This is a genomic window from Actinoallomurus sp. CA-150999 (assembly GCF_050942425.1).
GTDB lineage: Bacteria > Actinomycetota > Actinomycetes > Streptosporangiales > Streptosporangiaceae > Actinoallomurus.
The window spans coordinates 4,739,724-4,796,421 of the sequence record NZ_CP192063.1; the positions used below are offsets into that span (position 1 = coordinate 4,739,724).

At 70.1% G+C, this 56,698-nt stretch carries 49 protein-coding genes, 3 rRNA genes and 1 pseudogene (2 of these 53 only partly in view); 41 read left to right on the forward strand and 12 right to left on the reverse strand.

From position 1 onward, the window contains the following. A protein-coding gene (locus tag ACQP2O_RS22140) for a GNAT family N-acetyltransferase (RefSeq protein WP_433188258.1) crosses the window boundary here: on the reverse strand, positions 1-28 show its 5' portion. Its footprint begins 623 nt before the window's first position; the window shows 28 of its 651 coding nt (coding positions 1-28); the start codon lies at positions 26-28; its stop codon lies beyond the left edge, outside the window. A gap of 15 nt (positions 29-43) precedes the next feature. Here ACQP2O_RS22140 and ACQP2O_RS22145 point away from each other — a divergent pair, with 15 nt between their 5' ends. From ACQP2O_RS22145 to ACQP2O_RS22180, 8 genes are all read left to right on the forward strand, one after another. Next, complete coding sequence (locus ACQP2O_RS22145) at positions 44-307, forward strand: hypothetical protein (protein ID WP_433188261.1); 264 nt, start codon at positions 44-46, stop codon at positions 305-307. Continuing rightward, positions 288-1,637: a replication-associated recombination protein A gene (locus ACQP2O_RS22150; protein ID WP_433188264.1), complete on the forward strand. Its 1,350-nt coding sequence runs from the start codon at positions 288-290 to the stop codon at positions 1,635-1,637. The genes ACQP2O_RS22145 and ACQP2O_RS22150 overlap by 20 nt, the downstream gene beginning before the upstream one ends. A 141-nt stretch (positions 1,638-1,778) precedes the next feature. Beyond that, on the forward strand, positions 1,779-2,153 hold the full coding sequence (locus ACQP2O_RS22155) for a DUF948 domain-containing protein (protein WP_360886228.1): 375 nt from the start codon (positions 1,779-1,781) through the stop codon (positions 2,151-2,153). Then, entirely contained in the window at positions 2,150-2,392 is a 243-nt protein-coding gene (locus tag ACQP2O_RS22160; RefSeq protein WP_433188267.1) for a hypothetical protein, read from the forward strand. The genes ACQP2O_RS22155 and ACQP2O_RS22160 overlap by 4 nt, the downstream gene beginning before the upstream one ends. Then, a complete protein-coding gene (gene alaS, locus ACQP2O_RS22165) occupies positions 2,392-5,058 on the forward strand; it encodes an alanine--tRNA ligase (RefSeq protein WP_433188270.1) in 2,667 nt (888 codons plus the stop codon). Before ACQP2O_RS22160 ends, alaS begins: the two co-directional genes overlap by 1 nt. Continuing rightward, the gene (gene ruvX / locus ACQP2O_RS22170) at positions 5,055-5,513 is read left to right on the forward strand and encodes a Holliday junction resolvase RuvX (protein WP_433188272.1); all 459 of its coding nucleotides are present in this window, start codon (positions 5,055-5,057) and stop codon (positions 5,511-5,513) included. The genes alaS and ruvX overlap by 4 nt, the downstream gene beginning before the upstream one ends. After that, a complete protein-coding gene (mltG, locus tag ACQP2O_RS22175; protein WP_433188274.1) occupies positions 5,510-6,682 on the forward strand; it encodes an endolytic transglycosylase MltG in 1,173 nt (390 codons plus the stop codon). Before ruvX ends, mltG begins: the two co-directional genes overlap by 4 nt. After that, positions 6,679-7,458, forward strand: coding sequence for a shikimate dehydrogenase (locus ACQP2O_RS22180; protein ID WP_433188277.1), 780 nt, complete (start codon positions 6,679-6,681; stop codon positions 7,456-7,458). Before mltG ends, ACQP2O_RS22180 begins: the two co-directional genes overlap by 4 nt. On the opposite strand, the gene ACQP2O_RS22185 is transcribed toward ACQP2O_RS22180, so the two are convergent. The 3 genes from ACQP2O_RS22185 to ACQP2O_RS22195 are packed head-to-tail and all read right to left on the reverse strand — an operon-like array spanning position 7,453 to position 9,700. Continuing rightward, positions 7,453-8,424 (reverse strand): hypothetical protein, encoded by a 972-nt coding sequence (locus tag ACQP2O_RS22185; protein WP_433188280.1) that lies wholly within the window; start codon positions 8,422-8,424, stop codon positions 7,453-7,455. The genes ACQP2O_RS22180 and ACQP2O_RS22185 overlap by 6 nt on opposite strands. Beyond that, positions 8,421-9,371, reverse strand: coding sequence for a hypothetical protein (locus ACQP2O_RS22190; protein ID WP_433188283.1), 951 nt, complete (start codon positions 9,369-9,371; stop codon positions 8,421-8,423). The genes ACQP2O_RS22185 and ACQP2O_RS22190 overlap by 4 nt, the downstream gene beginning before the upstream one ends. After that, entirely contained in the window at positions 9,368-9,700 is a 333-nt protein-coding gene (locus ACQP2O_RS22195; RefSeq protein ID WP_360886213.1) for a PadR family transcriptional regulator, read from the reverse strand. The genes ACQP2O_RS22190 and ACQP2O_RS22195 overlap by 4 nt, the downstream gene beginning before the upstream one ends. 17 nt (positions 9,701-9,717) lie before the next feature. On the opposite strand from ACQP2O_RS22195, the gene ACQP2O_RS22200 reads away from it, so the two are divergent. The 9 genes from ACQP2O_RS22200 to pheT all read left to right on the forward strand — a co-directional run bounded on the left by ACQP2O_RS22200 (position 9,718) and on the right by pheT (position 18,829). Then, positions 9,718-10,626: a putative RNA methyltransferase gene (locus ACQP2O_RS22200; protein ID WP_433188287.1), complete on the forward strand. Its 909-nt coding sequence runs from the start codon at positions 9,718-9,720 to the stop codon at positions 10,624-10,626. 196 nt (positions 10,627-10,822) lie between these two features. Further along, a complete protein-coding gene (gene infC, locus ACQP2O_RS22205) occupies positions 10,823-11,488 on the forward strand; it encodes a translation initiation factor IF-3 (RefSeq protein ID WP_433188290.1) in 666 nt (221 codons plus the stop codon). Positions 11,489-11,636: 148 nt separating this feature from the next. After that, on the forward strand, positions 11,637-11,831 hold the full coding sequence (gene rpmI, locus ACQP2O_RS22210) for a 50S ribosomal protein L35 (protein ID WP_345438553.1): 195 nt from the start codon (positions 11,637-11,639) through the stop codon (positions 11,829-11,831). 113 nt (positions 11,832-11,944) lie between these two features. Then, on the forward strand, positions 11,945-12,322 hold the full coding sequence (gene rplT / locus ACQP2O_RS22215) for a 50S ribosomal protein L20 (RefSeq protein ID WP_345356301.1): 378 nt from the start codon (positions 11,945-11,947) through the stop codon (positions 12,320-12,322). A 20-nt stretch (positions 12,323-12,342) separates the two neighbouring features. Then, positions 12,343-13,167 carry a TrmH family RNA methyltransferase gene (locus tag ACQP2O_RS22220; RefSeq protein ID WP_433188294.1) on the forward strand — a complete coding sequence of 275 codons (825 nt, stop codon included), beginning with the start codon at positions 12,343-12,345 and terminating at the stop codon, positions 13,165-13,167. A gap of 350 nt (positions 13,168-13,517) precedes the next feature. Further along, complete coding sequence (locus tag ACQP2O_RS22225) at positions 13,518-13,895, forward strand: STAS domain-containing protein (protein ID WP_433188296.1); 378 nt, start codon at positions 13,518-13,520, stop codon at positions 13,893-13,895. A 97-nt stretch (positions 13,896-13,992) separates the two neighbouring features. After that, positions 13,993-15,114, forward strand: coding sequence for an ATP-binding protein (locus tag ACQP2O_RS22230; RefSeq protein ID WP_433188299.1), 1,122 nt, complete (start codon positions 13,993-13,995; stop codon positions 15,112-15,114). 125 nt (positions 15,115-15,239) lie between these two features. Next, the gene (gene pheS, locus ACQP2O_RS22235; RefSeq protein ID WP_433188301.1) at positions 15,240-16,349 is read left to right on the forward strand and encodes a phenylalanine--tRNA ligase subunit alpha; all 1,110 of its coding nucleotides are present in this window, start codon (positions 15,240-15,242) and stop codon (positions 16,347-16,349) included. Next, the gene (gene pheT, locus ACQP2O_RS22240) at positions 16,349-18,829 is read left to right on the forward strand and encodes a phenylalanine--tRNA ligase subunit beta (protein WP_433188304.1); all 2,481 of its coding nucleotides are present in this window, start codon (positions 16,349-16,351) and stop codon (positions 18,827-18,829) included. Before pheS ends, pheT begins: the two co-directional genes overlap by 1 nt. A 296-nt stretch (positions 18,830-19,125) precedes the next feature. On the opposite strand, the gene ACQP2O_RS22245 is transcribed toward pheT, so the two are convergent. From ACQP2O_RS22245 to ACQP2O_RS22255, 3 genes are all read right to left on the reverse strand, one after another. Next, positions 19,126-21,171: a phosphocholine-specific phospholipase C gene (locus ACQP2O_RS22245; protein ID WP_433188307.1), complete on the reverse strand. Its 2,046-nt coding sequence runs from the start codon at positions 21,169-21,171 to the stop codon at positions 19,126-19,128. A 156-nt stretch (positions 21,172-21,327) separates the two neighbouring features. Beyond that, a complete protein-coding gene (locus ACQP2O_RS22250; protein ID WP_433188310.1) occupies positions 21,328-22,842 on the reverse strand; it encodes a CHAD domain-containing protein in 1,515 nt (504 codons plus the stop codon). Positions 22,843-23,050: 208 nt separating this feature from the next. After that, complete coding sequence (locus ACQP2O_RS22255; protein ID WP_433188313.1) at positions 23,051-23,434, reverse strand: hypothetical protein; 384 nt, start codon at positions 23,432-23,434, stop codon at positions 23,051-23,053. Positions 23,435-23,530: 96 nt separating this feature from the next. Between ACQP2O_RS22255 and argC the strand changes: the two genes are divergently transcribed. The 8 genes and pseudogenes from argC to ACQP2O_RS22295 all read left to right on the forward strand — a co-directional run bounded on the left by argC (position 23,531) and on the right by ACQP2O_RS22295 (position 32,100). Continuing rightward, on the forward strand, positions 23,531-24,559 hold the full coding sequence (argC, locus tag ACQP2O_RS22260; protein ID WP_433188316.1) for an N-acetyl-gamma-glutamyl-phosphate reductase: 1,029 nt from the start codon (positions 23,531-23,533) through the stop codon (positions 24,557-24,559). Continuing rightward, the gene (argJ, locus tag ACQP2O_RS22265; RefSeq protein WP_433188319.1) at positions 24,556-25,710 is read left to right on the forward strand and encodes a bifunctional glutamate N-acetyltransferase/amino-acid acetyltransferase ArgJ; all 1,155 of its coding nucleotides are present in this window, start codon (positions 24,556-24,558) and stop codon (positions 25,708-25,710) included. The genes argC and argJ overlap by 4 nt, the downstream gene beginning before the upstream one ends. Then, a complete protein-coding gene (gene argB / locus ACQP2O_RS22270; RefSeq protein ID WP_433188322.1) occupies positions 25,707-26,624 on the forward strand; it encodes an acetylglutamate kinase in 918 nt (305 codons plus the stop codon). Before argJ ends, argB begins: the two co-directional genes overlap by 4 nt. Then, positions 26,621-27,862 carry an acetylornithine transaminase gene (locus ACQP2O_RS22275; RefSeq protein WP_433188325.1) on the forward strand — a complete coding sequence of 414 codons (1,242 nt, stop codon included), beginning with the start codon at positions 26,621-26,623 and terminating at the stop codon, positions 27,860-27,862. The genes argB and ACQP2O_RS22275 overlap by 4 nt, the downstream gene beginning before the upstream one ends. Beyond that, positions 27,859-28,362: pseudogene (locus tag ACQP2O_RS22280) on the forward strand (arginine repressor); the annotation flags it as partial. The gene ACQP2O_RS22275 and the pseudogene ACQP2O_RS22280, both read left to right, overlap by 4 nt. Before the next feature lie 259 nt (positions 28,363-28,621). After that, a complete protein-coding gene (locus ACQP2O_RS22285; protein ID WP_433188329.1) occupies positions 28,622-29,821 on the forward strand; it encodes an argininosuccinate synthase in 1,200 nt (399 codons plus the stop codon). Between the two features lie 222 nt (positions 29,822-30,043). Beyond that, positions 30,044-31,474, forward strand: coding sequence for an argininosuccinate lyase (gene argH / locus ACQP2O_RS22290; protein WP_433188332.1), 1,431 nt, complete (start codon positions 30,044-30,046; stop codon positions 31,472-31,474). Further along, on the forward strand, positions 31,474-32,100 hold the full coding sequence (locus tag ACQP2O_RS22295; protein ID WP_433188335.1) for a DNA-3-methyladenine glycosylase: 627 nt from the start codon (positions 31,474-31,476) through the stop codon (positions 32,098-32,100). The genes argH and ACQP2O_RS22295 overlap by 1 nt, the downstream gene beginning before the upstream one ends. A gap of 3 nt (positions 32,101-32,103) precedes the next feature. Here the strand turns inward: ACQP2O_RS22295 and ACQP2O_RS22300 are convergent, their stop codons facing one another. After that, on the reverse strand, positions 32,104-32,505 hold the full coding sequence (locus ACQP2O_RS22300; RefSeq protein ID WP_433188338.1) for a hypothetical protein: 402 nt from the start codon (positions 32,503-32,505) through the stop codon (positions 32,104-32,106). An 80-nt stretch (positions 32,506-32,585) separates the two neighbouring features. Between ACQP2O_RS22300 and tyrS the strand changes: the two genes are divergently transcribed. The 5 genes from tyrS (at position 32,586) to ACQP2O_RS22325 (ending at position 42,672) form a co-directional block, all read left to right on the forward strand. Continuing rightward, a complete protein-coding gene (gene tyrS, locus ACQP2O_RS22305) occupies positions 32,586-33,851 on the forward strand; it encodes a tyrosine--tRNA ligase (RefSeq protein ID WP_433188341.1) in 1,266 nt (421 codons plus the stop codon). A gap of 1,120 nt (positions 33,852-34,971) precedes the next feature. Then, positions 34,972-36,492 (forward strand): 16S ribosomal RNA (locus tag ACQP2O_RS22310). Positions 36,493-36,915: 423 nt separating this feature from the next. Beyond that, positions 36,916-40,052: ribosomal RNA gene (locus tag ACQP2O_RS22315) — 23S ribosomal RNA — on the forward strand. Between the two features lie 102 nt (positions 40,053-40,154). Continuing rightward, positions 40,155-40,271, forward strand: a 5S ribosomal RNA gene (gene rrf, locus ACQP2O_RS22320). The 16S, 23S and 5S rRNA genes sit together here, the layout of an rRNA operon. Before the next feature lie 1,576 nt (positions 40,272-41,847). Next, positions 41,848-42,672, forward strand: coding sequence for a hypothetical protein (locus ACQP2O_RS22325; protein ID WP_433191110.1), 825 nt, complete (start codon positions 41,848-41,850; stop codon positions 42,670-42,672). Between the two features lie 53 nt (positions 42,673-42,725). Here ACQP2O_RS22325 and ACQP2O_RS22330 read toward each other — a convergent pair whose 3' ends face one another. Continuing rightward, positions 42,726-43,652 carry an MBL fold metallo-hydrolase gene (locus tag ACQP2O_RS22330; protein ID WP_433188343.1) on the reverse strand — a complete coding sequence of 309 codons (927 nt, stop codon included), beginning with the start codon at positions 43,650-43,652 and terminating at the stop codon, positions 42,726-42,728. 126 nt (positions 43,653-43,778) lie between these two features. Between ACQP2O_RS22330 and ACQP2O_RS22335 the strand changes: the two genes are divergently transcribed. Beyond that, complete coding sequence (locus ACQP2O_RS22335) at positions 43,779-44,306, forward strand: single-stranded DNA-binding protein (protein WP_433188346.1); 528 nt, start codon at positions 43,779-43,781, stop codon at positions 44,304-44,306. Between the two features lie 272 nt (positions 44,307-44,578). On the opposite strand, the gene ACQP2O_RS22340 is transcribed toward ACQP2O_RS22335, so the two are convergent. Continuing rightward, positions 44,579-44,995 (reverse strand): hypothetical protein, encoded by a 417-nt coding sequence (locus tag ACQP2O_RS22340; RefSeq protein ID WP_433188349.1) that lies wholly within the window; start codon positions 44,993-44,995, stop codon positions 44,579-44,581. A gap of 386 nt (positions 44,996-45,381) precedes the next feature. On the opposite strand from ACQP2O_RS22340, the gene ACQP2O_RS22345 reads away from it, so the two are divergent. Next, the gene (locus tag ACQP2O_RS22345; protein ID WP_433188351.1) at positions 45,382-46,593 is read left to right on the forward strand and encodes an RNA-guided endonuclease InsQ/TnpB family protein; all 1,212 of its coding nucleotides are present in this window, start codon (positions 45,382-45,384) and stop codon (positions 46,591-46,593) included. A gap of 56 nt (positions 46,594-46,649) precedes the next feature. Here ACQP2O_RS22345 and ACQP2O_RS22350 read toward each other — a convergent pair whose 3' ends face one another. After that, a complete protein-coding gene (locus ACQP2O_RS22350; protein ID WP_433188354.1) occupies positions 46,650-47,903 on the reverse strand; it encodes a DUF1015 family protein in 1,254 nt (417 codons plus the stop codon). Between the two features lie 55 nt (positions 47,904-47,958). Between ACQP2O_RS22350 and ACQP2O_RS22355 the strand changes: the two genes are divergently transcribed. Beyond that, the gene (locus ACQP2O_RS22355) at positions 47,959-48,366 is read left to right on the forward strand and encodes a tetratricopeptide repeat protein (protein WP_360878858.1); all 408 of its coding nucleotides are present in this window, start codon (positions 47,959-47,961) and stop codon (positions 48,364-48,366) included. Between the two features lies 1 nt (position 48,367). After that, positions 48,368-49,348: an HAD-IIA family hydrolase gene (locus tag ACQP2O_RS22360; RefSeq protein WP_433188357.1), complete on the forward strand. Its 981-nt coding sequence runs from the start codon at positions 48,368-48,370 to the stop codon at positions 49,346-49,348. 296 nt (positions 49,349-49,644) lie between these two features. Here the strand turns inward: ACQP2O_RS22360 and ACQP2O_RS22365 are convergent, their stop codons facing one another. Then, positions 49,645-49,986 (reverse strand): SCP2 sterol-binding domain-containing protein, encoded by a 342-nt coding sequence (locus tag ACQP2O_RS22365; RefSeq protein ID WP_433188360.1) that lies wholly within the window; start codon positions 49,984-49,986, stop codon positions 49,645-49,647. A gap of 104 nt (positions 49,987-50,090) precedes the next feature. On the opposite strand from ACQP2O_RS22365, the gene ACQP2O_RS22370 reads away from it, so the two are divergent. The 7 genes from ACQP2O_RS22370 to ACQP2O_RS22400 all read left to right on the forward strand — a co-directional run. After that, positions 50,091-50,258, forward strand: a complete 168-nt coding sequence (locus ACQP2O_RS22370; protein WP_433188363.1) for a hypothetical protein — start codon at positions 50,091-50,093, stop codon at positions 50,256-50,258. After that, positions 50,255-50,452: a hypothetical protein gene (locus tag ACQP2O_RS22375; RefSeq protein ID WP_433188366.1), complete on the forward strand. Its 198-nt coding sequence runs from the start codon at positions 50,255-50,257 to the stop codon at positions 50,450-50,452. Before ACQP2O_RS22370 ends, ACQP2O_RS22375 begins: the two co-directional genes overlap by 4 nt. Beyond that, positions 50,449-51,258, forward strand: a complete 810-nt coding sequence (locus tag ACQP2O_RS22380) for a TlyA family RNA methyltransferase (RefSeq protein ID WP_433188369.1) — start codon at positions 50,449-50,451, stop codon at positions 51,256-51,258. Before ACQP2O_RS22375 ends, ACQP2O_RS22380 begins: the two co-directional genes overlap by 4 nt. Then, positions 51,255-52,154 (forward strand): NAD kinase, encoded by a 900-nt coding sequence (locus ACQP2O_RS22385; RefSeq protein ID WP_360878873.1) that lies wholly within the window; start codon positions 51,255-51,257, stop codon positions 52,152-52,154. The genes ACQP2O_RS22380 and ACQP2O_RS22385 overlap by 4 nt, the downstream gene beginning before the upstream one ends. Before the next feature lie 688 nt (positions 52,155-52,842). Continuing rightward, positions 52,843-54,540, forward strand: a complete 1,698-nt coding sequence (gene recN / locus ACQP2O_RS22390) for a DNA repair protein RecN (RefSeq protein ID WP_433191112.1) — start codon at positions 52,843-52,845, stop codon at positions 54,538-54,540. Between the two features lie 747 nt (positions 54,541-55,287). Continuing rightward, entirely contained in the window at positions 55,288-56,517 is a 1,230-nt protein-coding gene (gene steA / locus ACQP2O_RS22395) for a putative cytokinetic ring protein SteA (RefSeq protein ID WP_433188373.1), read from the forward strand. Beyond that, positions 56,514-56,698, forward strand: partial view of a copper transporter gene (locus ACQP2O_RS22400; RefSeq protein WP_433188376.1) — the 5' portion only. The gene runs 790 nt beyond the window's last position; 185 of the gene's 975 nt are visible here — the first part of the coding sequence; its start codon is at positions 56,514-56,516; its stop codon lies off the right edge, out of view. The genes steA and ACQP2O_RS22400 overlap by 4 nt, the downstream gene beginning before the upstream one ends.

The following is a 56,698-nucleotide window of genomic DNA, read 5'->3' on the forward strand; positions in this document are numbered from 1 at the left end:
AGGCCGTACCGCGTCGTGCTGGATCCACGCTCCGGATCAGGGGATGGCCTTCCGTCATCGTCAGGATGTCATCGATGGAGGAGGGGATCACGCCGCACAGGGTATCGGCGGCCTGATCACGGCCCCGGGTCCGGGGGCGCGGTGGTCGGCGCTGGTCCACCCGGTCGCGACCACCTCCGTCGCCGTCCTCACCGCCGACGACTACCGGCTCGACGGCATCGTCGGCGCCATCGTGGTGATCGTCTCCGTCGCGCTGAGCGGCCGTGCGGAACGGATAGTGTCAAGGCGTGGTGCGCAGGGAACATGAGCAGGCCGACAGCCTCTTCGACGAGCCGGCCGAGGAGGCGCAGCAGGCGAACGCCCCACTGGCGGTCCGGATGCGCCCCCGCGGGCTCGACGAGGTCGTCGGCCAGGGGCACCTGCTCGGTCCCGGGACGCCGCTGCGCCAGCTCGTCGAGCGGGACGTCGCGATGTCCCTGGTGCTGTGGGGGCCGCCCGGCACCGGCAAGACCACCCTCGCGTACGTCGTCAGCCAGGCGACCGAGCGCCGGTTCGTGGAGATCTCGGCGGTGTCCGACGGCGTCAAGCAGGTCCGCGCCGCGATCGACGTCGCCAAGCGGGAGCTCGGCATGGGCGGCCGCCAGACGGTGCTGTTCGTCGACGAGGTGCACCGGTTCAACAAGGCCCAGCAGGACGCCCTGCTGCCCGCCGTCGAGAACCGCTGGGTGTCCTTCATCGGCGCCACCACGGAGAACCCGTTCTTCTCCGTGATCAGCCCGCTGCTGTCCCGCTCCCTCCTGCTGACGCTCGAGCCGCTCGGCGACGACCAGCTCCGCGAGGTGATCCGCCGCGCCCTCACCGACGAGCGCGGCCTCCGCAGCGCGGTCGAGCTCGCCGAGCCCGCCGAGGACCACCTCGTACGCCTCGCGGGCGGCGACGCGCGCCGGGCGCTGACCTACCTGGAGGCCGCGTCGTACGTCGCCCCGAACGGCGCGCCGATCGACGTCGACGTCCTGGAGAAGGCCGTCGACCGGGCCGCCGTCCGCTACGACCGGGAGGGCGACCAGCACTACGACGTGATCAGCGCGTTCATCAAGAGCATCCGCGGATCCGACGTCGACGCGGCGCTCCACTACCTCGCCCGCATGATCGAGGCCGGGGAGGACCCGCGCTTCATCGCCCGGCGGCTCATCGTCCACGCCAGCGAGGACGTCGGAATGGCCGACCCGACGGCGCTGCAGACGGCGACGGCCGCGGCGCACGCCGTCGAGTTCGTCGGCCTCCCGGAAGCGCGCATCAACCTCGCGCAGGCCGTCATCCACCTCTCCCTGGCGCCGAAGTCCAACGCCGTCATCCGCGCGATCGGGGAGGCGGCCGCCGACGTACGGCAGGGGCTCGTCGGTCCCGTGCCGGCGCACCTGCGTGACGCGCACTACAAGGGCGCGGCCAAGCTCGACCACGGGAAGGACTACCGCTACGCCCACGACTTCCCCGGCGGCGTGGTCGAACAGCAGTACGCTCCGGACGCCGTCGCCGGGCGCGAGTACTACCACCCGACCCGGCACGGGATGGAGGCCCGCTTCTCCGACGTCGTCGAGCGGCTCCGCGCCGTCCTGCGCGGTAGACGCGCCGACTGACCCGGGCGCGCGCCGCCGGCCGAGGCGGGCGCGGGGGGACGCCGCCACCCGCGTCCGACGTGGCCGACTCGGCGCGTTTCCGGAGGCCCGGGACGGTAAGGTCGGTCCGACCGAGTTTCGCGACGAGGAGGAGGAAGCCGGATGCTGACGGGTGAACAGCTGGCCGGCCTGATCGTGGCCATGTTCTGGGCGATTCTGGTCTCCTTCCTCGCCTACGTGCTCCTGAAGCTCGCCCGGTTGGTGACCGAGGCCACCAAGACGGTCGCCGAGCTGGGTGATCGGACCGCTCCGCTGCTCGACGACATGGCCGGCACGGTGGAGCGGGCCAACGAGCAGCTGGACCGGATCGACGTGATCACGAAGAACATGGGCAGCGTGAGTCAGAACGCCGCCGCGGTCAGCACCACCGTCACCTCGATCGTCGGTGGCCCTCTCGTGAAGGCCGCGGCGTTCTCTTATGGTGTCCGTAAGGCCATCGGTTCCCGCGGCCACGGCAGCCAGGACGGCAAGCGATGATCCGGCGGTTGTTCTGGCTGTCCCTGGGCACCGCGTTCGGCGCCTGGTCGGCCTTCCGGCTCAAGCGCGCCGTGCGGGCCGCCCTGCCGGGCAGCATCGCCCACCAGGCCGCCGGACTCGGCCGGACCGTACGGGGGTTCGCCGGCGACGTTCGTGTCGCGATGAACCACCGAGAGGAAGAGCTGCGCGACGCCATGCGTCTCGACGCACAAGCCGACATAGACAAGGACCTGCACTGATGGAGTCGGCAGAGATCGCCCGCCGTTTCCTCCGCTTCTTCGAGGAACGCGGCCACACCGTGGTGCCCTCGGCGAGCCTGATCGCCGAGGATCCCACGCTGTTGCTGGTCAACGCGGGCATGGTGCCGTTCAAGCCGTATTTCCTCGGCCAGCGGACGCCTCCGTACCGTCGGGCGACCAGCGTGCAGAAGTGCATCCGCACGCCCGACATCGACGAGGTCGGCAAGACCACCCGGCACGGCACGTTCTTCCAGATGCTGGGCAACTTCTCCTTCGGGGACTATTTCAAGGAGCAGGCGATTCCTTTCGCCTGGGATCTGCTGACCCGGCCGGAGGCCGAGGGCGGGTTCGGCTTCCCCGAGGACCGGCTCTGGGCGACCGTCTACCACGACGACGACGAGGCCTTCTCGATCTGGCGGGACAAGGTCGGCCTGCCCGAGGAGCGCATCCAGCGTCGGGGGATGGCGGACAACTTCTGGTCGATGGGCGTGCCCGGCCCCTGCGGCCCCTGCTCGGAGATCTACTACGACCGGGGCGCCGAGTACGGCCGTGAGGGCGGCCCAGTCGCCGACGAGGACCGCTACCTCGAGGTCTGGAACCTCGTCTTCATGCAGTTCGAGCGGGGCCCGGGCGCGGGCAAGGAGGGCTGGCCGATCCTCGGCGAGCTGCCCGCCAAGAACATCGACACCGGCATGGGCCTGGAGCGCATGGCCGCGATCCTCCAGGGCGTCGACAACATCTACGAGATCGACACCATGTGGCGGATCCTCGACCGCGCCGCCGACCTCACCAAGACCAAGTACGGCCGCGACACCCGCGCCGACGTGTCCCTGCGCGTGATCACCGACCACGTCCGCAGCGGCACGATGATGGTCGCCGACGGCGTCGTCCCCTCCAACGAGGGCCGGGGCTACGTCCTGCGCCGCATCCTGCGCCGCAGCGTCCGCCACCTTCGCCTGCTCGGCGCCGGTGACGACCGCTACCTGCACGAGCTGACCGCCGCCGCGATCGAGGGTATGGGCGAGACCTACCCGGAGCTGCGCTCCGACGCCGCCCACATCCACACGGTCATCGACGCGGAGGAGCAGTCCTTTCTCGCGACGCTCCGCACCGGCACCGCGATCTTCGACGCCTCGGTCGAGGAGACCAAGCGCCGCAAGGAGACGACGGTGTCCGGCGTCCAGGCGTTCACCCTGCACGACACCTACGGCTTCCCGATCGACCTGACCCTCGAGATGGCGGCCGAGCAGGGCCTGGCCGTCGACGAGGGCGAGTTCCGGCGCCTCATGGACGAGCAGCGGCAGCGCGCCAAGGCCGACGCCGCCGCGAAGAAGACCGGCAACCTCGACGTGTCCGTGCTCGGCAGCCTGCTGGAGCAGACCGGTTCGGTGCGGTTCACCGGCTACGACGCGGTCACCGGCGAGGCCCGCGTGGTCGGCCTCCTGGTCGGCGGCGCCAGCGTTCCGTCGGCGGGGGAGGGCAGCGAGGTCGAGGTCGTTCTCGACCGCACGCCGTTCTACGCCGAGGGCGGCGGCCAGCTCGCCGACCAGGGCGTCATTCGGCTCGGCAACGGGGCCGAGATCGAGGTCCTCGACGTGCAGACGCCGCTGGCCGGTCTGATCGTGCACCGTGGCCGGGTCCGCAGCGGCGAGGCGCAGGCCGGGGACACCGCCTACGCCGAGATCGATGTCGAGCGGCGCCGTGCGATCTCCCGGTCCCACACCGCGACGCACATGGTGCACCGCGGGTTCCGCAACGCGCTCGGCGAGTCGGCGGCGCAGGCCGGTTCGGAGAACGCCCCCGGCCGGTTCCGGTTCGACTTCACCGCCTCCGGCGCCGTGCCCCTGAACGTGCTGCGCGACGTCGAGGACGAGGTCAACGCCATCCTCATCGACGACCTCGGCGTGCACGCCTCGGTTCACCCGATCGACGAGGCGCGCAAGATGGGCGCGCTGGCGCTCTTCGGCGAGAAGTACGGCGACGAGGTCCGGGTCGTCGAGATCGGCGAGTACTCCCGCGAGCTGTGCGGCGGCACCCACGTGGCTCGGTCCGGCCAGCTCGGCCTGATCAAGGTCCTCGGCGAGCAGTCGATCGGCGCCGGCGTGCGCCGGGTCGAGGCGCTCGTCGGCATCGACGCCTTCCGGTACCTCGCCAAGGAGAGCGTCCTGGTCGCGCAGCTGTCCGAGCAGCTGAAGACCCGCCGCGAGGAGCTCCCGGAGCGGATCTCCGGAGTCGTCACCCGGCTCCGCGAGGCCGAGAAGGAGCTCGAGCGAGTGCGCTCGCAGCAGGTCCTCCAGATCGCCGGCGAGCTGGCGGGCGGCGCCGAGGACGTCGGCGGCATCGCCTTCGTCGCCCACCGCGTGCCCGACGGCACCAGCGCCGACGACCTGCGCCGTCTCGCCATGGACGTCCGCGGGCGCCTGTCGGGACGCCCGGCCGTGGTCATCATCGCCGGCGTCCCCAAGGACCGTCCGGTGATCGTCGTCGCGACCAGCGATGAGGCCCGCGCCCGCGGGCTCCGCGCGGGCGCGCTCGTCGGCGTCGCCGCCAAGGTCCTCGGCGGCGGTGGCGGCGGCAAGGACGACCTGGCGCAGGGCGGTGGCGTGAACGCGGGCGCCATCGACGAGGCCCTGGGCGCCGTCCGCCGAGCCGTGGCGGCCGCGTGAGACAAGGCGTGCGCATCGGCGTCGACGCGGGCAGCGTCCGCATCGGCGTCGCGCGCAGTGATCCTGGCGGCATCCTGGCGTCTCCGCTGGAGACGGTGCGTGCCGGGAAGGGCGATGTCGACCGGATCATCCGGTTGGTCGCTGAGAACGACGCCGTCGAGGTGATCGTGGGTCTGCCGACCTCTCTCTCCGGCAGGGAGGGGCCGGCGGCCGAGGCGGCCCGCCGCCTGGCGGTGAAGATCGCACGACGCATGGATCCCGAGACGGTTCGACTGTTCGATGAGAGACTCACCACCGTGACAGCCGAAACCGGGCTTCGGGAACAAGGCGTGCGCGGACAGGCGCGGCGCAAGGTCGTCGACCAAGCGGCGGCGGCCGTGCTCCTGCAGGCTGCGCTCGACGCCGAGCGCTTGACGGGTCGCCCTCCGGGGGAGACTGTCCAGGGGGGCTCATGAGCGACGCGGATCTCGACTTTTTGCGACAACTGTCCGAGCGCCAACAGCGCTCAGAGGGTCCAGGTGTTCCTCCGCGGGCCGCCCGAGGCGGACGAGGGCGGCGTCGCAAGAAGAGCCGCAAGGGCCGCAAGCTCGCGCCGCTCATCGCGCTCGTCTTCCTCCTCGCGGTCGTATGCGGCGGCGGATATGTCGGGTTCACCATGCTGAACGGCATGCTCAACCCGCCCGACTACAAGGGCGATGGCACCGGCTCGGTCACCGTCTGGATCCACGAGGGCGACTCGGTCAGCCAGATGGCCCAGCGGCTGCAGCAGGCGGGCGTCGTCAAGTCCGTGGACGCGTACGTCAAACTCGCGGGCAAGGACCCGAGGGCGATGAGCATCCAGCCCGGCTACTACCACCTCCGCAGCCAGATGTCGGTGAAGTCCGCGCTCACGCTGCTGCTCAGCGACGCCTCACGCGCCGGCCGTGTCACCATCCCCGAAGGCAAGCGGGTCGTCCAGGTCCTGGAGATGCTCTCCAAGAAGACCAAGATCCCGCTCAAGGACTTCGAAAAGGCCGCCAAACACCCCGGCAACCTGGGCCTGCCCTCGTACGCCAAGGGCAAGCTGGAGGGGTATCTCTATCCCTTCACGTACGACCCGGACCCGAAGGCCACCGCCACGCAGGTGCTCCGCTCGATGGTCAGCCAGTTCAAGACGGTCGCCACCTCCATCGACCTGGAAGGAAAAGCACGCGACCTGGGCATGTCGCCGGGTGACGTGGTGACGATCGCCAGCCTGGTCCAGGCCGAGAGCGGCCGCGACGAGGACATGCCGAAGATCGCCCGGGTCATCGACAACCGCGTCCACAGCCAGCAGCCGTGGATGCGCAAACTGCAGCTCGACAGCACCGTGATGTACGCCCTGGGCAAGTACAACATCGTGGCCACCTACGCGGAGACCAAGTACAAGAGTCCGTACAACACCTACAGCGTCTTCGGTCTGCCGCCTGGAGCGATCGACAACCCCGGCGAGGTGGCGCTCAAGGCCGCGCTCAATCCCGCGCAGGGCAACTGGCTCTACTTCGTGACCACCGACCCGAAGAGCCATGTCACCAAGTTCACCTCCAGCAGCAGCGAGTTCGAGAAGTTCAAGCAGGAGCTCGCACGCAACACGGGGCACGGATGACGCGGGCCGCCGTCCTCGGATCACCGATCGCGCACTCGCTGTCGCCGGCGCTGCACCGGGCGGCGTACGCCGCCCTTGGGCTGGACTGGACGTACGAGGCGATCGAGTGCCGTGAGGAGGATCTTCCCGAGGTGCTCGGGCGGCCGTGGGCGGGCCTGTCGCTGACCATGCCGCTGAAGCGTGCGGTGCTGCCGCTGCTCGACGAGGTCTCCGGGCTCGCGCGGGCGGTCGGCGGCGCCAACACGGTCGTCTACGACGGCGGGCGGCGGCTCGGCGACAACACCGACGTGTACGGCATGGTCACCGCCCTGACCGAGGCCGGCGTACGCTCACCGGGCTCCGCCGTCGTACTCGGCGGCGGGGCGACGGCCTGCTCGGCCCTGGCCGCGCTGCGGGACCTGGGGCTGCCCAAGGCCGTGGTCGTCGTACGGAGCCCGGATCGGGCCGCCGAGGCGGTGTCGGCGGCCGACCGGCTGGGCGTGTCGGTGTCGGTGCAGACCTTCGCCGACACGATGCCGTCCGCCGATCTGATCATCTCGACGCTTCCCGCCCACGCCGCGGACCCGTACGCCGAGGTGATCGGGCGGGCGACGGGCGCGCTCTTCGACGTCGTGTACGCGCCCTGGCCGACGGCCGCCGCCGAGGCCGTGGCCGAGCACGGCGGCATCGTGGTGGGCGGCCTGCCCATGCTGGTGCACCAGGCCGCCCGCCAGGTCGAACTCATGACGGGGCGCGCACCGGCCCCCGTCGAGGCGATGCGCGCCGCCGTGTCATGACGTGCTGCGCCGCCGTCCTCGCAGCCGCGAGATCGCGGCGACGGCGATGATCGCCAGGATGAACAGGGGAGCGATGAGGCGGAGGGTACCGATCGCACCCGAGAGCGGGTACATGACGACGAGCCAAAGGCTCATGGAACAGACCAGTGGCGCCAGGCTGAGCGCCAGCATCGCGGCCCATCTGCGACCGGCGGCCGTTCGCAGCCGGGCACACGCGATGGCGATCAGCACCAAGGCCGCGATGGTCAGGAGCCACCGCCGATCGTGGATCGACCGGGACGCCAGCATCACGCCGTGGGTGCCGTTCTTGACGGCTCCACCGTCCGGGACCCCTGTCAGCACGTAGGTGACCACCCCGATGCCGAGCAGGAGGACGGCCGCCCGCCAGGTGCCGAGGAGTGACAGTGCCCTGCGAAGGCCGTCGGAGATCGACAGCGCCCCCGCCGCGACGACCGCCAACTCGAGCCAGAAGAGGTTGTCGTTCAATCGGGTAACGGAGAAGGCGTCGTCCTGGCCGATGGCCAGCCAGGGCAGCTGCGACAGCGTTGCCATCCAGGCGAGACCGATCGCGGTACGTCGCAAGCCCAGCAGGCTGAGCGCAGCGACAACTGGCCAGGGCACCCACATCGGCCAGATCGGCGCGGGCGGCGCCTCTACGAGCACGTACCAGCCCTCGTACGAGCGGAGGGCGTCGACGGTCCCCGTGAACAGCACCAAGGTCGTCACCAGGCTGAGTACGGCGAAGGCGTCGCGCCAGACCGGTCCGCCGAGGGAACGGATCTCCCGCTGCAGGCGGACGCGGACGGCTCCTCCGACGAGGTCGGCGGCGTCGCGGGGGCTCGGTCGCTCCTGGCCGGGGCCGGCGGTGGCGAGCAGGACGCCGAGCATCTCCTCGCGCTGGTCGATCGGGTAGAGCCGCAGCCATCGCCGCAGCCGGTGCTCGAGTGATGCGGACCGTGGCGTCATGACGTGCTGCGCCGTCGCTCGCGAAGACGGGACGCCGCGGCGGCCATGAGGACGGTCACGACCGCCAGACAACCGATGACACGGATCGCGTCGACGACGGGCCCGAGCGTGGTGTCGATCGCGATCTGGAACCCCACGACGTAGACGGTCGGCACCAGGCTCAGTATCAGCATCGTCATCCACCGACGGCCGGTGGCCGTCGTCGGCCGGGCGCACGCCACGGCGAACAACGCCAACGGCGCGATGGTCAGCCACCATGGGGGATCGTGGAGCGACCATGCCGACGGCGGCATGGCTCTCCGCCACGCGTCGACTTCCCCGGCGGGGATGCTCAGCGCGTAGGCGAGGACTCCGAGGCCGGCCAAGAGGAGGGCGACCCGCCACCATCCGAGGAGCGACAGCGCCCGGCGGAGGCCGTCCGAGACGGACAAGGCAGCGGCAGCGGTGATCGCCAGAACGAACCAGTAGAGGTTCTGGCCCAGCCGGTCAGAGAAGGCGTCCATCTCGCAGACGGCGAGCCAGGGCATCTGAGCCAGCGCCGCGGCCCATGCGAGGCCGATCGAGGTGCGCCGCAGGCCCAGCAGGCTCAACGCGGCGACGAGCGGCCACGGCGCCCACATCGGCCAGATGAGTGCGGGCGGCGTCTGAACGAGGACGTAGACGCCGGTGAGGTCCAGCAGGGTGGCTGCCAGGCAAGTGAAGAGGGCCAGGATCGTTACCAGGCCGAGCACCGCGAACGCGTCGCTCCACACCGGCCCGCCGAGGGAACGGATCTCGCGGCGAAGACGGACGCGGACGGCTCCTCCGACGAGGTCGGCGGCGTCCCGGGGGCTGGGCCGTTCCCGGCCGGGGCCGGCGGTGGCGAGCACGACGCCGAGCATCTCCTCGCGCTGGTCGATCGGGTAGAGCCGCAGCCATCGCCGCAGCCGGTGTTCGAGTGTGCTCATGCGGATCCTCCGGCCAGGCGCAGGCGGGTCGTGGCGGTCTCGGCGTTGCGGCGCAGGTGTTCGGCCTCGGCGGCGAGGCGCGCGGCGCCCGTGTCCGTGAGCCGGTAATAGCGCCGCAGCCGGCCCTCGACGACGTCCTCGCGGTCGATCTCCGCGAGGCCGTCGGCGGTCAGCCGGTCGAGGGCGGCGTAGAGCGTCCCGGCCCGGAGGCGCACGCGCCCGTCGGAGATCCGCTCGACGTCGCCGATGATGCCGTACCCGTGCTGAGGCCCGGCCGCCAACGCCGTGAGGATGAGGAACGTGGGTTCCTGCAGCGACCTTTGTTTCATGTGATCTTTATATACCGATGATCGATACGTCGCCACCCGAACGGGACGACGCGCCCGTTCGCCTGCACCATCATGGGAGGGTGCTCGCCGACGTCGTCCCGTACCTCCGCTGCCCGATCTGCGCCGATGACCTGGCCGTCGAGGGGACGGCCCTTCGCTGCCCGGCCGGGCACACGTTCGACATCGCCAAGCAGGGCTACGCCAACCTGCTGACCGGCAAGGCGCACCTCGGCACCGCCGACACCCCGGAGATGGTCGCCGCCCGCGCGGACTTCCTCGGCGGCGGCCACTTCGCCCCACTCGCCGAGCTGGTCGCCGAGCGCGCGGCGGCCCTCGACCCGGGCGAGGGCTGCGTGCTGGACGCCGGCGCGGGCACGGGCCACTACCTCGCGGCCGTGCTCGACCGGCTGCCCGGACGGCCCGGCGTGGCCCTCGACATCTCCAAGCACGCACTGCGCCGCGCCGCGCGGGCGCATCCACGGATCGGCGCCCTGGCGTGGGACGTCTGGCGGCCGCTGCCCGTGCGCACCGGCGCGGTCGGGGTCCTCATCGACGTGTTCGCCCCGCGGAGCGGGGCGGAGTTCCACCGGGTGCTCAGGCCGGACGGCGCGCTGATCGTCGTCACACCGGCCCCGCACCACCTGGGTGAGCTGGTCGAACGGCTCGGGCTGCTGTCCGTGGACGAGCGGAAGGCCGACCGCGTGGCCGACTCGGTCGGCGAACGCTTCGCCCCCGCGGGCGCCTGGTCCCTGGACTTTCCGCTGTCCCTCACTCATGCCGACGCCGCGTCGCTCGTGACGATGGGCCCCAGCGCCCGGCACACCGAACCGGAGATCCTGCGGGCGCGCATCGCCGCGCTGGCGGAGCCGGTGAAGGTCACCGCGGCGTTCGAGGTGCGCGCTTTCGACGTACGACCGGAAAGCTGATATCTTTGACCTTTGACTGGCCTGGCGTGTACGCGCCGGGTGCGCAAGCGGAGGTCATCTCCCACCTGATCGGCTGCGCTCCTTCGGGAGACGAGAGGCTGATGGGTTCCGGTCAGAGGCACGTTTTACGCGTGCCCGCCTCGTCGGCTCTGGCCGCCGGGGCGTCCGGTAGTGGCGATGGCCCCGCATGCGAGTCATGCGGGGCTTTTCCTTTGAAGAGCCCAGGGTATGGCCGGTCAGGACAGCTCGGAAGCCCCAAGGAGGTCCCATCAGCGCCGAACCGCGTATCAACGAGCGCATTCGCGTGCCCGAGGTCCGGCTCGTCGGTCCGAACGGCGAACAGGTCGGCATCGTACCGATCGCCAAGGCACTCGACCTTGCCCGGGAGTCCGACCTCGATCTCGTCGAGGTCGCCCCGACCGCGAGGCCGCCCGTGGCCAAGCTCATGGACTACGGCAAGTTCAAGTACGAGTCCGCGATGAAGGCCCGCGATGCGCGACGTAACCAGGCGCACACGGTCATCAAGGAGATCAAACTCCGGCCGAAGATCGATCCGCACGACTACGGCACGAAGAAGGGCCACGTCGAGCGGTTCCTCAAGGCAGGTGACAAGGTCAAGGTCACGATCATGTTCCGTGGCCGCGAGCAGTCCCGGCCGGAGCTGGGGTTCCGGCTGTTGCAGCGGCTGGCGGAGGACGTCGAGGAGCTCGGCTTCGTCGAGTCCCGTCCCAAGCAGGACGGCCGCAACATGATCATGGTCCTCGGACCGCACAAGAAGAAGAGCGAGGCAAAGGCCGAAACGCGCACCGCGACGGGAAGTCGTGCGCGACGGCAGCAGGAGGAGCACGGTTCCCCGGCCTGACCGGGCCCGCTCCGCCACGACCCTGCTCACCGAGCGGGGTCGTCTCGCGAAGAGGTAAGCACACGCGCCTCTCAGGCGTATAGCACTCCGCGCGGAGTCGCTGTATGCCCGGATCGAGGCGCCCGGACTTAGGGAGACGTCGGCGACCATGCCGAAGATGAAGACGCACAGTGGTGCCAAGAAGAGGTTCAAGCTGACCGGCACCGGCAAGGTCATGCGCCGCCGCGCCAACCGCAACCACCTGCTCGAGCACAAGCCGACCAAGCGCACGCGTCGGCTCGACGGAGCGGTCGTGGTGTCCAAGAACGACGAGACCAAGATCAAGAAGCTGCTCGGCGAGTAAGCCCGGCACCACCTGATCGCCGGGCTCCGGCACCCCTTCGGTGCCGGCAGACCCGTTAGTCGAACGACCGGCCGGAGCCCACAAGGCACGGCCTCCACGAAGGAGTTCAAGACGTGGCACGCGTGAAGCGGGCGGTCAACGCCGCCAAGAAGCGCCGGGTCGTCCTCGAGCGGGCGAGTGGCTACCGTGGCCAGCGGTCCAGGCTGTACCGCAAGGCCAAGGAGCAGCAGCTCCACTCGATGACGTACGCCTTCCGTGACCGGAAGGACCGCAAGGGCCAGTTCCGTCGCCTGTGGATCCAGCGGATCAACGCGGCGGCCCGCGCGAACGGCATGACGTACAACCGGTTCATCCAGGGCCTGCGCGAGGCCGGCGTCGAGGTCGACCGCCGCATGCTCGCCGAGCTCGCGGTCAACGACGCCGCGGCGTTCACGGTCCTCGTCGAGACGGCCAAGAAGGCGCTGCCCGCCGAGGGCAGCGCGGCCGCCTGACCGCGCAGATAACGACGCTGATGGCGGGCCGCGACCTGATCTCCACTCGATCACCACGGGTGAAGGCGGCTCGTCGGCTCGCCAAACGCGCGTTCCGCCGCCGCGAGCGGCGGTTTCTCGCCGAGGGCCCCCAGGCGGTACGGGAGGCCCTCGCGCTCGACGGCGTTCTCGTCGAGCTGTTCACCACCGCCGAGGCGGAGAACCGCCACCACGACCTGATCGTCCAGGCGGAGCGCTCCGGCGTCCCGATCTTCCGGGTGAGCGGCGAGGTCATGGCCGAGCTCGCCCAGACCGTCACTCCGCAGGGTCTGCTGGCCGTCTGTGCGTTCGTCGACGTCGATCTCGAGGGCGTGCTCGCGTCGCCTCCGCGCCTGGTGACCGTGCTGGCGCACGTTCGTGATCCCGGGAACGCCGGCACCGTCCTGCGCACCGCCGACGCCGCGGGCTCCGACTCGGTGATCTTCACGGACGCCTCCGTCGACCCGTACAACGGCAAGTGCGTACGCGCCTCGGCCGGCAGCCTGTTCCATCTTCCGGTCGTGGTCGGGCCGCGCTTCGACGTCTTGATCCCGGCGCTCAAGGAGTCCGGTCTGACGGTTCTGGCGGCCGACGGGGCCGGAAAGTGCTCCCTGGACGCCGCGCTCGACGCGGGAACGCTTGCGGGCCCGACGGCCTGGGTGTTCGGCAACGAGGCGTGGGGTCTGCCGGAGGAGATCCTGGACGCGGTCGACGAGGTCGTGCGCGTTCCCATCTACGGAAGGGCTGAGAGCCTCAACCTCGCCACCGCGGCCGCCGTGTGCCTGTACGCCTCGGCCCGGGCACAGCGTTCCGCCACGCCCTCCTGAGACCCGGATCGCCCAAGCGGTCCGTCGCATCCGGCCCGGTGGCAAAAGGTGACCGCGGCCATGGGAGCGGGCATCCGATGCCGAACGCAACAAGGATGTCTTCCCGCTGTAACAAATCGGCGTCCCGATTCGTTCAATCGAACAAAAGCCGACATGATCGATGCTGTTGATTCCGCCGTGCCGGATCGGTGAACCGGCCGGACGGCGGTTCGCGCTTCGGGGCGGCCGTCACGGTATCAACGAAGATTCCGATGAACGGGGCAAAACGGATGAATACGAATATAAAGGGCATTCCACTGCCTCGCCGACGAGCGGCGGTGAGCTGCGAGCGGCTCTCGAGCAGGTCTCCGATGGCGCGCGGGGGCGCCCACCGGTGCCAGATGACCGGCCGCGCGATGGCCGCCACGGTGGTACGGCGCTACGGCGCCGTCGCGGTCGTGGCGATCGGCGGTGAGATCGACGTGCAGACGGCGGGGCGGCTGCGCGCGGATCTCCTGAGCCTGGCCGACAGCGGCCACATCCACCTCGTCGTCGACTTCGGCGCCGTGAGCTTCTGCGACGCCGCCGGGCTCGGCGTGCTGGTCGCGGTGGGCAACCGGCTCCGGGAGAAGGGCGGCACGCTCTGTCTCGCGGGGGTGCGGCCCGCTCAGCGGAGGATTCTGCGAATCACCCGGCTCGACGCGCTGTTCCCCACATATGACACCGTCGACGAGGCATTTCAGCACTGACTCGCCCTAGGCGACATGCCGGGAACATCTGACGTTAACGACTCTGGCGTGGCGGGATTTCCGCCGTCCGCACTAGAGTCAGGCTGTCGTAGTCAATATGGAGCCGGGGGAGGTGGCGGGGGTCGTGGGCGGACCGGTTCCGCGTGGCTCTGAGCCCTCCGCCGGGCGGGCGGCGGCGTACGGGGTCGGCCCCGATTCGCTGCCCGATGGGCTGCTCGTGGCCGACGCCGACCGGAGGGTCGTCGTGTTCAACCGCGCCGCGGTGCGGTTGACCGGCATGCCGAAGGCCGAGGCGCTCGGCCGCGACTTCGCCGACGTCCTGCCGCTGCGCGACGCCGACGGCCGAGACTGGTGGAAGTGCCTCGACCCGTACAGCGGACTGGCGATCCGCACCCGTCACCCGGAGCGGCCGCTCTACCTCGGCGACGGGCCCGAGCTGCTCGTCACCGCCTCCTACGACCGCGAGCGGGACGGCACCGTGCGCTCGTTCACCGTCGCCCTGCGCGACGCGGCCGAGCGCGCCCGTCACGAGCGCGGCCGGGCGGACCTCGTCTCGACCGTCGCGCACGAGCTGCGGTCGCCGCTGACCAGCGTCAAGGGCTTCACCGCCACCCTGCTGGCCAAGTGGCACCGGTTCAACGACGACCAGAAGCGCGTCATGCTCGAGACGGTCAACGCCGACGCCGACCGGGTGACCCGGCTGATCACCGAGCTGCTGGACGTCTCCCGCATCGAGGCGGGCCGGCTGGAGATGCGCCGCCAGGTCGTCGACGTGGTCGAGGAGGCCCGCAAGATCATCGCCGGCCGGGTCGCCGCGGGTGAGTCGCCGGACCGGTTCGAACTCGACGTGCTGGGTGAGCTGCCGGAAATGTGGCTCGATCCCGACAAGATCGACCAGATCCTCGGCAACCTCGTGGAGAACGCCGTCCGGCACGGTGCTGGTACTGTGACGATCGTGGTGGAGCCGGACGCGAGCACGCGGGGAGCCGTCGTCGCCGTGCGCGACGAGGGCGAGGGCATCCCGCCCGAGGCGGCCCAGCGCGTCTTCCGCCAGTTCTGGCGCGGCCACGGCCAGCCCCGCGGGGGCACCGGCCTCGGTCTCTACATCGTGAAGGGCCTCGTCGAGGCGCACGGCGGCACCATCGACGTGCGGCGCGCCCCCAGCGGCGGCGCCGAGTTCCGATTTAGCCTGCCCGCAGGGGCTCCAGACTTCGCCTGAGAGCGCCGCGGGCTTCCCGACCGGCACGGGTCCGCCATGATCGTGTAATGGCCCGGATCCCGGGCCGGAGGCCGTGCGCCGACTAGACTCGATCGCCGTTCCGCCACTGCTGGAGTACTCCAAACATGTCCGCACCTAATAAGTCATATGACCCCGTCGAGGTCACCGCGCTCCATCCGGACGAGGTGGCCCGCGCGCGCGACGAGGCGCTCGCCGCGATCGCGGCGGCCGAGAGCCTCGACGAGCTGAAACAGGTCCGCCTGGCCCACGCCGGCGACCGTTCGCCGCTCGCGCTCGCCAACCGGGAGATCGGCGCCCTGCCGCCGCACGCCAAGGCCGAGGCCGGCAAGCGCGTCGGCACCGCCCGCCGTGAGGTCTCCGACGCGCTCAAGGCACGTCAGGCCGAGCTGGAGGAGGAGCGCGACCAGCGCGTCCTCGTCGAGGAGGCCGTCGACGTCACCCTGCCGTGGAACCGCACGCCGCGCGGCGCCCGGCACCCGGTGACGACCATCGCCGAGCGCATGGCCGACGTCTTCGTCTCCATGGGCTTCGAACTGGCCGAAGGGCCGGAGGTCGAGGCCGAGTGGTTCAACTTCGACGCGCTGAACTTCCCGCCCGCCCACCCGGCGCGGGAGATGCAGGACACCTTCTTCGTCGAGTCGGAGGACTCGGGCCTCGTTCTGCGGACCCACACCTCGCCGGTCCAGATCCGCGCTCTGCTGACCCGTGAGCTGCCGGTCTACGTCGTCTGCACCGGCCGCACCTTCCGCACCGACGAGCTCGACGCGACGCACAGCCCCGTCTTTCACCAGATGGAGGGCCTCGTCGTCGACGAGGGCATCACCATGGCCGATCTGCGCGGTGCCATCGGCGCGTTCGTCACGGGGATGTTCGGCGAAGGGCTCAAGACCCGCTTCCGCCCGTACTACTTCCCGTTCACCGAGCCGTCCGCCGAGGTCGACATGCAGTGCTTCGTCTGCCGCGGCGCCTCGGCAGAGCCGGGCGGCGAGCCCTGTCGCACCTGCCGGTCGGAGGGCTGGATCGAGCTGGGCGGCTGCGGCATGGTCAACCCGCGCGTGCTGATCGCCGCCGGGGTCGACCCGGAGCGTTACAGCGGCTGGGCGTTCGGCCTGGGCGTCGAGCGCACGCTGATGTTCCGGCACGGGGTCGAGGACATGCACGACATGTTCGAGGGTGACGTGCGCTTCACCCAGGCATTCGGGATGGAGATCTGATGCGCGCCCCTGTTTCGTGGCTGCGGGAGTACGCCGAGCTGCCCGCCGAGGTCACTGCGCGTGACATCGCCCAGAAGCTGATCGCCGCCGGTATGGAGGTCGAGTCCGTCGAGGCCGTCGGGCACGACGTGACCGGTGTCATCACCGGGCAGGTCCTGGAGATCGAGGAGCTCAGCGGTTTCAAGAAGCCGATCCGCTTCTGCCAGGTCGACGTCGGCGAAGGCGAGCCGCGCGGCATCGTCTGCGGCGCGACCAACTTCGTCGCCGGCGACCGCGTGCCGGTCGCGCTGCCGGGCGCCGTGCTGCCCGGCGGGTTCGCGATCGCCGCGCGCAAGACGTACGGCAGGGTGTCCGACGGCATGATCTGCTCCGAGGCCGAGCTCGGCCTGGCCGAGAGCAGCCCCGGCATCCTCATCCTGCCGCCGGACACGCCCCTCGGGGCCGACTTCGTCGAGCTGACCGGGCTCCGCGACGAGGTGCTCGACATCGCGATCACGCCGGACCGCGGCTACACCGCCTCGATCCGCGGCGTCGCCCGCGAGGTCGCGACGGCGTACGACGTGCCGTTCCGTGACCCCGCCGACGTCGAGCTCCCGGCCGAGACCGGCGAGTCGTACCCGGCGAGCATCGCGGACCCGACCGGCTGCGACCGCTTCGTCCTCCGGGAGGTGCGCGGCTTCGCGCCCGACGCGCCGTCGCCACTGTGGATGCGGGTCCGGCTGGCCTACGCCGGGATGCGCTCGGTGTCCCTGGCCGTTGACGTCACCAACTACCTGATGCTCGAGCTGGGCCAGCCGCTGCACGCCTTCGACCGGGCGAAGCTGACCGGCCCGATCGTCGTCCGCCGGGCCGAGCCGGGCGAGCGGCTGGAGACCCTCGACCACGTCGTACGGGACCTGCACCCGGACGACGTCCTGATCACCGACGGGTCGGGCCCGATCTCGATGGCCGGGACGATGGGCGGCCTGCACACCGAGATCGACGAGAAGTCGGCCGACATGGTGATCGAGGGCGCGCACTTCTCGGCGAGCGACCTGGCGCGGCAGGGCCGCCGTCACAAGCTCAAGAGCGAGGCGCTGTACCGCTTCGAGCGTGGCGTCGACCGTGACCTGCCGCTGGTGGCGACCCTCAAGGCCGTGCGGATGCTGGCCGAGCTCGGCGGCGCCGAGGTGCTGCCCGGCGTGACGCACGCCGAGGCGCCGGCGGAGAACGTCACGATCACCATCCCGGCCGGCCACCCGGACCGCGTCGCGGGCGTCGCGTACGGCCGCGACACGGTGGTCAAGCGGCTGCGTGACGTCGGCTGCGAGGTCACCGGCGACGATGTCCTCACCGTGACGCCGCCGTCCTGGCGGCCCGACCTGTGCGACCCGAACGACCTCGCCGAAGAGGTCATCCGGCTCGAGGGCTACGAGAACATCCCCGCGCGCGCCCCGCGTTCGGTCGCCGGGCGGGGTCTCACCCCGGCGCAGCGGCTGCGCCGCCGCGTCGGCCGGGCCCTGGCCGCGGCCGGATACGACGAGGTGATCAACTACCCGTTCGTGTCCGCGGGCGACTGGGACGCCCTGCAGCTGCCGGCCGACGACGCCCGTCGGCGCGCGCTACGGCTGGCCAACCCGCTCACCGAGGACGAGCCGCTCCTGCGCACGACGCTGCTCCCGGCGCTGCTGCGCACGCTGGGCCGCAACGTCGGGCGCGGCTTCGCCGACGTCGCCCTGTTCGAGACGGGCCTCGTCTACCGGCCCCGTCCGGACGCCCCGACCCCGCCGCGACCGCCGGTCGACCGCGCGCCCACGGCGGAGGAGCTCGCCGCCATCCAGGCGGCGCTGCCCGACCAGCCACAGCGCGTCGCCGCGGTCCTGGCCGGGGCCCGCGAGCCGGCCGGCTGGTGGGGCGAGGGCCGCCCGGCGACCTGGGCCGACGCCATCGAGGCCGCCCGGGTCATCGCGGCCGAGGCGGGCGTCGAGCTGGAGGTCAAGGCGGACCAGCACGCGCCCTGGCACCCCGGCCGCTGCGCCGCGCTGTTCGCCGACGGGACCCTCGTCGGCCACGCGGGGGAGCTGCACCCCCGGGTGACCAAGGCGTACGACCTGCCGTCGCGTGCCTGCGCCATGGAGCTCGACCTGAGCCTGCTGGAGCCGAAGGCGTCCGGCACCGTGACCGCGCCGCACGTCGCGACGTACCCGGTGGCCACCCAGGACATCGCCCTGACCGTGGCCGGACACGTCCCCGCCGCCGAGGTGGAGGCCGCGCTCCGGGCGGGCGTCGAGGCGCAGGGCGCCGGGGAGCTCCTCGAGTCGATCCGGCTCTTCGACGTGTACACCGGTGAGCAGGTCGGCGAGGGGAACAAGTCGCTCGCCTACACGCTCCGGTTCCGCGCGTCCGACCGTACGCTCACGGCCGAGGAGACCACCGCCGTCCGGGACGCCGCCGTCGCCGCCGCGGCCGAGCGGGTCGGCGCCGTTCTCCGCGGCGCCTGACCTGGGAGCCATCCGGACGGAGATCCGCCGGACACGCCCCTAGGGCGTATCCGGCGGATCTTTGTCCGGCTGCGTGGCTCGCCACGAACAAGACCCACCGGACACGCCCTAACACCGCGTCGTGATCACGACGCGGTCGTCTCACACCGGCCGGCGTGCGAGAGGCCGGCCATGTCGGTTGCCGAGGGCTCAGCGGGCCCGGCCGGTCGGCCTCGCCCACGACGCTCGGCGGAAACGAGGGCAAGGGTGTGTCCGGTAGATCCACCGGACACACCCTTGGCAGGGTGTCCCCGTGCTCAGCTCGTGGCGATGGCGGGGTCGCTCGTGCTCGGGCGTCCGGTCTCGACGTGGCCGGCCAGCCGCCGCAGGAACGTGCCGTCGTGGTCGGAGACGACCGACAGGTCGTACCAGCCGTGGCTGCGACCCGCCGCTGCCACGTGGACGACGCGCGCGCCCGGCTGGACCCGGTACGTGGCCGTGCGCCCGTTGCGGTAGGCGTCCTTGACCGTGAGCCGTACGGGGTTCTTGCCGCCGTTGGTCAGCACCAGCTGGACCTCCTCACGCCCGCCGTCGTGGCGCGCGGCCACCTCGGGGCCGGCGCTGCCACCGCGACCGGCGAGCCGCCGGAAGAAGCCGTTCGGACCGTGCACCCGGACGTCGTACGCGCCCGTCCCGCTCCACGTCGCGGAGAGCCGCCGGCCCGCGCCCACGGTGTAGGTCCAGGGCCCGTTCGCGTGGGTCGTGGAGGTCACGTAGAAGGTCGCGGTCGCCTCGCCGTGATCGGCGAAGTCGATCGCCAGACCGTCGGCTCCCACGCGACCGTCGGCGGCCAGGTCGTACGGCAGCGGCCGGGCCGGGCGCAGCCCGCGCTCCTGCTTCGGCAGCGCCGGATTCGCCGGCGGCGTCGGAACGTAGTCGGGGTGCCGGTCCCGGTCCGGCGGGACATAGCCGCTGGTGTCGGGGAGCGCGGGCATCCGGGCGGCGGTGTGGCCGAAGTCGAACGCCGAGGTCAGGTCGCCGCAGACGGCCCTGCGCCAGCCCGAGATGTTCGGCTCGTGAACGCCGAAGCGCTGCTCCATGAACCGGATGATCGAGGTGTGGTCGAAGACCTCGGAGCACACCCAGCCGCCCTTGCTCCAGGGCGACACGACGAACATCGGGACGCGCTGCCCCAGGCCGTACGGACCGGCGACGCTCTGGCCGGATCCCGGGAAGATCTCACCGGCGACGTCGACGGTCGAGCGCCCCTGCGCCGGAGACGACGGCGGGTACGGCGGCACGGCGTGGTCGAAGAAGCCGTCGTTCTCGTCGTAGGTGATGAACAGCGCCGTCTTGCTCCACACGTCCGGGTTGGCCGTGAGCGCGTTCAGGACCTGGGAGATGTACCAGGCGCCGTAGTTGACGGGCCAGTTCGGGTGCTCGGTGAAGGCCTCGGGCGCGGCGATCCACGAGATCTGCGGCAGCCGGCCGGCCTGAACGTCGGCCTTGAGGACGTCGAAGAATCCCTGGCCGTGCTTGGCGTCGGTGCCGGTCCGCGCCTTGTCGTAGAGCGGGTCGCCGGGCTTGGCGTTCCGGTACTGGTTGAAGTAGAGCAGCGAGTTGTCGCCGTAGTTGCCGATGTAGGCGTCGTTCGTCCATCCCCAGGAGCCCGGGCCGTCGAGGCCGTCGCCGGCATCCTGGTAGATCTTCCAGGAGATCCCGGCCTTCTCCAGGCGCTCGGGATAGGTCGTCCAGGAGTAGCCCACCTCGTCGTTGCCGAGGACGGGGCCGCCGCCGGTGCCGTCGTTGCCCGTGTAGCCGGTCCACATGTAGTAGCGGTTCGGGTCGGTGGGGCCGATCATCGAGCAGTGGTAGGCGTCGCAGATCGTGAAGGCGTCGGCCAGCGCGTAGTGGAACGGGATGTCCTTACGCGTGAGGTACGCCATCGTGGTGGCGGTCTTGGCCGGCACCCACTTGTCGTACGCGCCGCCGTTCCAGGCGGTGTGCCCGCCGTTCCAGCTGTGGTCGAGGTCCTGGAGGAACCGCAGGCCGAGGTCGGTCGCGTCCGGGTGGAACGGGAGGACGTCCTTGGCGCCGTCGGACTGGTTCCAGACCGGCTTGCCGCTCGGCAGCGTCACGGGATGCGGATCGCCGAATCCGCGCACACCGCGCAGCGTGCCGAAGTAGTGGTCGAAGGACCGGTTCTCCTGCATGAGGACCACGATGTGCTCGATGTCCCGCAGAGTGCCGGTGCGACGGGCCGCGGGGACCTCCGCGGCCCGGGCGATGCTCGTGGACAGCGCGGTCATCGCGGCCGTCCCACCGGCGAGTTGCATGAATCGTCGACGGTTGATGTCGGTCATGAATGGCCTGCCTCGGGGTCGGATCGGCGGGGCAGGACAGTGTTCTCAAGTGATCGGCAACGCTCCACGGCGGATGGGGGAAATCGGGAAGAAGGCTTGGCCAACCCGGGTAGCCGGGCACGGCCAAGCCTGGAAACGGACGTGGGTCCGCGTGGGTCACTTTCTCCGGAGGGCGCGGCGCGGCCCGCGCTTGGCGGCCTTCTTCACGGCGGCGGGCAGATCCCGCAGCTCGCGTTCCCGACCGTGTTCCTCTCGCTCGGCGAGCCGGCCGGCGGCGAAGGCCTCGACGGCCGGTGTCCCGGGCCGGCCGGCGAAATCACCGAGCCGTTCGGCGGCGACCACGCCGTCCTGGTAGGCGCCGAGCACCTCCTGCAGCCGCTCCGCGCGGCGGGCCAGCTTCTTCGCGGGGGAGCCCAGGGCGGGCACGGCGGCCTCGGCGGTGTAGCGGGCTCGTTTGGCGGCCTTACGGGTGTCGTGGAGTGCGACGTCGCGGGCCTCGCTCGGGGGAAGTTCGGCGGAGTGGGCGTGCCGGCGCAGCATCTTCCGCCAGGTCTGGTCGACGACCTTGGCCGTCTCCCGCCGGGCCGGCCGGCCGGCGCGTCCGCCGATGAAGGGCGGGGAGGTCAGGAAGGCGTCGACCGCGTCCAGGAGAGCGAGGTACCGCGGCGTCGACAGGCTCTCGCGCAGCCGGTCGCGGGCACGGAGCTCCTCCGCGGCCATCTCGGCCAGCCACGTCGGCCGCTGGTCGGCGTCGGGCCGGTCCGCCAGGCGCCGCTCGAATCGCGCGCGGAGCACCTCCAGGTCACGGACCTCGCCCAGCGCGTCGGCCAGCCACTTCAGCTCGGTGTCGAGACCGGCGACGCGGGCCGGATCGATCATGCTGCGATGGGTGCGGAGGAGGCTGCGCATCCGCCGTACGCTCACGCGCATCCTGTGCACCGTGTCGTCGTCGTGGTCGGCCAGGCGGACGAGCGGGTCGTACGCCAGCATCTTGTCGAAGTGCTTGGCGAGATAGGTCACGAGGACCCCTCCGGCGGTGCCGGTGTCCACGCGCCGGTCGGAGGAGGGGACCGCCTCCAGCGTCCGGGCCAGCTTGGACCGGGCCGCCGACTCCCTCGCACCGGCGCCGAGCAGGTGGTCGCCGACGGCCGACAGGAAGTCGTCGGACGCGGTGACGGCCTCGATCTCGATCTCGCGCCACGCCATCAGGTGGACCTCGCCGCCGCTCCGGCCGAAGGGGTGCGCGTGCACCGTGTCGTCGGCCAGTTTCGCCAGCACCCGGCCGTTCTTTCCCAGGAGGGGGCGTTCGATCCGGCGGGTCTCCACCTCGGCCACGGGCACGAGCGGCCTCCCGCGCGTGCGGACGGTGACGAGCGTGGCGAGTTCCGCCGGCACGGTCTGCTCACCGCCGTCGCCGAGCGGCAGCTGGATCTCTCGCTTGGTGTTCGTGCCCGCCGGCAGTTTGAGGTGCCATCCGGCGTCATCGCCGCCGCGCCGGCGGCGCAGGGTGATCCCGTGGGCGGCGAGCCGCAGGTCCTCGGTGTCGAAGTACCGGGCCTGGAGGGTGTGCGTGGCGGGTTCGCCGACCTTTACGCGGGCTTCCCGCAGGTCGGGAAGCACGAAGTCGGCGTCGGCGTCGTACTTGCGCTCGAGTTCCGTGTGATGCGCCACGGCGAATCTCCCTCAAAACATGTATATATCGGGCAAAACGGCATACCCAGATATACGCCGTTGAAGATTCGCCGGGAAGTCTTCCGCGAGCGTCAGGACCGGGGGCGGGCTTCCGTGAGCGTCAGGGCCGGGGGTGAGCTTCCGCGAGTGTCAGGGCCGGGAGTGGGCTTCCGTGAGCGTCAGGGATCGGGGCGGGCCCGACGCGGGGTCAGCCCGCCTTCTGGAACGCGGTGACGGTGGCGCCGCTCTTCGTGCAGTCGGCACCGCGGCCGTTCTGCTGGATCTGGTCGGGCGGGTAGATGACGCACGACCAGCCCTGGACCGAGAGCTCACCGCCGCTGCCCTGGCCCGGTGCCTTGCCCTCGGCGATCTCGGCGAAGAACGCCTTGTACACCGAGACCGCCTCGGCGCAGGACGCCGAACCCTTGGTCACCTTGAGGTACGCCGGGGCGCCGCCGGCGGCGTCGACCTTCCCGCAGTCGGCCTGGCCGGTCGCCGTCGTCTTGGCGGCCTTCGGCTTGGAACCGGAGCCGCATCCGGTGACGGCGAGCAGGGCGGCCAAGGGCAGGGAGAGCAGGGCGATCCGGCGCATGGAGGGGACCTTAGCGGTTTCCCGGGAACCGGAAAGGCGCTTGCATGATGATGCAGCGAAATGCATACTTAACACAGCGCCACGGAGGAGGAGACGATGGGCACGCGTGCGGCGATCGCCGGAGCGAGCGGCTATGCGGGAGGTGAGCTGCTGCGTGTGCTGGCCGGGCACCCCGAGTTCGAGATCGGCGCGCTGACCGCGAACGCGAGCGCGGGCACACCGCTCGGCGCGCACCAGCCGCATCTGCACCCGCTGGCCGACCGGATCCTCGCCGAGACGACACCCGAGACCCTGGCCGGTCACGACATCGTCTTCCTCGCCCTGCCTCACGGCCAGTCCGGGCCGATCGCGGAGCTGCTGGGCGACGACGTGCTCGTCGTCGACTGCGGCGCCGACTTCCGGCTCGCCGATGCCGCCGACTGGGAGCACTACTACGGCGGCGCGCACGCGGGCACCTGGCCGTACGGCCTGCCGGAGCTGCCCGGCAACCGCGAGCGGCTCCGCGCCACGCGGCGCATCGCGGTGCCGGGGTGCTACCCGACCGTGTCGCTGCTCGCGTTGTTCCCCGCGTACGCCGCCGGGCTGGCCGAGCCCGACGCCGTGATCGTCGCGGCGTCCGGCACCTCCGGCGCGGGCCGGGCGGCCAAGCCCAACCTGCTCGGCAGTGAGGTCATGGGCTCGATGAGCGCGTACGGCGTCGGCGGCGTCCACCGCCACACCCCGGAGATCACCCAGCAGCTGTCCACGGTGGCGGGGCACCCGGTCACCGTGTCGTTCACGCCGACCCTCGCGCCGATGAGCCGCGGCATCCTCGCCACCTGCTCGGCCAGGGCCGCGCCCGGCGTCACCGCCCAGGGCGTGCGGGAGGCGTACGCGGACGCCTACGCCGACGAGCCGTTCGTCCGTCTCCTGCCCGAGGGCCAGTGGCCCGCGACCGCGATGACGCTCGGCGCGAACACCGCCGTCGTCCAGGTCGCCCTCGACGAGCGCGCCGGGCGCGTCGTCGCCGTGGCCGCCATCGACAACCTGACCAAGGGCACCGCCGGCGGGGCCGTGCAGAGCGCGAACCTCGCCCTCGATCTGCCAGAAGCAATGGGTCTCACCACGATCGGAGTCGCCCCGTGAGCGTCACCGCCCCCCTCGGATTCAGAGCGGCCGGATTGGCCGCGGGCATCAAGAAGGGCGGTGAGCGCGACCTCGCCCTCGTCGTCAACGACGGTCCGTCCCGCGCGGCGGCCGGCGTCTTCACCCGCAACCGCGTGAAGGCCGCGCCGGTGCTGTGGTCGGAGCAGGTGCTGCGCGGTGGCCGCGTGCGCGCCGTCATCCTCAACTCCGGTGGGGCCAACGCCTGCACCGGCCCGGCGGGCTTCCAGGACACGCACCAGACGGCCGAGAAGGTCGCGGACGTCCTCGGCGACTCGGCCGGCGAGGTCGCGGTCTGCTCCACCGGTCTCATCGGCGAGCGGTTGCCGATGGACGCCCTGCTCGGCGGCGTCGACAAGGCCGCCCGCGAGCTGTCGCGCGACGGCGGCCTGCCGGCGGCCGACGCGATCCGGACCACGGACACCGTCGCCAAGATCGCCTTCCGCCGGGCGACCGCCGGCTACACCGTCGGCGGCATGGCCAAGGGCGCGGGCATGCTCGCGCCGGCCCTCGCCACCATGCTCTGCGTGATCACGACCGACGCCGACGTCGACACGGCGACCCTCGACCGGGTGCTGCGGCGGGCCTGCGAGGTGACGTTCGAGCGCCTCGACACCGACGGCTGCATGTCCACCAACGACACCGTCCTGCTGCTGGCCAGCGGGGCGAGCGGCGTCAGCCCGTCCGAGGACGAGCTCGCCGAGACCGTCACCGACATCTGCGCCGACCTCGCCCGGCAGCTGCTGCTCGACGCCGAGGGCGCCACCAAGGCGATCGCGATCGAGGTCGTCGGCGCGGCCAACGACCACGACGCGGTGCTGGTCGGGCGCTCGGTGGCCCGCAGCAACCTGCTCAAGTGCGCGATCCACGGCGAGGACCCCAACTGGGGCCGCGTGCTGTCCGCCGTCGGCACCACCGAGGCCGTCTTCGACCCCGACCGCCTCAACGTCGCGATCAACGGCGTCTGGGTGTGCCGCAACGGATCCTTCGGCGACGACCGGTCCAAGGTCGACATGCGGCCCCGCGACGTGACCATCACCGTCGACCTCAGCGCCGGCCCCCACACCGCGACCGTGCACACCACCGACCTCACCGCCGACTACGTCCACGAGAATTCGGCGTACTCCTCATGAGCCCCACACCACAGATCCGTACGGCCGCCAGCGAGGCCGCCCTGCAGAAGGCCGCCACGCTCATCGAGGCGCTGCCCTGGCTGGAGGAGTTCCACGGCAAGACCGTCGTGATCAAGTACGGCGGGCATGCCATGGTCGACGACGACCTGCGGCTGGCCTTCGCCCGTGACGTCGCCTTCCTCCGGTACGCCGGGCTCCGCCCGGTGGTGGTGCACGGCGGCGGCCCGCAGATCAACGCGCACCTCGACCGGCTGGGCCTGAAGAGCACGTTCAAGGCCGGTCTCCGGGTGACCACGCCGGAGACCATGGACGTCGTCCGCATGGTCCTGGTCGGCCAGGTCGGCCCCGACGTCGTGGGCCTGCTCAACCAGCACGGCGCGTTCGGCGTCGGCATGTCGGGGGAGGACGCCCGGCTGTTCACCGCCCAGCGCAAGGCCGCCGTGGTGGACGGCGAACAGATCGACATCGGTTTGGTCGGCGAGATCGTCGACGTCGACTCCGGAGCGGTCCGCAGCCTCCTCGACGACGGCCGCATCCCGGTGATCTCCAGCATCGCCCGCGGCGAGGACGGCGAGGTCTACAACGTCAACGCCGACACCGCGGCGGGCGCGCTGGCGGCCGCCCTCCAGGCCAGCAAGCTGGTCGTGCTGACCGACGTGGAGGGTCTGTACTCCGACTGGCCGGCCGACGGTTCCGGGGACCCCTCGGAGGTCATCGACCAGATCACCGCCGACGACCTGGAGAAACTTTTGCCCGATCTGTCAGCGGGCATGGTGCCAAAGATGGAGGCCTGCCTGCGCGCGGTGCGCGGCGGGGTCCCGCAGGCCCACGTGCTCGACGGCCGGGTGCCGCACGCGCTGCTGCTGGAGATCTTCACCGACGAGGGAATCGGAACCATGGTGGTGCCGGCATGAGCGCCCACGAAGCCGAGCAGGGGACACGCATGAGCGACCTGCGGAAGCGGTTCGAGGCCGCACTGATGCCCAACTACGGTGTCCCGCCGCTCGCGCTCGCCCGCGGCGAGGGCTGCCGGGTCTGGGACACCGACGGCAACGCCTACCTCGATCTCATCGGCGGCATCGCGGTCTCCGCGCTCGGGCACGGCCATCCGGCGCTGGTCCAGGCGGTCTCCGCGCAGGTCGCCACCCTCGCGCACACCTCCAACCTGTTCCTGCACGAGCCGGAGGTGCTGCTCGCCGAGCGCCTCCTCGAGCTGCTGGGCGGCGACGGGCGCGTCTTCTTCGCCAACTCCGGCACCGAGGCCAACGAGGCGGCCTACAAGCTCATCCGGCGCCATGCAGGCAGGGGGGCGGCGGGGCGTAGCCACGGGGGTGAAGCACGCCGCACGTACGTGGTGGCGGCGGACAGCAGCTTCCACGGCCGGACGATGGGCGCGCTGGCGCTGACCGGCAAGGCGTCGATCCGCGAGCCGTTCGGCCCGTTCGCCGCCGACGTACGGTTCGTGACGTACGGCTCGGTCGACGAACTGCGGGCCGCCGTCACCGGCGACTGCGCGGCCATCTTCCTCGAGCCGACCCAGGGCGAGGCGGGCGTGATCCCCGCGCCGGAGGGCTACCTCGCGGCCGCGCGGGCGATCTGCGACGAGACCGGAGCGGCGCTCGTCCTCGATGAGATCCAGAGCGGCATCGGCCGCACCGGCACCTGGTTCCAGCACCAGCACGAGGGCGTACGGCCCGACGTGATCACTCTGGCGAAGGGGCTGGGTGGCGGGCTGCCGATCGGCGCCTGCGTCGGTTTCGGCCCGTACGCCACGGCGTTCGGCAAGGGCGATCACGGCTCGACGTTCGGCGGCAACCCCGTCGCCTGCGCCGCCGCGCTGGCCGTCCTGGACACCATCGAGCGCGAGGGCCTCCTCGAGCACGTCACCAAGGTCGGCGACCAGCTCGCCGCCGGCATCGAAGCGATCGACCATCCGCTCCTGGCGGGCGTACGCGGCCGGGGGCTGTGGCGGGCGATCGTCCTCACCGAGCCCAAGTCCGCCGCCGTCGAGGCCGCCGCCCGCGACGCCGGCTTCCTCGTCAACGCGGTCGCGCCCCAGGCGGTCCGGCTCGCCCCACCGCTGATCATCACGCCGGACGAGGCCGCCTCCTTCGTCACGGCCCTGCCGGGAATCCTGGTGGCGACGTCATGACCACACCGCTGACGAAGACGGCGCGGCAGTCGCGGATCATCGAGCTGCTCGGCCGCAACGCCGTGCACTCCCAGAGCGAGCTGGCCCGGCTGCTCGCCGACGCCGGCGTCGACGTCACCCAGGCCACCCTGTCGCGTGACCTCGTCGACATCGGCGCGGTGAAGCTGCGGGCCGCGGACGGTTCGCTGATCTACGCGGTGCCGGGGGAGGGCGGCGAGCGCATCCGCCGGGCCCGCACCGGCGCCGCCGAGACGTTCGGCGGCCGGCTGGCCCGGCTCGCCCAGGAGCTGCTGGTCTCCGCCGAGGCCTCCGCCAACCTGGTGATCGTGCGCACCCCGGCCGGCGGCGCGCAGTTCCTCGCCTCGGCCATCGACCACGCCGACTGGCCCACCGTGCTCGGCACCGTGGCCGGCGATGACACGATCCTCGTCATCGCGCGAGACCCCGCGGGCGGCGACGAGCTCGCGGCCGCGCTGCTGGCGCTGACCGAGCGGCGCCCGGACGACCGGGCCCCGCGAGCCGCGCGCGGCGGCGTGGGCGGCGCGCCCACCGACTCCTCCTGGGACCCGGTGGCCGACCCCGACGGCGGCACCGTTCAGGTCCCCCGCAGCACCGCCCCGATCATCTCGGCGGCCCCCGAGAAGGCCGAGCGACGATCTTAGGGGCGTCCGGTCGGAGATCCACCGGACGTCCCCTAGGGCGCCGTTCAGGCGGCGCCCGCCGTCAGCGTCAGACTTTTCGAATACTGGAGCCATCGTCATGACCGAACGCGTCGTACTCGCGTATTCCGGAGGTCTCGACACCTCCGTCGCCATCCCGTTCCTCGCCGAGCAGACCGGCGGTGAGGTCGTCGCCGTCGCCGTGGATCTCGGGCAGGGCGGAGAGGACCTCGAGGTCATCCGGAAGCGCGCTCTGGCCTGCGGCGCCGTCGAAGCGGTCGTCGTGGACGCCAGGGAGGAGTTCGCGGCGGACTTCTGCTTCCCGGCCCTCAAGGCCAACGCCCTCTACATGGACCGCTACCCGCTGGTGTCCGCGCTGTCCCGGCCGCTGATCGTCAAGCACCTCGTCGCCGCGGCGAAGGAGCACGGCGGCACGACGGTGTCGCACGGCTGCACGGGCAAGGGCAACGACCAGGTCCGCTTCGAAGCCGGCCTGTCGGCCCTCGCCCCCGAGCTCAAGGTGATCGCGCCCGCCCGGGACTTCGCCTGGACCCGGGACAAGGCCATCACCTTCGCCGACGAGAAGGGCCTGCCGATCGACGTCACGTCCAAGTCGCCGTACTCCATCGACCAGAACCTCTGGGGCCGCGCCATCGAGACCGGCTTCCTGGAGGACATCTGGAACGCTCCGATCGAGGACGTCTACGCCTACACGTCGGACCCGGCGCAGCCGCGCGAGGCCGACGAGGTGGTCATCACCTTCAAGGAAGGCGTCCCCGTCGCGCTGGACGGCCGGGAGCTCAGCCCGTACCAGCTCGTCGCCGAGCTCAACCAGCGGGCCGGTGCCCAGGGCGTCGGCCGCCTCGACATGGTCGAGGACCGCCTGGTCGGGATCAAGAGCCGCGAGGTCTACGAGGCACCGGCCGCGATCACGCTGATCAACGCCCACCAGGAGCTGGAGAACGTCACGGTCGAACGCGACCTCGCCCGCTTCAAGCGCGGCGTGGACCAGCGCTGGAGCGAGCTGGCCTACGACGGCCTGTGGTTCTCGCCGCTGATGGACGCGCTCGACGTCTTCATCGGCGAGGCCCAGAAGCACGTGTCCGGCGACGTCCGGATGACCCTGCACGGCGGCCGGGCGGTCGTCACGGGACGGCGCAGCGCCGCGTCCCTCTACGCCTACGACCTCGCCACGTACGACACCGGCGACACGTTCGACCAGAGCCTCGCCAAGGGCTTCGTCGAGCTGTGGAGCCTGCCGAGCAAGATCGCGGCCGAGCGGGACCGCCGGCTCGGCTGAACCACCTCGGCCGGTCGGTCTCCCGGCCGCCGTCGGCCACGTGTGACCGGCCGACATTTTGCCCACGCGGGACCGGCCGACATTTTGTCCACCATCAATGCTCCGGGCCCGACGGCCCGGGCGGCACCCGCCGACACGGCCGGGCCGCCATGCAGTAGTTTCGCATCGGCGGCCGGTCAGGTCGCGGACGCCTGCCGACAGTTTCCAGGGGAGAAGAACAGCGTGACGGACGACCAGCAGCACAAGACGCCGACCAGGCTGTGGGGCGCCCGGTTCGAGGGCGGTCCGTCCGAGGCCCTCGCCCGCCTGTCGGTCAGCGTGCAGTTCGACTGGCGGCTCGCCCCGTACGACCTGCTGGGGTCGCGAGCCCACGCCCGGGTCCTGCACCGCGCGGACCTGCTCACCGAGGACGAGCTGCGCCGCATGCTCGACGCCCTCGACGACCTGGACAACGCCTGCCGCACCGGCGAGTTCCGCCCGACGGTCGCCGACGAGGACGTCCACACCGCGCTGGAGCGCGGCCTGCTCGAGCGGCTCGGCGCCCTCGGCGGCAAGCTGCGCGCCGGCCGCAGCCGGAACGATCAGGTCGCCACCGACCTGCGGCTCTACCTGCGGGACCACGTCCGGCAGATCGTGTCCCGGCTCGTGGAGCTGGAGACCGCGCTGATCGCCCAGGCCGACCACAACCTCGGCGTCGCCGCTCCAGGCATGACCCACCTGCAGCACGCCCAGCCGGTGCTGTTCTCGCACCAGCTGCTGGCGCACGTGCACGCGTTCGCCCGCGACGTCGACCGGCTGCGCGACTGGGACAAACGGGCCGCGATCAGCCCGCTGGGCTCCGGTGCCCTCGCCGGGTCCTCGCTGCCGCTGGACCCGGAGGCGGTCGCGGAGGAGCTGGGCTTCACCGCCGCCGCCCCCAACTCGATGGACGCCGTGAGCGACCGCGACTTCGCCGTCGAGTTCCTCGCCGCCGCCGCGCTGATCGGCGTCCACCTGTCGCGCCTGAGCGAGGAGGTCGTGCTCTGGGCGTCCCAGGAGTTCCGCTGGATCGAGATGGACGACACCTACGCGACCGGGTCGTCGATCATGCCGCAGAAGAAGAACCCGGACGTCGCCGAGCTGGCCCGCGGCAAGTCCGGCCGGCTCATCGGTCACCTCACCGCGCTGCTGACCACGCTGAAGGGCCTGCCGCTCACCTACAACCGCGACTTCCAGGAGGACAAGGAGGGCGTGTTCGACGCCGTCGACACCCTGCTGCTCGTCCTGCCCGCGATGTCCGGCCTGATCGCCACCATGCGCGTCAACACCGAACGCCTGGAGGCGCTCGCCCCCCAGGGCTTCGCCCTCGCCACCGACGTCGCCGAGCTGCTGGTCCGTAAGGGTGTGGCGTTCCGCGACGCGCACGAGGTCGTCGGTCACCTCGTCGTGTGGTGCCAGGTCAACGACAAGGACTTCGGCGACCTCACCGACGACGAGCTGGCCAAGGTCTCCCCGCACCTGACCCCCGACGTACGCGACGTCTTCTCCGTCCAGGGCGCGCTCGCCGCTCGCAAGGCGTACGGCGGCACCTCGCCGGAGCGCGTCGCCGAGCAGCTCACGACGCTGCGCTCGCTCGTCGACGGCCACGCCTCCTGGGCGGCCTCGGGAATCTGATGAGCGTTCCGCTCCCGCGCGCGTTCTTCGACCGCCTGCCCGAGGCGGTCGCACCCGACCTCCTCGGCTGCGTCCTCGAACGCTCGTCGCCGGAGGGAACGGTCGCGGTGCGCCTGACGGAGGTGGAGGCGTACGCCGGCCCCCTCGATCCGGCCTCGCACGCCTTCCGGGGCCGGACGGACCGTAACGCCGTGATGTTCGGTCCGCCCGGCCACGCGTACGTGTACTTCACCTACGGCATGCACAACTGCGTGAACCTCGTGTGCCTGGGGGACGGCACCGCGGCGGCCGTCCTGATCCGCGCCGGTGAGATCATCGAGGGCCGGGAGCTGGCGATGGCCCGCCGTCCACGCTCTTCGGTCCGCGATCTGGCGCGGGGCCCCGCCCGGCTCTGCGAGGCCCTGGCGATCGACCGGGCGCTCTACGGCGCCGACGTCTGCGACCCGGAGAGCCCCCTGCGCGTGCTGCCCGGGACGTCGTCGGCGGAGGTGCGCACCGGGCCCCGTACGGGGGTGACCAGCGCCAAGGACGTGCCCTGGCGGTTCTGGATCGACGGGGACCCGAGCGTCTCCGCGTACCGCCTGCACGCGCCCCGCCGCCGGCCGACGCCGGAGACACGCGGCTAGGGTTCATGCCCGTGCCCGGGTGAGCCGCGCCGCCGAGACGAGGTGGATCGCGGCCAGGACGGTGCCGCCGGCGATCATTCCCGGGTCGCGCAGGGAGATCCCGATCGCCGCGTCCGCGACCTGGGCCGGTCCGGCGACGGCCAGCACCGGGACCAGCCCACGCTGCGGCCGGACGATGACGCCTCCCGGATCCCGACAACCGGCGACGGCAGCGGCTGGAGCGGACGCGCCCTGCTCGCCGAGTGCACCGAGGCGGCGCGGGCCCTCGACGACGACCTCACCGCCGCGCTCGACGCCGAACAGCGCGCCACGCTCGAAGATCTGCTCGCCGCCGCCGAGGGCCTCCCGGCCTGAGAGGCCGGCCGGGCCTGGCGGTGCCTGGAAGCAAATCGGTGGGAGACGCACCGGACGACCCGTTACCTTGAAGCCGAACCGGTCCGGCATCCTTGGAAGGGACCGGACGTACGTACGAGACGAGGAAGAACGTGACCGACATACTGGACGATCTCGCCTGGCGAGGCCTGATCACACAGTCCACCGACCCGGACGAACTGCGGGCCATGCTCGCCTCGGGGCCGGTCACGCTCTATTGCGGATTCGATCCGACCGCGCCTTCACTGCACGTCGGGAGCCTGATGCAGCTCCTGACGCTCCGCCGGTTCCAGCAGGCGGGCCACCGTACGATCGGGCTGGTCGGCGGCGCCACCGGACTCATCGGCGACCCCAGCGGAAAGAGCGCCGAGCGTACGCTCAACTCCGAGGAGGTCGTCGCCGGCTGGGTCGAGCGCATTCGGAAGCAGGTCTCCCGGTTCGTCGAGCTGGCCGACGACCGCGGCCTCATCGTCAGCAACCTCGACTGGACCGCGCCCATGTCGGCCATCGAGTTCCTGCGCGACATCGGCAAGCACTTCCCCGTCAACCGCATGCTCGCGCGGGAGACGGTCAAGTCGCGGCTGGACACCACCGGCATGAGCTACACCGAGTTCAGCTACGTGCTGCTGCAGTCCCTGGACTTCCTCGAGCTGTACCGCAGGTACGGCTGCCGCCTGCAGACCGGCGGCAGCGACCAGTGGGGCAACCTCACCGCCGGCGTCGACCTCATCCGCCGCGTGGAGGGCGGAAGCGCGCACGCGCTCACGACCCCGCTCGTGACACGGGCCGACGGCACGAAGTTCGGCAAGACGGCCGGAGGCGAGACCTACTGGCTCGATCCCGAGCTGACCTCGCCGTACGCCTTCTACCAGTTCTGGCTGAACGCCGACGACCGTGACGTCGTGACGTACCTGAAATACTTCAGCTTCCGGAGCCACGAGGAGATCGAGGAGCTGGAGAAGGCGACCAGCGAACGCCCTGCGGCTCGCGCCGCACAGCGAGCCCTCGCCGAGGAGCTCACCACGCTCGTCCACGGGGCGGAGGAGACGCAGCGGGTGATCGCCGCGTCCCGTGCGCTGTTCGGCCAGGGCGACCTGGGCGAGCTGGACGAGCGCACGCTGGCCAGCGCGCTCGCCGAGGTGCCGTCCACGACGGCTTCCGGGCCGCTGCCGCCGGTCGTGGACCTCCTCGCGGCGACGGGCCTCGTGGGCAGCAAGTCCGAGGCACGCCGTACGGTCGCGCAGGGCGGTGCCTACGTCAACAACGTCAAGGTCACCGACGAGGCGGCGGTGCCCGATCAGAGCGATCTGCTCCACGGCCGCTTCCTCGTCCTGCGGCGTGGCAAGCGCAACATCGGCGGAGTGACGGTCGACTCGTAACGAACCCGCGTGGGCGGCACCCGGGTAGACCGGGCGCCGCCCACGGCGCTCTCCGCGACCTGACGTGGCCCGGTGTGGCCTGACGTGAGGCCGGCGTGATCGTCGGTGGACCCTGTCGTTCGAAGGTCTGCTGGAGCTGTGCGACCGGTAGTCCGAGGTGGCGGGCGCAGGGCGCTTCTGGCGCAATGGTGCCCGTGCCTGGCCGTCCCTGCCTGACGGCACCGGGGAGCAGGCGACTCGGGACGTGAACCGGTCCGCCTGGAGCCCGCCGCCGCTCCCACACGAACGGGGCACCTGGGCACTGGACCCGGATCAGGCTGCCGGGAATATCCCCGGAGCGCTCGTCGGTTGACCACATACGCGGGCGAGGTCGGCGATCCCGACGATGCCTGCGGCTGTCGGGACGATCGCCTCGGCGACCGACAGCGGTTCCGAGCAGAGATCCCGGTGATCCGGGAACACGCTATTTGAGAACCGTCGAATCATCTGAGCCGACGACGAAGAGGTCGACCCCGGATTGCGATCTGCGCGTACGCGATCGAGTCCGCCGATTTGACGGTGTTTCCCGGTGGCCGTAATGTTCTCTTCGCCCCAAGGGGAGCGGGACACCGGAAGGTGGCCGGCCCGGGGGAAACCCGCACCGAGTGCTTCTGGTTCGGACCACGGTTCGAGCGAGGTAGCATGGTGTGGTCGCCCCGAGACGGGATGCGGAACATCGCTGAGAGCGGTGGTCGGCCCGGTGGGGAACTTCTGGATGTGGCTGCTGCGGCCGGTTTTTGCCGGTCGGGGTGACTGTTGTCTGGAGGGGCTGTGCTGGTTCTGCTTGGTTGGTTCCAAGATCTTCGGATCTGGGGGTTGACAAGCGGGGCGGGGACGGTAAGATAGAAGGGTTGCCCCAGACGGGGTCCGGCGGGAGTCGGGTTCCGGACGGTGTGTGTCCGTTTCTTGAGAACTCAACAGTGTGCTAAAAGCCAGTGCCTTTATGGTCCTCGCTTGGCTGGGCTGATCTTTCGGGGTTGGTCTGGTCGGGTTTGGATTCCTTTGGCAAGTATGATTCTTGCCGGGATTTGTTTCGTCAGGGTTTGGCGGTCATCCTTCGCCGGATGGTCGTCGTTTGGCCTTAACGGAGAGTTTGATCCTGGCTCAGGACGAACGCTGGCGGCGTGCTTAACACATGCAAGTCGAGCGGAAAGGCCCTTCGGGGTACTCGAGCGGCGAACGGGTGAGTAACACGTGAGTAACCTACCCCTAGCTCTGGGATAAGCCTGGGAAACTGGGTCTAATACCGGACATGACCACTGACCGCATGGTTGGTGGTGGAAAGTTTTTCGGCTGGGGATGGGCTCGCGGCCTATCAGCTTGTTGGTGGGGTGATGGCCTACCAAGGCGACGACGGGTAGCCGGCCTGAGAGGGCGACCGGCCACACTGGGACTGAGACACGGCCCAGACTCCTACGGGAGGCAGCAGTGGGGAATATTGCGCAATGGGCGGAAGCCTGACGCAGCGACGCCGCGTGGGGGATGAAGGCCTTCGGGTTGTAAACCTCTTTCACCACCGACGAAGCTAACGTGACGGTAGGTGGGGAAGAAGCGCCGGCTAACTACGTGCCAGCAGCCGCGGTAATACGTAGGGCGCAAGCGTTGTCCGGAATTATTGGGCGTAAAGAGCTCGTAGGCGGTCTGTCGCGTCTGCCGTGAAAACCCGAGGCTTAACCTCGGGCCTGCGGTGGATACGGGCAGACTAGAGGTAGGTAGGGGAGAATGGAATTCCCGGTGTAGCGGTGAAATGCGCAGATATCGGGAGGAACACCGGTGGCGAAGGCGGTTCTCTGGGCCTTACCTGACGCTGAGGAGCGAAAGCGTGGGGAGCGAACAGGATTAGATACCCTGGTAGTCCACGCCGTAAACGTTGGGCGCTAGGTGTGGGGTCTTTCCACGGATTCCGTGCCGTAGCTAACGCATTAAGCGCCCCGCCTGGGGAGTACGGCCGCAAGGCTAAAACTCAAAGGAATTGACGGGGGCCCGCACAAGCGGCGGAGCATGTTGCTTAATTCGACGCAACGCGAAGAACCTTACCAAGGTTTGACATCACCGGAAAACTCGCAGAGATGTGGGGTCCTTTTGGGCCGGTGACAGGTGGTGCATGGCTGTCGTCAGCTCGTGTCGTGAGATGTTGGGTTAAGTCCCGCAACGAGCGCAACCCTCGTTCCATGTTGCCAGCAACACCTTCGGGTGGTTGGGGACTCATGGGAGACTGCCGGGGTCAACTCGGAGGAAGGTGGGGATGACGTCAAGTCATCATGCCCCTTATGTCTTGGGCTGCAAACATGCTACAATGGCCGGTACAAAGGGCTGCGAAACCGTGAGGTGGAGCGAATCCCGAAAAGCCGGTCTCAGTTCGGATTGGGGTCTGCAACTCGACCCCATGAAGTCGGAGTCGCTAGTAATCGCAGATCAGCAACGCTGCGGTGAATACGTTCCCGGGCCTTGTACACACCGCCCGTCACGTCACGAAAGTCAGCAACACCCGAAGCCCGTGGCCCAACCCTTGTGGGGGGAGCGGTCGAAGGTGGGGCCGGCGATTGGGACGAAGTCGTAACAAGGTAGCCGTACCGGAAGGTGCGGCTGGATCACCTCCTTTCTAAGGAGCACTGCCACCAGTCCGCGGAACTGTCCGCGGGGTTGGTGCTGGCTCACTGTCGCAGGCGAATGTTCTGCGGGTGGGTCTGCTCATAGGTTGTGGAGCACTGGCTATTCGGTTCTTCTCAGTTCGTGTTCTTCGTTAGTACTGCCCGTTTACGGGTTCAGGAAAGCGCAGGGCGGGTTCTGGGAGGGCCGGGCACACTGTTGGGTCCTGAGGGAACGGGCGTTCACGCTCGGGCTTCTCAGGCAGAACCCCGGTCAGGGGTTCTCCGCGTTACAGGCTGATCTGGTCGCCATACCACATTGTTTCTCTGGTCTTCGGGTCGAGGGTTTCGGTGGTTTGGTGGTGGCTGGGGGTTGGTTCTGTCCGTGTTTTGAGAACTGCATAGTGGACGCGAGCATCTTTGTTCTTGTCGAGTGTGTTCAAGTTTTTTAGGGCACACGGTGGATGCCTTGGTACCAGGAGCCGATGAAGGACGTGGGAGCCTGCGATATGCCCCGGGGAGTTGGCAACCGAGCGTTGATCCGGGGATTTCCGAATGGGGAAACCTAGCACCTGTCATGGGGTGTTGCCTCCGTCTGAATTGATAGGGCGGTTGGTGGTAACGCGGGGAAGTGAAACATCTCAGTACCCGCAGGAAGAGAAAACAATAGTGATTCCCTGAGTAGTGGTGAGCGAAAGGGGATGAGGCTAAACCATGCGCGTGTGATAGCCGGCGGGTGTTGCGTGTGTGGGGTTGTGGGAGCATCTTTGTCTGGACCGCCGTCTGGGCGTGGAGTCAAAAAACAGCAGGATAGTCGAACGATCTGGGATGGTCGACCGTAGTCGGTGAGAGTCCGGTAGGCGAAATCTTGTTGTCTTCATTAGGTGTTTCCCGAGTAGCACGGGGCCCGTGAAATCTCGTGTGAATCTGCCAGGACCACCTGGTAAGCCTGAATACTCCCTGGTGACCGATAGCGGACTAGTACCGTGAGGGAAAGGTGAAAAGTGCCCCGGTGAGGGGTCGTGAAAGAGTACCTGAAACCGTGTGCCTACAAGCCGTCAGAGCTCCCGCATCCTCTTTGGGGGTGTGGTGTGATGGCGTGCCTTTTGAAGAATGAGCCTGCGAGTTATGGTGTGTGGCGAGGTTAACCCGTGTGGGGGAGCCGTAGCGAAAGCGAGTCTGAATAGGGCGCTCTTTAGTCGCATGCTGTAGACCCGAAGCGGAGTGATCTACCCATGGGCAGGTTGAAGCGCGGGTAAGACCGTGTGGAGGACCGAACCCACCAGGGTTGAAAACCTGGGGGATGACCTGTGGGTAGGGGTGAAAGGCCAATCAAACTCCGTGATAGCTGGTTCTCCCCGAAATGCATTTAGGTGCAGCGTTGCGTGTTTCTTGCCGGAGGTAGAGCTACTGGATGGCCTAGGGGGCCGACAAGCTTACTGAAGTCAGCCAAACTCCGAATGCCGGTAAGTGAAGCGTGGCAGTGAGACTGCGGGCGATAAGGTTCGTAGTCGAGAGGGAAACAGCCCAGATCACCGGCTAAGGCCCCTAAGCGTGTGCTAAGTGGTAAAGGATGTGGAGTTGCTGTGACAACCAGGAGGTTGGCTTAGAAGCAGCCACCCTTGAAAGAGTGCGTAATAGCTCACTGGTCAAGTGATTCCGCGCCGACAATGTAGCGGGGCTCAAGCACACCGCCGAAGCCGTGGCATCTCAGCAGTACCCAGGCGTACTTGTACGTCCAGGGGCTGGGATGGGTAGGGGAGCGTCGTGTGGGCTGTGAAGCGGCAGCGTGAGCTAGTCGTGGAGACCACACGAGTGAGAATGCAGGCATGAGTAGCGAATGAGGGGTGAGAAACCCCTCCGCCGGATGACCAAGGGTTCCTGGGGCAGGCTAATCCGCCCAGGGTAAGTCGGGACCTAAGGCGAGGCCGCGAGGCGTAGTCGATGGACAACGGGTTGATATTCCCGTACCCGCTGACACGCGCCCATGCTGAACCCACTGACACTAACATCGCAGACCCTGCTTGATCCCTTCGGGGGTCTTGCGTGGGCGAGTGGTGGACCTGAGGTGGTAGTAGGCAAGTGATGGGGTGACGCAGGAGGGTAGCTCAGCCCAGGCGATGGTTGTTCCTGGGGTAAGCATGTAGGGCGGCGTGTAGGTAAATCCGCGCGCTATTAAGCCTGAGATGTGATGCCGAGCCGATTTAGGTGAAGTGAGTGATCCCATGCTGTCGAGAAAAGCCTCTAGCGAGTGTGTCGGCGGCCCGTACCCCAAACCGACTCAGGTGGTCAGGTAGAGAATACCGAGGCGATCGGGTGAACTGTGGTTAAGGAACTCGGCAAATTGCCCCCGTAACTTTGGGAGAAGGGGGGCCCCTGCTGGTGACCGAACTGGCTTCGTGAAGCTGGTGGGGGTCGCAGATACCAGGGGGAAGCGACTGTTTACTAAAAACACAGGTCCGTGCGAAGTCGAAAGACGCTGTATACGGACTGACGCCTGCCCGGTGCCGGAACGTTAAGGGGACCGGTTAGCTGCCCTTGTGGTGGCGAAGCTGAGAACCTAAGCGCCGGTAAACGGCGGTGGTAACTATAACCATCCTAAGGTAGCGAAATTCCTTGTCGGGTAAGTTCCGACCTGCACGAATGGCGTAACGACTTCCCCACTGTCTCAACCACAGGCCCGGTGAAATTGCACTACGAGTAAAGATGCTCGTTACGCGCAGCAGGACGGAAAGACCCCGGGACCTTCACTATAGCTTGGCATTGGCGTTTGGAGCGTCTTGTGTAGGATAGGTGGGAGACTGTGAAGCCATCACGCCAGTGGTGGTGGAGTCGTTGGTGAAATACCACTCTGGTCGTTTCGAGCGTCTAACCCGCGCCCGTGTATCCGGGTGGGGGACAGTGCCTGGTGGGTAGTTTAACTGGGGCGGTTGCCTCCCAAAGAGTAACGGAGGCGCCCAAAGGTTCCCTCAGCCTGGTTGGCAATCAGGTGTTGAGTGCAAGGGCACAAGGGAGCTTGACTGTGAGACAGACATGTCGAGCAGGTGCGAAAGCAGGGCCTAGTGATCCGGCACCACCGTGTGGATGGGGTGTCGCTCAACGGCTAAAAGGTACCCCGGGGATAACAGGCTGATCTTGCCCAAGAGTCCATATCGACGGCAAGGTTTGGCACCTCGATGTCGGCTCGTCGCATCCTGGGGCTGGAGTAGGTCCCAAGGGTTGGGCTGTTCGCCCATTAAAGCGGCACGCGAGCTGGGTTTAGAACGTCGCGAGACAGTTCGGTCCCTATCCGCTGTGCGCGTAGGAGACTTGCGAGGGTCTGTCCCTAGTACGAGAGGACCGGGACGGACGAACCTCTGGTGTGCCAGTTGTACCGCCAGGTGCATGGCTGGTTGGCTACGTTCGGTCGGGATAACCGCTGAAAGCATCTAAGCGGGAAGCCTTCCTCAAGATGAGGTCTCCCAACCTTCGGGTTGTAAGGCCCCCAGCTAGACGACTGGGTTGATAGGCCGGAGATGGAAGCACCGCAAGGTGTGGAGTTGACCGGTACTAATAGGCCGAGTGGCTTGACACACACATCGCTTCGAGAGCTGCGTTAAGCAAGAGATGTTCGCGTTCACTGTGCGGTTCCCGGGACACGGCCGGGAATCACAACCCCCGAGATCCCGTTAGGCGTTTCGGTGGTTTTGGCGAAGGGGAAACACCCGGTCCCATTCCGAACCCGGAAGTTAAGCCCTTCAGCGCCGATGGTACTGCACTGGAGACGGTGTGGGAGAGTAGGACACCGCCGGACAATACACAGGAAGGGCCGCCTTTTCAGGCGGCCCTTTTTGTATGTTCGGGCACAATGAAGACGACAGTGCTCCCCAGTGGAACGGTTTGATGTGATGAGCGCGGAACGAGATCAACGCGACGGCGACGGACCCGACCGGCGTCCACGGCCGGCTCGCCAGGACCGACCGGGCAGCGCCTCCGGCGGATCTCGTGACCGCCAGGGCGGCGCTCGGTGGTCCTCCAGGGGCTCTACCAACCGCGCCGGTGGTCGTCCTCGACGGGACGACTCCACTGAGGGTTCCGGCAGCGAGCGCTCTGGCTCCGCCGGAGGCCGGTCGAGTGCCGGCCGCCCCGGCAGGTTCCAGAAGCCGGGAAGCCCACAGCGGTCCAATAGCGGCCAGCGATACGGCAACGCTCGCGACGACCAGGGCGCCGGCCGCCCTCAGGGGCGTCGGCCCAAGCCCTTCCGCGACAGCGACGCCGAAGGTACGAGCGGCTGGAGCCGCTCGTCGCGGCGAGACGACACGCGCGAACGAGGAGCATCCGGCGCAGGCGGACGGCCCACCGGCTCCGGGAAGTGGCGGAACGAGCGCGGCGGCCCCCGCCCGGGAGGGCGTCCGGCCGACCGGGGCGAGCAGGCGGGGGGCTCTCCGCAGCGGCCGAGTGATCGCTCATCGCGGTACGACGACGAACGTACCGAGCGGCGTGACGACCGCGGCTACCGTACGCGAGACAACAACGGGCCTCGTGGCACACGGAACTTCTCGGGACGACGCGACGACGGCCGGAGCGCCGGCAGAGGCGGCTTCACGCGCGATGACAGTGGGCGGCCGCGCACGGGCGCCGCGGGCTCGTCCCGTCGTGACGATCGTCCTGGTGGCGGTAGAGGCGGCTTTACCCGCGATGACAGTGGGCGGCCGCGTACAGGTGCCGCGGGCTCGTCCCGTCGCGATGACCGTCCTGGTGGCGGTAGAGGCGGTTTCACCCGCGATGACAGTGGGCGGCCGCGCACGGGCGCCGCAGGCCCGTTCCGTCGCGACGATCGCCCTGGTGGCGGTAGAGGCGGCTTCACGCGCGATGACAGTGGGCGGCCGCGTACAGGTGCCGCGGGCTCGTCCCGTCGCGACGATCGCCCTGGTGGCGGCAGAGGCGGCTTCCGTGCCCCGGAGAAGGGCGAGGAGGGCAACCGGCCCTGGCAGGGAGGCAGGGAGGGGTCTCGGCCTCCTCAGGAGCGTACCGGCGGTTCCGAACGGCGGGATGGTGGCCGACGCGACTTCCGAGGCGGCCAGCGGGGACCTCGAGACGGTGCCGAGGCGCAGAGGAGTGGCCCGCGAGGGCCTCGAGACGGCGCAGAGGGCCAGAGGAGCGGTTACCGGCGGCGGGACGACGCCAAGGGCGCTCGCCGCCCGGCCGAGCGTGGTGCGTCCCGGCCTTCCGGCCGGGACGGTCGGCCGTCGGACGCGCCACGGCCCCGGCGTGACCCCGGCCCGCCGGTCCCCGAGGACGTCACCGGCGCCGAACTCGACGCCACGGCGCGGGCCGAGCTCAAGACCCTGCCGAAGGATCTCGCGACCGAGGTCGCCCGTCACCTCGTGATGGCCGGCCGCCTGATCGACGACGAGCCCGAACTTGCCTACCAGCACGCCCTCGCGGCCCGTGGTCGCGCGGCCCGGGTCGGCATCGTCCGTGAGGCGTGCGGAATCGCGGCGTACCACGCCGGCCTGTGGTCGGTCGCCCTGTCGGAGCTTCGTGCGGCGCGCCGTCTGACCGGTCAGGAGGCCTACCTCGCGATCATGGCCGACGCCGAACGCGGACTCGGCAGGCCCGAGCGCGCCCTGGACCTCGCCAAGTCGGATGAGGCCCGACGCCTCCCGCAGGCCGAGGCGATCGAGATGCGGATCGTCGAGTCGGGTGTCCGCCGCGACCTCGGTCAGCCGGGCGCGGCCGTCCTGGCGTTGCAGGTTCCGGAGCTGAAGGACGAGCGCTGGCGGCCGTGGTCGGCGCGGCTCTTCTACGCGTACGCCGACGCGCTGATCGACGCGGGTCGCGAGGAGGAGGCCTCCGACTGGTTTGCGCGGGCGGCGGCGGCCGACCGCGACGGCGAGACGGACGCCGCCGAGCGGTACGCCGAGCTCGAGGGCCTGGAGATCATCGACACGGAGTTCGCCGACGCGGAGCCCGGTGCGGGCGTTGCGACGGAAGCCGAGACCCACGCCGACGCGGGCTCCACGCCGAACGCCGAAGCAGACGTCGACGTGGAGCCGAGCGGAAATCGCGCCGCCGAGCCGAACGAAGGCGCCGCTTCCGAGCCGAACGTGGGCACCGCCATGGGTGCTGAGGCGCATGCCGACGCGGAATCTGACGCGGACGCCGACGGCGAGACCGGAGACGTCCGGCGGGCGGACGCCGAGGACGAGTGAGACGTACGGGGCCTGCCTCCATGCCGTCGTTCAGGACGGCGCGGAGGCGGGCCTCAGCGCTTTTCGAGCGCGTGCATGATGCCGGCGACGTTGTTGCGAGCCGCGCTGATGATTTCGACCTTTTGCGCGACCTCCGGATCGGCGTCCGGTGCGAGCGCGCGGTATCGGTCGTCGGTTCGCTCGCGGACCATGGCCACCGCGTGATCCAGGTCGAGGCGCTGGTCGTGGGCCTCGGCGACCAGTTCGACCCACAGGCGGAGCTCTTCCGTGGAGCGGTCGAGCGTCTCGTCGACCAGGTCCACCGGTCCGTAGTGGCTGAACAGCAGCCGGGACGGCCGGAGGGCGCGGAAGCGGTCCAGCGACGCCAGGGCCGTGTCCAGGTCGAAGTCGGGCGGCGGCGTGGCAGGGCGCAGGTCGGCCGTCTCCGGGATGTACACACCGGCGGCGTCCCCGACGTACAGATCGCCGGTCAGCGAGTCGAGCAGCCCGACGTGGTGCCTGGCGTGGCCGGGCGAGTAGTGGCTCTCCAGCCGCCTTCCGCCGCCGAGGTCCACCTCACCGACGTCCTCCACCACCCGGATCCGTACGGCGTCCGTGGGCTTGAGGTCGCCGAACAGAGAATCGAGGGCGTCTCCCCAGACCATGCGGGCGCTGCGCATCAGCCGACTCGGGTCCGCGAGGTGGCGGGCGCCCTTCTCGTGGACGACGATCTCCGCGTTGGGGAACATCTCCGCGATATCGCCGACGCCGCCCGCGTGATCGAGATGGATGTGCGTGACGACGACGGTCGCCAGATCGGCGGGGCCGATGCCCGCGGCGGCCAGCGCGTCGCGTACGACCGGGGCGGAGTTGCCCGCGCCGGTCTCCACCAGGCAGGGCCGGTCAGAGCGGATCAGATAGCCGGCCGTGATGCCCGTGTACCCGGCCATCCGGGTGTCGATCTCGAAGACGTCGTTGCCCAGGTCGGTGATCGAATCCATATGTCGCTCCGGTTTCCACAGATGCGGCGGGCAGGGTTACGCGGTCCAGGCCGACCGCCCCATCGTAGAGACAACGCCGCCGAGTCCACACGGCGGCGGTCACGAGGGGCGTGAGGGGAGAAGGCCGTGGATCACATCGAGGAGACAGCACACCAGGCCGCGAGAGGCGTCGAAGGCGGCATCGAGGCGCAGGGCGTCGAGGCGCCGCACGGTGAGAGGGATGGCGGCGGCCGGCCGCCGGACGGCCGCGACGCGCGCCCTCGTGACGCCGTCGCGCGGACCGCGGAAACGCCCGATGCCGCCGCCGGCGTGATCCACGTCAATGAGATCGTCCTGGTCGGGAGGCTCTCCGGCGCGCCGGAGTGGAAGGCGTTACCGGAGGGCCGGGAGGTGGCGGTCTGGCGGCTCATCGTGGAGCATCAGAACGCGCGGTCGCCGCAGGACGCCATCGACACCATCCGCTGCGTCACCTACGACTCCGCCGTCCAGGAGGGCATCCGTGGCTGGCGGCACGGCGACCTCATCGAGGTCCGCGGTTCGCTGCGGCACCGCTTCTGGCGCGCTCCGAACGGCCCTCGAGGGCTGTACGAGGTGGAGGCCGCGATCGCGGTCAGACATGATCGTGCGGCGTCGAGACCCGGTGATCGAACATGATTCCCCGGAGCCGGTCACACTGCCGTTCACGGTGACGCTGCCGTGATGGCAGCACGCCGGTGACCGGGCGCGGGTGTTCAACGAGCGGTTCGTCATCGCGGCCGTGGGCTCGGCCACGGCGACCGGCCACGGCGACCGGCCACGGCGACCGGCCGGGGCGTACGCGACGGATGCCGACGGACGCCGGAACGGAGGGCGGATCCGCATCGGCGTGCTGTGCGCGCATGCCGTACGAGCCCACCCTCGTGAGGGGCGAACGTGCGTTGGAAGGATCAGCGCTCGTTGTCGGGCAGGTACCGCCCCGAGTCGAGCGTCTCGATGGGCCCGGCCGACGGCTCTGGCCCGAACGGCTCGCCGGTGCTCGGAGGGATCGGTGTGGGGCAGTAGTACTGCGGCCTCACGGCGAGGGCGTCCGTGATCATCCAGCCCCATCCGGAAGGCTGCCGGACCGCTTCGATCACGGCGAAGTCCTTCTGGTACTGCGCGATCACGAGAGTCAGCTGTTCGGCGAAGTCACCGGGGAGCTTGGGCGTCCGCCGTGGTATCTCACAGACCGCGACGGACGACGCCGTCGTATCGCTGGCGGCACGATGCCATATCCGAACGGACCTTCCGTCACCGTGGATCCGGATGATGTCGGCGGCTCGGACCAGCCCGTCGCGTCGCGTCTTGACCCAGACGTTCATCATGACCGGGACCGTACGGCTTCCTCTCCTGATCGTTCTCAGGACTGGTTCTGGATCTCCCGTCCCTAGGGATTCACTTTGTTCTTGCGGGGAACCCCCGAGCCTTCAGTCTTCAGGCCCGGGAGGAATCGCATCCTGATCTTTGCGGCACGCAGCGCCGCAGTGTTCTGGAGGGATGCCTGCTCCGCTCGGGCGGGGCATTCCTGGTCGGTGGACTCCTTGGTGATCAGCGGTGGGGTGCGCTCGCATGAGGCGGCGAGGCGTGAGGGGGACCAGAAGCGGTCGCCCCACAGGTACGTGGGGATGTCGGCGGCAGAGCTTTGCTTCCCCTGCGAATATGGGTTCGATTCCCTAGTGCGTGACGTAAAGCGATGGTACGGTCGCGGACTGTGAAGGTCGTGTCGCAGGTCAAACTGGTGCCGACGCCCGTGCAGGCGGCGGCGCTGAAACGCACCCTGCGCACGGTCAACGAGGCCGCGTGCTGGGTCTCTGGTGTGGCGTTCGAGCGCGGGGTGCCGCGTGAGTACGAGCTGCGCAGGCACACCTATGTCGAGCTGAGGGAGCGTGGTCTGGGTGCGCAGGTGGCGCAGCATGTGATCAAGAAGGTGCGGGACGCCTACACCAGCCTGCACGCCAACCTTCGGGCGGGAAACCTGGGCAAGAAGGGTTCCAAACGGCGGATCAAGGCCGAGTCCAAGGTGATCGTGTTCCGGCCGCAGGCGGCCCACCCGTTCGATGACCGGTGCCTGTCGTGGCAGTACGACGCGCAGACCGTGTCGATTTGGACGATGGCGGGCCGGTTGAAGGGCATCCGGTTCGTCTGCTCACCGAACGCGCTCAAACAGCTGATCGCCCACCGCAAGGGCGAGAGCGACCTGGTCGAACGCGACGGCGTGTTCTACCTGATCGCCACCTGCGAGGTGCCCGAAGCCGAGACCTGCGAGCCAGGCGAGTTCATCGGTGTGGATTTGGGCATTGTCAACATCGCCACCACCTCCACCGGTTACCGGGCCGCTGGACGCAAGCTGAACCGCTACCGCAAGCGGCAACTCGCGCTGCGGGCCAAGCTGCAGAAGAAAGGCACCAAGTCCGCCAAACGCCTGCTGCGGAAACAACGCCGGAAGGAATCACGGCGCGCCAAGGACATCAACCATTGTGTTTCCAAGACGATCGTGACCGAGGCTGAACGCACCGGGCGCGGCATCTCCCTCGAAGAGTTGACGGGGATCCGTGACCGGGTACGGCTCCGCAAGCCCCAACGGGTCGCGCTCCACTCCTGGGCCTTCGCCCAGCTTGGAGATTTCATCGTCTACAAGGCACGCCGGGCCGGTGTCCCTGTCGTGTTCGTCGACCCCGCGTACTCCTCTCAGGAGTGCGCCGAGTGCGGGCATGTCGACCGGCTCAACCGGGTCTCTCAAGCCTTGTTCATCTGCCGGGGCTGCGGCGTCGTTGCGCACGCGGACCGGAACGCTTCCCGCGTCCTGGCCCGAAGAGGCCAGGCCGTGTGGGATGCGGGGCGGAAGTCACACGTCCCGGCCACCAGCCCACGAAAGCTGATGGCCAAGACGCGGCAGACCACCTCACAGCCAGTGAGGCTCTAGCTGCACGCTCGGTCCCTTCAGGACCGAGAAGTTGACTTTGAGAAACCGCGTGGTCGTCATCCGGCGGCGAAGGTGCGCATGACCAGGCCGGTGCGCGGTTTTGGACCGAAAGACGTCGACTTGCGGGGCACCTTTTCGCCGTTGGCCGCGACCGCCAGGACATCCGGGACCTTGAGCGGATTGAGGATCACCGCGGTGCCGCCCGCCCGCCGGGCCTTGTCGACCGCGCGGGCGGCGTCGTGATGGACGATGCGCACGGTCCGCTCGTCGTCCTCGATCCCCCACAGCCGGGGGATGAGCAGGTGGTGCAGTACGGCGGTGTCCAGGCCGCGCCACCGGTCGGAGGCGTCCTCCGGCATGGAGCGATCCACCTGGACGGGGTCGGGATCGGTGAGCAGGAAGAACCCCGCCTCGCCGCCGAGCAGGAACGCCGTGTCGGTGCGCGCGGCGAGCCGCTCGAGCCCGGCCGGCAGATCCGGGCCGAGCGCCTCGACGCGGAAGGCCGCCTTCGCGCGCCGTACGGCCTCGGAGAGGGGCAGGCCGGGGAGCACCCGGTGGATGGCGCCCAGCCGTGGCGGGTAGGCGACGGAGTCGACGAGCAGCGCCAGCCCGTAGTCCCAGGGGCCCGGTCCGTCATACCGCCGGCGCAGCGCCTGGTAGGTCGCGTAGCGGTGATGCCCGTCGGCGATGAGAGCCTGACGGCCGTGCAGATCCTCAGCGATCCTCGCCTGCGCGGCCGGGTCCCGGATCGCCCACAGCCGGTGCCGTACGTCATCGCCCGTGGCGGTCTCCAGCACCGGGGGCAGAGACGAGGCGACGTCGTCGACCACCCGGGCGGCGGCCGAGTCGGCGCCGCCCTCGTACAGCAGGAAGATCGGCTCCAGGTTCGCCTCCATCGCCGACATCAGGGCCAGCCGATCCCGGACCGGACCGGGGTAGACGTGCTCGTGCGGGAGGATCACTCGCGATCCCTCGTCGTGCACGCCGACCGCCCCGATCAGCCCGCGCTGGACGACGGCGCCGGAGACCTCCTCATAGACGTACAGCGCGGGCTCGTCGTCCACGGTGAGGATGCCGGACGCCAGCCACGACCGCAGGGTCTCGGCGGCCTCCTGATAGTCGTTCTCCGGAAGGATCAGCCGGACGACGTTGTGCGGCTCCTCGGCCTCGAACCGCCCCAGCGACTCCTCGTCGATGAGGTCGTACGGCGGCGACGTCACCGCGGCGAGGGAGCTCACCCTCGCGGTGTCGTACCGCACGGCTCGGAACGGCCGCAGCGCAAGTCCGGGATCACTGGTCACATCGGGCATGTTAGATACCGCGTCATTGTTGGGACACAAGTGGAGTCGACGAACGGAGGCACACATGGTTCAAGGTGCGGACCACGGTCATGATTCCCAAGGTGCTCCGGCAGGCGGCGTCTACGAGTGGTACCAGCGAGGTCTAGAACTGCTCAACGGCGGCAGCCCGGCCGCCGCGATCCAGATCCTTGAGCACGCCGCGGCCGCCGAGCCGTCGAGCCGGAGCGTGCGGGAGGCCCTCGCCCGCGCCCACTTCGGCGCGAAGCGGTACGCCGATGCCGCCGCCAACTTCCGTATGATCGTCGAGGCCGATCCGGCCGAGGACTACGCTCTGTACGGCCTGGGCATGTCGCTGACCCGCACCGGTGATCTCGCGGAGGCGGTCGAGCACCTCGCGCTCGCCTGCGCGATGTGCCCGGACAACAAGCACTACGCGACCGCACTGCGGCACGCGCGAGCCCGGAAGGGGTGACATGCGAGGCAGCGACCGGCCGCTCGCCGAGATCTACGACGTCGCCGTACTCGACCTCGACGGCGTGATCTACATCGGCCACGACCCGGTGCCGGGCGCGGCCGACGCGCTGGCCAAGGCGCGGGCGGGCGGGATGCGCCTGGCGTTCGCGACCAACAACGCCTCACGGACGCCGAGCGCGACGGCCGCCCTCATCACCGAGGTGGGGGTGCCCGCCGCGGCGGAGGACGTCGTGACATCCGCGCAGGCCGCCGCCAGGCTCTTGGCGGAGCGGCTTCCGGCCGGCTCGAAGGTCCTCGTCGTCGGCGGCACCGGCCTCCGGCACGCGCTCCGCGCCGCCGGCCTGCGTCCCGTCTCGACCGCCGCCGAGCGGCCCGCCGCCGTCGTGCAGGGGTTCACGCCGGGCCTCTCGTACGACCTGCTCGCGGAAGGGGGCCGGGCCGTCGCCGGGGGCGCGCTGTTCGTCGCGTCCAACGCCGACACCACGATTCCGAGCCCGGGCGGGCTGCCGAGGCCGGGCAACGGGGCCCTGGTCCAGGTGATCCGCACCGCGACCGGCGTCGACCCCATCGTCACCGGCAAGCCGGAGCTGCCCTTGCACCGTGAGACGATCCTGCGCACCGGCGCCGAGCGGCCGCTGATCGTGGGGGATCGCCTCGACACCGACATCGAGGGCGCCAACAACGGCGGCGCCGACAGCCTGCTCGTGCTGACCGGGGTGACCGACGCCCGAGCGCTGCTGGGCGCGCCCCCGCCCCACCGGCCGACATACCTCGCCGACGACCTGTCCGGTCTCCTCGTGCCGCATCCCGAGGTGCGGCGCGCCGACGGTTCCTACCACTGCGGCGGCTGGACGATCGGCCCGGACTTCACGGTGAGCGGATCGGGCGACCGCGTCGACGCCCTGCGCGCGCTGTGCGTCGCCGCCTGGGAGTCGGGCGAACCCGCGAAGGCGGAGGATGCCCTGACCCGCCTGCCCTGACCCGGCGCCGCTTGCCGGGCGGCGAGGCGTGCCATCAGGCCCGGCGCCCATAGGGAGTGGTTCAGCGTGCCCACTGCGCCCGCTGGGGCCGCGATGGCCTCGCCGCGCGTGGGCGCGCCCGCCCGCGTGGACGGCCGTGTCCATGGAACCGGCCCGGCGTGACGCGGTGGTTCCATTTGCGCCCTGGAGATGGAGTTGATCGTCCGCTGTGACGCGATCGGGGGTCGTGGGCCGGGTAGGCGAGCCGAGGAGCCCGACGTCCGGCCGTTCGCCGGGTGTGTCGCTCCGATCCGGCGTCAGAGGATCTTGCGGAGCCGCAGCAGGTCGCCCAGGCTGGCCTCGATCTTGAGCCGGCCCGTCGCCCAGGCCTTGGTCACGTGGAGCTCGTCGTCGGCCAGTGCCACCAGATCGTCGCTCTTCACGGTGAGCCTGACCTGGGCGCGGTCGGCGTCGTCCACGAGCTGGAAGTCGTCCAGGCCGTCCTCGTGGATCCGAGTGAGGAAGATCAGCCCGAGATCGGGCACGCGGCAGCTGATCGTTCGTTCCACGACGTGCCTGGCGAGCTCGTCGGCATCCACCTCGGTGAGCCGGGTGGCGATGCGCTCGAGCGCCGAGCGTGCTTCCTGAGCGGTGGCCATCGTCAGGTCCGTTCCCCCGTCGTCGTCCTCGACACCGCTGTCGTCAACGGACGGTAGCGTTCTTCTTGAGCCGGACACGACCGGCGGCGAAGGGAAGGGTACAGGTGAACGGCACCGAAGTGGACACCACAGGGGACGAGCGCGTCGACGCCGCGCTGGCGCGTCTGACCGAGCTGGAGCAGGCACCCCTGACCGAACACCCGGCGGTGTTCGACGACGTCCACCGGCGGCTCCAGGAGGCTCTCACAGGCCTCGACGAGAGCGCGTCATGACCGACCCGATCGCGCTGTCGGCCGACCCGCGCGTGCTGTCGGTCGGCCACTCCCTGCCGTCGGTCGGCCTGCCCGTGCCGTCGGTCGGCCCCTCCGTGCCGTCGGTCGGCCTGCCCGTACAGTCCGTCGAGCTGTCCGCGCCGTGGGTCGGCACGGCGGTGTCACCGGTCGGTCTGTCGGTGGCCGTCCCGTGAGCGCGCGTCGTCGGCTGGACAGCGAGCTCGTCCGGCGAGGACTGGCCCGGTCGCGTGAGCACGCCGTGGACCTGGTCACCGAGGGACGCGTCACGGTCGCCGGCCAGACCGCCTCCAAGCCCGCCACCCAGGTGGAGACCTCCGCCGCCATCGTCGTACGGCCCGCGGAGTCGGGACCGGAGTACGTCTCGCGTGGCGGGCACAAGCTGGCCGGGGCGCTCAAGGCGTTCGCCGACCTGCGGGTCGAGGGCCGCCGCTGCCTGGACGCCGGCGCGTCGACGGGCGGTTTCACCGACGTGCTCCTGCGCGCCGGTGCGGCGCACGTGGCCGCGGTCGACGTCGGATACGGCCAGATCGCCTGGTCCCTGCGTACCGACGACCGCGTGACGGTCCTGGAGCGGGTCAACATCCGCGACCTCGAGCCGGACCAGGTGATCTCCGACGGTGAGGCGCCCGACCTGGTCGTCGCGGACCTGTCGTTCATCTCGCTGCGCCTCGTCCTCGCGCCCATCCAGCGGTGCGTGGCGCCCGACGCCGACTACGTGATGATGGTCAAACCGCAGTTCGAAGTGGGCAAGGAGCGCGTTGGCGCGGGCGGCGTCGTCCGCGACGCCGCACTCCGGGCGGAGGCCGTGCGCGACATCGCCGTGCATGCCGCGACACTGGGCCTGGGAGTCCGCGGCGTGACGGCGAGCCCGTTGCCCGGGCCCTCCGGAAACGTCGAATACTTCCTGTGGCTGCGAGCGGGCGCCCCGCCTCTCGACGAGGCCCAGGTGGACAAGGCCGTGGCAGAAGGGCCCGCATGACAGAGAAGAGATCCGTCCTGGTCGTCACCCACACGGGCCGCAGCGCCGCGGTGCGCAGCGCCCAGTTGGTGATCAGCCGGCTCAGTGACGCCGGCATCGCGGTGCGGGTGCTGGACAGCGAGGCCGAGGACCTGCACTGCGCCGGCGCCGACGTCATGCCGGTCTCGGCGGCGGCCACCGAGGGTGCCGAGATGGTCATCGTCCTCGGCGGCGACGGCACGATCCTGCGGGCCGCGGATCTGGCCCGGCGGTCCGGCATCCCGCTGCTCGGTGTGAACCTCGGCCACGTCGGCTTCCTCGCGGAGGCCGAGCGGGAGGACCTGGCCGCCACGGTCGACAAGGTCGCCGCACGCCGCTATGACGTCGAAGAGCGCATGACGATCGACGTCGTCGTCCGGCAGAACGGCACCGTCACCAACGCCAGCTGGGCGCTCAACGAGGCGGCCGTCGAGAAGGCCTCCCGGCAGCGGATGCTCGAGGTCGTCGCCGAGATCGACGGACGGCCGCTCTCGCGCTGGGGGTGCGACGGTGTGGTCTGCGCCACTCCGACCGGCTCGACGGCCTACGCGTTCTCCGCCGGCGGTCCCGTCGTGTGGCCCGAGGTCGAGGCGATGCTGGTCGTGCCGATCAGCGCGCACGCGCTGTTCGCCAGGCCCATGGTGGTCTCGCCACGGTCCGTCGTCGCGGTCGAGCTGCTCCCGAACACCTCGGGCGGCGTGCTGTGGTGCGACGGCAGCCGTCCGATCGACCTGCCGCCGGGCGCTCGGGTGGAGGTCCGCCGGGGTGAGCGGCCGGTCCGGCTCGCGCACCTGCATCAGACCCCGTTCACCGACCGGCTCGTCACGAAGTTCGGCCTGCCGGTCGCCGGCTGGCGCGGCCGCGTCCGGGAGGACTGACAGACCTCCGCGAAGTACGACACGCCCCCGCGAGATGGGGCGTCTTCGCGGGACGTTGTCTCCGCGATGGGCGAGGTCTTCGCGGGGCGTCGCCCTCGCGAAGGGCGATGTTTTCGCGGGACGTCGCTCCGCGAAGGGCGATGTCTTCGTGAGATGTCGCCTCCGCGAAGGGCGATGTCTTAGCGAGGTGTGACATGCCTCCCCGAAGTGTGACACGCTGCTGCGGCGTCCGTTTTGAGCTGGACGTTCAGTCCCACTGGGTACGCACGAGGGCGTCCGCGGCGGTGGGGGCGACACGCCCGGGAGGTTCCCTCTGCGGCGGCGTGCCGTCTACGCTGAGCCGAACACGTGTTCGCCTGGGGAGGTCCGGTCACGGTCCCGCACATCGGGGCCTAAAGGGCCATCATGACGGAGTAGCCTCGGGCGCGCCGGGTGTCTGCGACAGGAGGGCCTTCGTGACCGACGTGACGAGCCGCCAGGCAGGAAACACGAGGTGCCGAGCGAGCGGAGTGGTCGGTCGAGCCGTACCCAATTACGCGCCTCCGGCACGACGAGGGCCGGCCGCGGAGCGAGTGCGAAGCCGAGTGCGACCGTCGGGCAACGGCCCGGTGGGTGATTCAACAGGACGGCTCGGGTTGAGGAGTACCGAGTCGCCGGGCGGGGAGGTCCGGTGAGCCGGGTTCGGCCCATGGTCGAGGAAGTACGGATCCAGAACCTCGGGGTGATCGAGGAGGCCGTCCTCGAGCTTTCGCCGGGTTTCAACGTGGTCACCGGCGAGACCGGTGCCGGTAAGACGATGGTCGTCACGAGCCTCGGCCTGCTGTTCGGGGGACGAGCCGATCCGCAACGGGTCCGGCCCGGAGCCGACCGGGCGACCGTCGAGGGCCGCCTCGTCCTCGCCGAGGACGGCAAGGTCGCCGCGCGGGTCGAGGAGGCCGGCGGTGAGATCGACGACGGTGCCCTGATCCTGACCAGGTCCGTGTCGGCGGAGGGCCGGTCACGCGCCCACGTCGGCGGCCGGCAGGCACCCGTCTCCGTCCTCATCAACCTGGCCGACGACCTCGTCGCCGTGCACGGCCAGTCCGACCAGCAGCGGCTGCTGCAGCCCGGGCGTCAGCGCGCGGCGCTGGACCGCTTCGCCGGCGACGACGTGGCCAAGCCGCTGCGCGCCTACACCGCCGCCTACCGGCGTCACCGCGAGGTGTCGGCGCTCCTGGAGGAGCTGACCACGCGCTCCCGGGAGCGGGCGCAGGAGGCCGACATGCTGCGGTTCGGCCTCGAGGAGATCGAGAAGGTCGATCCCAAGCCGGGAGAGGACGAGCTCCTGGCGACGGAGGAGCAGCGCCTCGCGCACGCCGACGCGCTCCGTACGGCTGCCACCACGGCGCATGAGGCGTTGCAGGGCGACCCGACCGCCACCACGGGCGTCGTGGACGCCATCGGGCTGCTCAGCTCCGCCCGTCAGGCCCTGGAGGCCGTGCGCTCCCACGACGAGGCGCTCGCCGGACAGGCCGACCGCCTGTCGGAGGCCGTCTACGTCGTGTCGGACGTCGCCGCCGAGCTCGCCGGCTACGCCGAGTCGGTGGAGGCCGACCCGGCCCTGCTGGCGAGCGTGCAGGAGCGGCGGGCGGCACTCGTCGGGCTGACCCGCAAGTACGGCGCGACGATCGCCGAGGTCCTGGAGTGGTCGGAGCAGTCCGCCCTGCGCCTGACCGAGCTCGACTCCGACGACGACCGCATCGACGAGCTGCGCGCCGAGCACGACGATCTCACCCGGCAGCTGACCGAGCTGTCCGCGGAGCTGACCACCGTCCGCACGACCGCCGCCGAGCGACTCTCCGAGGCCGTCACCGCGGAGCTGGCGGCGCTGGCCATGCCGCACGCCCGCGTGGTCGTGGCGGTGACGCCGCAGGAGGAGTTCGGCCCGTACGGCGTGGACGAGGTCGAGCTGCGGCTGGCCTCCCACCCAGGCGCGCCGCCGCTGCCGCTGCACAAGGGGGCGTCGGGCGGTGAGCTGTCGCGCGTGATGCTGGCGATCGAGGTGGTCTTCGCCGGTGCCGACCCGGTGCCGACGTTCGTGTTCGACGAGGTCGACGCGGGCGTGGGCGGCAAGGCGGCCGTCGAGGTCGGCCGCAGGCTCGCCCGGCTGGCCAAGTCGGCCCAGGTGATCGTGGTCACTCACCTTCCGCAGGTCGCGGCGTTCGCCGACCAGCACCTGGTCGTCGAGAAGTCCAACGACGGCCGTGTCACCCGCAGTGGCGTGACCGCGCTGGACGCCGACGGGCGGGTTCGCGAACTGTCCCGCATGCTCGCGGGAATGGAGGATTCGGAGCTGGGCCGGGCGCACGCCGAAGAACTACTGGCCATCGCCGCCACCGAGCGCTGAGGCGAGCGGCCGAGCGCCGCGCCGCGCAGGTGCCGCGTCGTCGGCCGTACGCCGGGGCGGCGGGTCGACGCACGGCCGATCGGGCGTCGTGATGGCCGGTCCCGCACGGCGGCCGCAGCCGGGGTGGACGGCCCCGTACGGGCCGCTGAATACTCGAGGGCAGGCGCCGGGCACACGGCCGTACGCTGGGGCGGCGGGCCGTCGTACGGCCGATCGGGCGTCGCGGCGGCTGGTCCCGCACGGCGACCGCAGTCGGGGCGGGCCGCCCACGACGAGCGGCCGAACGTTGCAAGGGCACACGGCCGTACGCTGGGGGCGGCGGCCGATCGTACGAGCGATCGAGCATTGCGATGGCCGGTCCCGCGCGGCGGCCGCAGCCGGGGTGGACGGCCTCGTGCGGGCCGCCGAGTGCTCGAGGGCAGGCGCCGGGCACACGGCCGTACGCTGGGGCGGCGGGTCGACGTAAGGCCGATCGGGCGTCGCGGCGGCCGGTCCCGCACGGCGACCGCAGCCGGGCCGCCCACTACGGGCGGCTGAGCGCTGCAAGGGCGCACGGCCGGTCGTGTGGGCGATCGGGCATTGCGGCGGCCGGTCCGTGCGCATGATCGTACGCTTGGGCGGCGGGCCATCACGTGCCGATGTGGGTGGGCGTTGCGCGGACGGACACCGTCCGTGGGCGAACGAACACGCCATAACGGTCGTCGATACCGGTGGCACTGTCCAGGCTCTGGCAGGATTGGCACCACGATGAACGACGTCTCCCCGAGAATCAAGAGCGGCGTCCGCCTCCGGGCGCCGCTGCGGCGTGGGCTGCGCCGTGACCGGCGCGAGGGGGAGACGGGTATCACCGGCGTCGCCCGCCTCGACGGCAAGACCAAGAAGCTGACCAAGCGCCTCCAGCCCGGCGACATCGCGATCATCGATCACGTCGACCTCGACCGGGTCAGCGCGGAGGCGCTGGCCGCCTGCCAGGTCGCCGCGGTGGTCAACGTGGCGCGCAGCATCTCCGGGCGCTATCCGAACCTCGGGCCGCGGATCCTGGTGGAGGCGGGCATCCCGCTGGTCGACGACGTGGGGCCGGATGTCTTCACCAAGGTTCACGAGGGCGACGTCGTCCGCATCGACGGTGAGACCGTCTACCTCGGCGAGCAGGTCGCCACCAAGGGCATCCGGCAGACCGAGGAGTCGGTCGAGGCGGCGATGACCGAGGCGCGGGCCGAGTTGCCCGCCCAGCTCGAGGCGTTCGCCGCCAACACGATGGAGTTCCTCAAGCGGGAGCGGGATCTCCTGCTCGACGGCGTCGGCGTCCCGGACATCAAGACCGACCTCGACGGCCGTCACGTCCTCATCGTGGTGCGCGGCTACCACTACCGCGAGGACATCGCGACCCTCCGGCCCTATATCCGCGAATACCGTCCCGTGCTCATCGGCGTGGACGGCGGGGCCGACGCGCTGATGGAGGCCGGCTACCGGCCGGACATGATCGTCGGGGACATGGACTCGGTGTCCGATGAGGCGCTGACGTCAGGGGCCGAGCTGGTGGTGCACGCCTACCGCGACGGCCGGGCGCCCGGCCTCAACCGCGTCCACGACCTCGGCCGGGAGGGCGTCGTCTTCCCCGCCGCAGGGACCAGCGAGGACATCGCGATGCTGCTCGCGGACGACAAGGGCGCCACCCTGATCGTCGCGGTCGGCACCCACGCGACGCTCGTGGAGTTCCTCGACAAGGGCCGCGCCGGAATGTCCAGCACGTTCCTGACGCGGCTGCGGGTGGGCAGCAAGCTCGTCGACGCCAAGGGCGTCAGCCGGCTCTACCGCAGCCGCATCAAGCTGTCGTCGCTGCTCATGCTGATCGCCGCCACGCTCGTCGCGATGGTGGCCGCAATCGTTTCCTCACCGGCCGGCGATGCCTTCGAACCCATCGTCGCCGACTGGTGGCACCAATTCGTCTACTGGCTAAACGGACTCTTCACGTGATCGATTTCCGTTACCACCTCGTCTCCATCATCGCGGTCTTCCTCGCGCTGGCGCTCGGCCTCGTGGTCGGCGCCTCCGCGCTGCGCGGGCCGCTGGTCGACCAGCTGAAGGACAACTCGAATCGGCTGAAGAACAGCAACGAGGTGCTCCGTAAGGAGAAGGACGCGGCCGCGCAAGTGCG

Excerpts from the sequence above, each read along its gene's own strand:
- steA (WP_433188373.1), top strand. The coding sequence starts at position 55,288 with ATGAACGACGTCTCCCCGAGAATCAAGAGCGGCGTCCGCCTCCGGGCG.
- ACQP2O_RS22275 (WP_433188325.1), top strand. The coding sequence starts at position 26,621 with ATGAGCGCCCACGAAGCCGAGCAGGGGACACGCATGAGCGACCTGCGG.
- infC (WP_433188290.1), top strand. The coding sequence starts at position 10,823 with ATGCGGGGCTTTTCCTTTGAAGAGCCCAGGGTATGGCCGGTCAGGACA.
- ACQP2O_RS22200 (WP_433188287.1), top strand. The coding sequence starts at position 9,718 with ATGATCGATACGTCGCCACCCGAACGGGACGACGCGCCCGTTCGCCTG.
- pheS (WP_433188301.1), top strand. The coding sequence starts at position 15,240 with ATGTCCGCACCTAATAAGTCATATGACCCCGTCGAGGTCACCGCGCTC.
- ACQP2O_RS22360 (WP_433188357.1), top strand. The coding sequence starts at position 48,368 with ATGCGAGGCAGCGACCGGCCGCTCGCCGAGATCTACGACGTCGCCGTA.
- recN (WP_433191112.1), top strand. The coding sequence starts at position 52,843 with ATGGTCGAGGAAGTACGGATCCAGAACCTCGGGGTGATCGAGGAGGCC.
- ACQP2O_RS22385 (WP_360878873.1), top strand. The coding sequence starts at position 51,255 with ATGACAGAGAAGAGATCCGTCCTGGTCGTCACCCACACGGGCCGCAGC.
- ACQP2O_RS22180 (WP_433188277.1), top strand. The coding sequence starts at position 6,679 with ATGACGCGGGCCGCCGTCCTCGGATCACCGATCGCGCACTCGCTGTCG.
- ACQP2O_RS22350 (WP_433188354.1), bottom strand. The coding sequence starts at position 47,903 with ATGCCCGATGTGACCAGTGATCCCGGACTTGCGCTGCGGCCGTTCCGA.
- ACQP2O_RS22375 (WP_433188366.1), top strand. The coding sequence starts at position 50,255 with ATGACCGACCCGATCGCGCTGTCGGCCGACCCGCGCGTGCTGTCGGTC.
- ACQP2O_RS22365 (WP_433188360.1), bottom strand. The coding sequence starts at position 49,986 with ATGGCCACCGCTCAGGAAGCACGCTCGGCGCTCGAGCGCATCGCCACC.
- ACQP2O_RS22285 (WP_433188329.1), top strand. The coding sequence starts at position 28,622 with ATGACCGAACGCGTCGTACTCGCGTATTCCGGAGGTCTCGACACCTCC.
- ACQP2O_RS22330 (WP_433188343.1), bottom strand. The coding sequence starts at position 43,652 with ATGGATTCGATCACCGACCTGGGCAACGACGTCTTCGAGATCGACACC.
- pheT (WP_433188304.1), top strand. The coding sequence starts at position 16,349 with ATGCGCGCCCCTGTTTCGTGGCTGCGGGAGTACGCCGAGCTGCCCGCC.
- argB (WP_433188322.1), top strand. The coding sequence starts at position 25,707 with ATGAGCCCCACACCACAGATCCGTACGGCCGCCAGCGAGGCCGCCCTG.
- ACQP2O_RS22220 (WP_433188294.1), top strand. The coding sequence starts at position 12,343 with ATGGCGGGCCGCGACCTGATCTCCACTCGATCACCACGGGTGAAGGCG.
- ACQP2O_RS22340 (WP_433188349.1), bottom strand. The coding sequence starts at position 44,995 with ATGATGAACGTCTGGGTCAAGACGCGACGCGACGGGCTGGTCCGAGCC.
- argC (WP_433188316.1), top strand. The coding sequence starts at position 23,531 with ATGGGCACGCGTGCGGCGATCGCCGGAGCGAGCGGCTATGCGGGAGGT.
- ACQP2O_RS22355 (WP_360878858.1), top strand. The coding sequence starts at position 47,959 with ATGGTTCAAGGTGCGGACCACGGTCATGATTCCCAAGGTGCTCCGGCA.
- ACQP2O_RS22325 (WP_433191110.1), top strand. The coding sequence starts at position 41,848 with ATGGCCGGCCGCCTGATCGACGACGAGCCCGAACTTGCCTACCAGCAC.
- ACQP2O_RS22245 (WP_433188307.1), bottom strand. The coding sequence starts at position 21,171 with ATGACCGACATCAACCGTCGACGATTCATGCAACTCGCCGGTGGGACG.
- mltG (WP_433188274.1), top strand. The coding sequence starts at position 5,510 with ATGAGCGACGCGGATCTCGACTTTTTGCGACAACTGTCCGAGCGCCAA.
- rpmI (WP_345438553.1), top strand. The coding sequence starts at position 11,637 with ATGCCGAAGATGAAGACGCACAGTGGTGCCAAGAAGAGGTTCAAGCTG.
- ACQP2O_RS22190 (WP_433188283.1), bottom strand. The coding sequence starts at position 9,371 with ATGAGCACACTCGAACACCGGCTGCGGCGATGGCTGCGGCTCTACCCG.
- ACQP2O_RS22255 (WP_433188313.1), bottom strand. The coding sequence starts at position 23,434 with ATGCGCCGGATCGCCCTGCTCTCCCTGCCCTTGGCCGCCCTGCTCGCC.
- alaS (WP_433188270.1), top strand. The coding sequence starts at position 2,392 with ATGGAGTCGGCAGAGATCGCCCGCCGTTTCCTCCGCTTCTTCGAGGAA.
- ACQP2O_RS22160 (WP_433188267.1), top strand. The coding sequence starts at position 2,150 with ATGATCCGGCGGTTGTTCTGGCTGTCCCTGGGCACCGCGTTCGGCGCC.
- ACQP2O_RS22295 (WP_433188335.1), top strand. The coding sequence starts at position 31,474 with ATGAGCGTTCCGCTCCCGCGCGCGTTCTTCGACCGCCTGCCCGAGGCG.
- ACQP2O_RS22195 (WP_360886213.1), bottom strand. The coding sequence starts at position 9,700 with ATGAAACAAAGGTCGCTGCAGGAACCCACGTTCCTCATCCTCACGGCG.
- ACQP2O_RS22185 (WP_433188280.1), bottom strand. The coding sequence starts at position 8,424 with ATGACGCCACGGTCCGCATCACTCGAGCACCGGCTGCGGCGATGGCTG.
- ACQP2O_RS22155 (WP_360886228.1), top strand. The coding sequence starts at position 1,779 with ATGCTGACGGGTGAACAGCTGGCCGGCCTGATCGTGGCCATGTTCTGG.
- ACQP2O_RS22230 (WP_433188299.1), top strand. The coding sequence starts at position 13,993 with ATGGAGCCGGGGGAGGTGGCGGGGGTCGTGGGCGGACCGGTTCCGCGT.
- ACQP2O_RS22225 (WP_433188296.1), top strand. The coding sequence starts at position 13,518 with ATGGCGCGCGGGGGCGCCCACCGGTGCCAGATGACCGGCCGCGCGATG.
- ACQP2O_RS22145 (WP_433188261.1), top strand. The coding sequence starts at position 44 with ATGGCCTTCCGTCATCGTCAGGATGTCATCGATGGAGGAGGGGATCAC.